Source organism: Streptomyces sp. GLSS-08 (genome assembly GCF_056387915.1).
Window position 1 is genome coordinate 227,045 of record NZ_JBWJAQ010000012.1, and the last position, 40,390, is coordinate 267,434.

Annotated in this window: 41 protein-coding genes, 1 tRNA gene and 2 pseudogenes; 24 read left to right on the top strand and 20 right to left on the bottom strand. The window is 72.5% G+C overall.

All coding sequences use genetic code 11. The features are described from left to right. The first annotated feature begins 42 nt into the window (after nucleotides 1-42). The 4 genes from AC0ZLC_RS22685 (at nucleotide 43) to AC0ZLC_RS22700 (ending at nucleotide 5,676) form a co-directional block, all read left to right on the top strand. Complete coding sequence (locus tag AC0ZLC_RS22685) at nucleotides 43-1,500, top strand: FG-GAP repeat protein (RefSeq protein WP_476753768.1); 1,458 nt, start codon at nucleotides 43-45, stop codon at nucleotides 1,498-1,500. A 79-nt stretch (nucleotides 1,501-1,579) separates the two neighbouring features. Beyond that, entirely contained in the window at nucleotides 1,580-2,932 is a 1,353-nt protein-coding gene (locus AC0ZLC_RS22690) for an FG-GAP and VCBS repeat-containing protein (RefSeq protein ID WP_476753769.1), read from the top strand. A gap of 255 nt (nucleotides 2,933-3,187) precedes the next feature. Continuing rightward, a complete protein-coding gene (locus AC0ZLC_RS22695) occupies nucleotides 3,188-4,645 on the top strand; it encodes an integrin-like protein (protein ID WP_476753770.1) in 1,458 nt (485 codons plus the stop codon). A gap of 26 nt (nucleotides 4,646-4,671) precedes the next feature. Next, nucleotides 4,672-5,676, top strand: coding sequence for a Yip1 family protein (locus AC0ZLC_RS22700; RefSeq protein ID WP_476753771.1), 1,005 nt, complete (start codon nucleotides 4,672-4,674; stop codon nucleotides 5,674-5,676). Between the two features lie 22 nt (nucleotides 5,677-5,698). On the opposite strand, the gene AC0ZLC_RS22705 is transcribed toward AC0ZLC_RS22700, so the two are convergent. Continuing rightward, nucleotides 5,699-7,090, bottom strand: coding sequence for an FAD-binding oxidoreductase (locus AC0ZLC_RS22705; protein WP_476753772.1), 1,392 nt, complete (start codon nucleotides 7,088-7,090; stop codon nucleotides 5,699-5,701). A gap of 200 nt (nucleotides 7,091-7,290) precedes the next feature. On the opposite strand from AC0ZLC_RS22705, the gene AC0ZLC_RS22710 reads away from it, so the two are divergent. Further along, nucleotides 7,291-7,647, top strand: a complete 357-nt coding sequence (locus AC0ZLC_RS22710) for an immunity 51 family protein (protein WP_476753773.1) — start codon at nucleotides 7,291-7,293, stop codon at nucleotides 7,645-7,647. 3 nt (nucleotides 7,648-7,650) lie between these two features. Here the strand turns inward: AC0ZLC_RS22710 and AC0ZLC_RS22715 are convergent, their stop codons facing one another. Together AC0ZLC_RS22715 and dcd are read right to left on the bottom strand one after the other, a co-directional pair. Further along, nucleotides 7,651-8,160 carry a phosphoribosyltransferase gene (locus AC0ZLC_RS22715; RefSeq protein WP_388785415.1) on the bottom strand — a complete coding sequence of 170 codons (510 nt, stop codon included), beginning with the start codon at nucleotides 8,158-8,160 and terminating at the stop codon, nucleotides 7,651-7,653. 20 nt (nucleotides 8,161-8,180) lie between these two features. Then, complete coding sequence (dcd, locus tag AC0ZLC_RS22720; protein WP_358850801.1) at nucleotides 8,181-8,756, bottom strand: dCTP deaminase; 576 nt, start codon at nucleotides 8,754-8,756, stop codon at nucleotides 8,181-8,183. A gap of 549 nt (nucleotides 8,757-9,305) precedes the next feature. Here dcd and AC0ZLC_RS22725 point away from each other — a divergent pair. The 4 genes from AC0ZLC_RS22725 (at nucleotide 9,306) to AC0ZLC_RS22740 (ending at nucleotide 12,162) form a co-directional block, all read left to right on the top strand. After that, nucleotides 9,306-9,379: transfer RNA gene (locus AC0ZLC_RS22725), tRNA-Gly, on the top strand. 312 nt (nucleotides 9,380-9,691) lie between these two features. Beyond that, nucleotides 9,692-10,879 (top strand): caspase family protein, encoded by a 1,188-nt coding sequence (locus tag AC0ZLC_RS22730; RefSeq protein ID WP_476753774.1) that lies wholly within the window; start codon nucleotides 9,692-9,694, stop codon nucleotides 10,877-10,879. A 432-nt stretch (nucleotides 10,880-11,311) separates the two neighbouring features. After that, on the top strand, nucleotides 11,312-11,767 hold the full coding sequence (locus AC0ZLC_RS22735; RefSeq protein ID WP_476753775.1) for a hypothetical protein: 456 nt from the start codon (nucleotides 11,312-11,314) through the stop codon (nucleotides 11,765-11,767). Nucleotides 11,768-11,775: 8 nt separating this feature from the next. Beyond that, the gene (locus tag AC0ZLC_RS22740) at nucleotides 11,776-12,162 is read left to right on the top strand and encodes a hypothetical protein (RefSeq protein ID WP_476753776.1); all 387 of its coding nucleotides are present in this window, start codon (nucleotides 11,776-11,778) and stop codon (nucleotides 12,160-12,162) included. A 148-nt stretch (nucleotides 12,163-12,310) separates the two neighbouring features. Here the strand turns inward: AC0ZLC_RS22740 and AC0ZLC_RS22745 are convergent, their stop codons facing one another. The 5 genes and pseudogenes from AC0ZLC_RS22745 to AC0ZLC_RS22765 form a co-directional block, all read right to left on the bottom strand. Then, nucleotides 12,311-12,721, bottom strand: a complete 411-nt coding sequence (locus AC0ZLC_RS22745; RefSeq protein WP_476753777.1) for a PIN domain-containing protein — start codon at nucleotides 12,719-12,721, stop codon at nucleotides 12,311-12,313. Beyond that, nucleotides 12,718-12,939 (bottom strand): type II toxin-antitoxin system VapB family antitoxin, encoded by a 222-nt coding sequence (locus AC0ZLC_RS22750; protein ID WP_037887321.1) that lies wholly within the window; start codon nucleotides 12,937-12,939, stop codon nucleotides 12,718-12,720. The genes AC0ZLC_RS22745 and AC0ZLC_RS22750 overlap by 4 nt, the downstream gene beginning before the upstream one ends. A 445-nt stretch (nucleotides 12,940-13,384) precedes the next feature. Next, nucleotides 13,385-14,194, bottom strand: coding sequence for a formate/nitrite transporter family protein (locus tag AC0ZLC_RS22755; protein ID WP_476753778.1), 810 nt, complete (start codon nucleotides 14,192-14,194; stop codon nucleotides 13,385-13,387). Nucleotides 14,195-14,602: 408 nt separating this feature from the next. Beyond that, nucleotides 14,603-14,911 (bottom strand): annotated as a pseudogene (locus tag AC0ZLC_RS22760) (calcium-binding protein); the annotation flags it as partial. Between the two features lie 93 nt (nucleotides 14,912-15,004). Then, complete coding sequence (locus tag AC0ZLC_RS22765; RefSeq protein WP_476753779.1) at nucleotides 15,005-15,610, bottom strand: hypothetical protein; 606 nt, start codon at nucleotides 15,608-15,610, stop codon at nucleotides 15,005-15,007. Nucleotides 15,611-16,322: 712 nt separating this feature from the next. Here AC0ZLC_RS22765 and AC0ZLC_RS22770 point away from each other — a divergent pair. From AC0ZLC_RS22770 to AC0ZLC_RS22790, 5 genes are all read left to right on the top strand, one after another. Then, entirely contained in the window at nucleotides 16,323-16,538 is a 216-nt protein-coding gene (locus tag AC0ZLC_RS22770; protein ID WP_476753780.1) for a type II toxin-antitoxin system VapB family antitoxin, read from the top strand. Then, complete coding sequence (locus AC0ZLC_RS22775; protein ID WP_476753781.1) at nucleotides 16,535-16,957, top strand: PIN domain-containing protein; 423 nt, start codon at nucleotides 16,535-16,537, stop codon at nucleotides 16,955-16,957. Before AC0ZLC_RS22770 ends, AC0ZLC_RS22775 begins: the two co-directional genes overlap by 4 nt. A gap of 91 nt (nucleotides 16,958-17,048) precedes the next feature. Further along, nucleotides 17,049-17,396: a hypothetical protein gene (locus tag AC0ZLC_RS22780; protein ID WP_476753782.1), complete on the top strand. Its 348-nt coding sequence runs from the start codon at nucleotides 17,049-17,051 to the stop codon at nucleotides 17,394-17,396. Between the two features lie 677 nt (nucleotides 17,397-18,073). After that, on the top strand, nucleotides 18,074-18,292 hold the full coding sequence (locus tag AC0ZLC_RS22785; RefSeq protein WP_476753783.1) for a hypothetical protein: 219 nt from the start codon (nucleotides 18,074-18,076) through the stop codon (nucleotides 18,290-18,292). Between the two features lie 1,048 nt (nucleotides 18,293-19,340). Then, entirely contained in the window at nucleotides 19,341-19,688 is a 348-nt protein-coding gene (locus AC0ZLC_RS22790; protein ID WP_476753784.1) for a hypothetical protein, read from the top strand. A gap of 150 nt (nucleotides 19,689-19,838) precedes the next feature. Here the strand turns inward: AC0ZLC_RS22790 and AC0ZLC_RS22795 are convergent, their stop codons facing one another. Together AC0ZLC_RS22795 and AC0ZLC_RS22800 are read right to left on the bottom strand one after the other, a co-directional pair. Continuing rightward, on the bottom strand, nucleotides 19,839-20,555 hold the full coding sequence (locus AC0ZLC_RS22795; protein ID WP_476753785.1) for an ANTAR domain-containing protein: 717 nt from the start codon (nucleotides 20,553-20,555) through the stop codon (nucleotides 19,839-19,841). Nucleotides 20,556-20,638: 83 nt separating this feature from the next. After that, nucleotides 20,639-21,142 (bottom strand): ANTAR domain-containing protein, encoded by a 504-nt coding sequence (locus AC0ZLC_RS22800; protein WP_476753786.1) that lies wholly within the window; start codon nucleotides 21,140-21,142, stop codon nucleotides 20,639-20,641. Between AC0ZLC_RS22800 and AC0ZLC_RS22805 the strand changes: the two genes are divergently transcribed. After that, on the top strand, nucleotides 21,068-21,703 hold the full coding sequence (locus tag AC0ZLC_RS22805; RefSeq protein WP_476753787.1) for a GNAT family N-acetyltransferase: 636 nt from the start codon (nucleotides 21,068-21,070) through the stop codon (nucleotides 21,701-21,703). The two genes, AC0ZLC_RS22800 and AC0ZLC_RS22805, sit on opposite strands and share 75 nt — an antisense overlap. A gap of 237 nt (nucleotides 21,704-21,940) precedes the next feature. On the opposite strand, the gene AC0ZLC_RS22810 is transcribed toward AC0ZLC_RS22805, so the two are convergent. Beyond that, entirely contained in the window at nucleotides 21,941-22,336 is a 396-nt protein-coding gene (locus AC0ZLC_RS22810; RefSeq protein WP_476753788.1) for a DUF5994 family protein, read from the bottom strand. A 619-nt stretch (nucleotides 22,337-22,955) separates the two neighbouring features. On the opposite strand from AC0ZLC_RS22810, the gene AC0ZLC_RS22815 reads away from it, so the two are divergent. The 5 genes from AC0ZLC_RS22815 to AC0ZLC_RS22835 all read left to right on the top strand — a co-directional run bounded on the left by AC0ZLC_RS22815 (nucleotide 22,956) and on the right by AC0ZLC_RS22835 (nucleotide 26,940). After that, nucleotides 22,956-23,354: an STAS domain-containing protein gene (locus AC0ZLC_RS22815; RefSeq protein ID WP_476753789.1), complete on the top strand. Its 399-nt coding sequence runs from the start codon at nucleotides 22,956-22,958 to the stop codon at nucleotides 23,352-23,354. Nucleotides 23,355-23,438: 84 nt separating this feature from the next. After that, entirely contained in the window at nucleotides 23,439-23,834 is a 396-nt protein-coding gene (locus AC0ZLC_RS22820) for a TOBE domain-containing protein (RefSeq protein WP_476753790.1), read from the top strand. Between the two features lie 181 nt (nucleotides 23,835-24,015). Further along, on the top strand, nucleotides 24,016-24,855 hold the full coding sequence (gene modA / locus AC0ZLC_RS22825; protein WP_476753791.1) for a molybdate ABC transporter substrate-binding protein: 840 nt from the start codon (nucleotides 24,016-24,018) through the stop codon (nucleotides 24,853-24,855). Next, a complete protein-coding gene (locus tag AC0ZLC_RS22830; RefSeq protein ID WP_476753792.1) occupies nucleotides 24,852-25,670 on the top strand; it encodes an ABC transporter permease in 819 nt (272 codons plus the stop codon). The genes modA and AC0ZLC_RS22830 overlap by 4 nt, the downstream gene beginning before the upstream one ends. A gap of 37 nt (nucleotides 25,671-25,707) precedes the next feature. Further along, entirely contained in the window at nucleotides 25,708-26,940 is a 1,233-nt protein-coding gene (locus AC0ZLC_RS22835; protein WP_476753793.1) for an ABC transporter ATP-binding protein, read from the top strand. 9 nt (nucleotides 26,941-26,949) lie between these two features. Here the strand turns inward: AC0ZLC_RS22835 and AC0ZLC_RS22840 are convergent, their stop codons facing one another. The 4 genes from AC0ZLC_RS22840 to AC0ZLC_RS22855 all read right to left on the bottom strand — a co-directional run bounded on the left by AC0ZLC_RS22840 (nucleotide 26,950) and on the right by AC0ZLC_RS22855 (nucleotide 30,757). Then, on the bottom strand, nucleotides 26,950-28,431 hold the full coding sequence (locus AC0ZLC_RS22840) for a hypothetical protein (RefSeq protein WP_476753794.1): 1,482 nt from the start codon (nucleotides 28,429-28,431) through the stop codon (nucleotides 26,950-26,952). 229 nt (nucleotides 28,432-28,660) lie between these two features. Continuing rightward, nucleotides 28,661-29,581 (bottom strand): LAETG motif-containing sortase-dependent surface protein, encoded by a 921-nt coding sequence (locus tag AC0ZLC_RS22845; protein WP_476753795.1) that lies wholly within the window; start codon nucleotides 29,579-29,581, stop codon nucleotides 28,661-28,663. A gap of 482 nt (nucleotides 29,582-30,063) precedes the next feature. Continuing rightward, the gene (locus tag AC0ZLC_RS22850; RefSeq protein ID WP_476753796.1) at nucleotides 30,064-30,351 is read right to left on the bottom strand and encodes an SCO5918 family protein; all 288 of its coding nucleotides are present in this window, start codon (nucleotides 30,349-30,351) and stop codon (nucleotides 30,064-30,066) included. A 202-nt stretch (nucleotides 30,352-30,553) separates the two neighbouring features. Beyond that, a complete protein-coding gene (locus tag AC0ZLC_RS22855; RefSeq protein ID WP_010986199.1) occupies nucleotides 30,554-30,757 on the bottom strand; it encodes a cold-shock protein in 204 nt (67 codons plus the stop codon). A 562-nt stretch (nucleotides 30,758-31,319) separates the two neighbouring features. Between AC0ZLC_RS22855 and AC0ZLC_RS22860 the strand changes: the two genes are divergently transcribed. After that, entirely contained in the window at nucleotides 31,320-32,129 is an 810-nt protein-coding gene (locus AC0ZLC_RS22860) for a hypothetical protein (protein ID WP_476753797.1), read from the top strand. Nucleotides 32,130-32,189: 60 nt separating this feature from the next. Here the strand turns inward: AC0ZLC_RS22860 and AC0ZLC_RS22865 are convergent, their stop codons facing one another. Further along, nucleotides 32,190-33,572, bottom strand: a complete 1,383-nt coding sequence (locus AC0ZLC_RS22865) for an ANTAR domain-containing protein (RefSeq protein ID WP_476753798.1) — start codon at nucleotides 33,570-33,572, stop codon at nucleotides 32,190-32,192. Between the two features lie 156 nt (nucleotides 33,573-33,728). Further along, complete coding sequence (locus tag AC0ZLC_RS22870) at nucleotides 33,729-35,072, bottom strand: helix-turn-helix domain-containing protein (protein WP_476753799.1); 1,344 nt, start codon at nucleotides 35,070-35,072, stop codon at nucleotides 33,729-33,731. A gap of 149 nt (nucleotides 35,073-35,221) precedes the next feature. On the opposite strand from AC0ZLC_RS22870, the gene AC0ZLC_RS22875 reads away from it, so the two are divergent. The 3 genes from AC0ZLC_RS22875 (at nucleotide 35,222) to AC0ZLC_RS22885 (ending at nucleotide 37,813) form a co-directional block, all read left to right on the top strand. Next, a complete protein-coding gene (locus tag AC0ZLC_RS22875; protein WP_476753800.1) occupies nucleotides 35,222-35,416 on the top strand; it encodes a hypothetical protein in 195 nt (64 codons plus the stop codon). 70 nt (nucleotides 35,417-35,486) lie between these two features. Further along, entirely contained in the window at nucleotides 35,487-36,734 is a 1,248-nt protein-coding gene (locus AC0ZLC_RS22880) for an amidohydrolase (protein WP_476753801.1), read from the top strand. A 95-nt stretch (nucleotides 36,735-36,829) separates the two neighbouring features. Further along, on the top strand, nucleotides 36,830-37,813 hold the full coding sequence (locus AC0ZLC_RS22885; protein WP_476753802.1) for an NAD-dependent epimerase/dehydratase family protein: 984 nt from the start codon (nucleotides 36,830-36,832) through the stop codon (nucleotides 37,811-37,813). Between the two features lie 23 nt (nucleotides 37,814-37,836). Here AC0ZLC_RS22885 and AC0ZLC_RS22890 read toward each other — a convergent pair whose 3' ends face one another. From AC0ZLC_RS22890 to AC0ZLC_RS22900, 3 genes and pseudogenes are all read right to left on the bottom strand, one after another. Then, nucleotides 37,837-38,913, bottom strand: coding sequence for a hypothetical protein (locus AC0ZLC_RS22890; RefSeq protein ID WP_476753803.1), 1,077 nt, complete (start codon nucleotides 38,911-38,913; stop codon nucleotides 37,837-37,839). A 111-nt stretch (nucleotides 38,914-39,024) separates the two neighbouring features. Beyond that, nucleotides 39,025-40,164 carry a sensor histidine kinase gene (locus tag AC0ZLC_RS22895; protein ID WP_476753804.1) on the bottom strand — a complete coding sequence of 380 codons (1,140 nt, stop codon included), beginning with the start codon at nucleotides 40,162-40,164 and terminating at the stop codon, nucleotides 39,025-39,027. A gap of 3 nt (nucleotides 40,165-40,167) precedes the next feature. Beyond that, nucleotides 40,168-40,390, bottom strand: a pseudogene (locus AC0ZLC_RS22900) (hypothetical protein); the annotation flags it as partial.

A 40,390-nucleotide genomic window follows, 5' to 3' on the forward strand; every position in this document is an offset into this window, starting at 1 on the left:
ACGCCCGCCAGGCGTCCCCCGCATGCCGCAGGAGAATCCCGCATGCACAAGCACCTGAGAACCGCCCTCGCGACGGCCGCCGCGGCCACGCTGACGGGCGGTCTCCTCACCTTCACGACCACCACGGCCCTCGCCGCGGACTCGGTCCACCACCACGAGGCGGACTTCAACGGCGACGGTTACGGAGACACCGCGTTCTCCGCGGGCAACTCCACCGTCGGCGGCAAGAAGGAAGCCGGTCAGATCGTCGCCCTGTACGGCTCGGCGAACGGCGTCACCGCCACGAGCCGCACGACGGTCAGCCAGAACACCACCGGCGTCCCGGGCTCCGCGGAGACCGGCGACCACTTCGGGCTCGGCGCGTACGGCGACTACAACGCCGACGGCTTCGACGACCTCGCCGTGTCGGCCGCGTACGAGGACGTCGACGGCGACACCGACGGCGGCACCGTCCTCGTCCTGTGGGGCTCCTCCGGCGGCCTCACCGGCGGTACGACGATCAAGGACCCGGCGGTCTCCTCCCACGACCGCTGGGGCAAGACGCTCGCCGCGGGCGACTACGACGGCGACGGCAAGGACGACCTCGCGGTGGGCTCGTCCGCGAGCACCGTCTACGTCTTCAAGGGCGGCATCACCGCCTCCGGCGGCTACGGCGCCCGCGCGACCGTCAAGCCCCCGATCCAGTCGGGCGGGGTCACCGGCCCGCTCAACCTCACCGCGGGCGACGTCAACGGCGACGGCAGGACCGACCTGGTCGTCGACGGCTACGAGTCCGGCTGGAACACCAACTACTACATCCCCGGCTCGGCCTCCGGCCTGCTCTCCTCCGGCGCGGTGGAGCTCAAGCGCGGAGTCATCACGGCCATCGGCGACGTGAACGGCGACGGCTTCGGGGACATCGTGACCGGCCAGGAGTGGGACCCGTCCGACGACGGCACCCCCTCCGTGCCCGAGTCGGTGACCGGCGGCAAGGTCCACATCATCTACGGGTCCGCGGGCGGCCCCGCGTACACGGAGGCCGTGAGCCAGGAATCCGGTTCCGTGCCCGGCGAGTCCGAGCGCGGCGACTGGTTCGGCGGCGAGCTGTCGCTCGGCGACGTGAACGGCGACGGCTACCAGGACCTGGCCGTCTCCGCGATGGGCGAGAACCTGAACGGCGTCGTGAACACCGGCGCGGTGACCGTCCTGTACGGCTCCGCCTCCGGTCTCGACACCGACGCGGCGTCGCAGTACTTCGCCCAGTCCACGGCCGGCGTCCCCGGCTCGGACGAGAAGGACGACTACTTCGGTTCCGAGGTCAAGCTGACCGACGTCACCGACGACGGCCACGCGGACCTGCTCGTCGGCGCGAACGGCGAGAACGACTTCAACGGCGCGCTCACCTACCTGCCCTCCGGCGGCACGAAGATCACCACCACCGGTGCGCGTTCCCTGGCCCCGTCCTCGGTCGGCGTCTCGACCGACGGCTACCCGGTGTTCGGCGCCAACGCGGCCAACTAGGGCCTGTCAGCACCTCTTTCCCGCTCGTCGGGCCCGCGCCGCTCCCGGCGCGGGCTCGTCCTGTCCCCCGGAGCCCCGCATGCGTCTGCGCACCACCACGGCCCTATCCGCCCTCCTGGCCGCGGCGGTCGCCCCCGTGGCCCTCTCCGCCCCCGCCTCCGCCGCCGTCGCCAAGCACTACGACGACTTCAACGGCGACGGCTACCGCGACCTCGCCTACGGCAGTGCCTACTCCGGCATCTCCGGCCCCGACGGCTGGGAGGGCGGCGCCGTCACCGTCGTGTACGGCAGCGCCTCCGGGCTCGACACCGCGCACCCCCAGGTGGTCCACCAGGACAGCCCGGGCGTGCCGGGAGCGGGCGAGGAGGACGACATGTTCGGCGAGAGCCTCGCGAGCACGGACCTCGACAAGGACGGCTACGCGGACCTCGTCGTAGGCAACCCCTTCGAGCACGTGGGCAGTGATCAGTACCGCGGCTCGGTCACCATCCTGTGGGGTTCCCGCTCGGGCCTGGGCGGCGGCACGAACGTCACCCCGAAGTCCGGTGCCTCCGGACACTTCGGCCGCGACCTGGCCGTCGGTGACTTCACCGGCGACGGCTCGCCCGACCTGGCTGTCGTCGGCGGCGAGGAGGCGTGGCTGTACCGCGGCTCCTTCACCCGTTCGGGTTCCACCGGCAGCGTCAGCAAGATCGACAAGGTCGACGGCGGCTGGTCGTCGAACGGCCTCGCCGCCGGCAAGGTCAACGGTGACGGCAAGACCGACCTGGTCGTCCTCGGCAGCCAGTTCTACGACGGCGCGGAGCACCACCGGGCCTGGTTCCTCAAGGGCACGTCGGGCGGCCTGTCCTCGGGCCCGTCCAAGACGCTCGGCAGCGGCGCCAGCGAGGCCGCCGTCGGCGACTTCGACAAGGACGGCTACGGCGACGTCGCGCTCGCCCTGCCGGACGCGAGCGGCGGCAAGGGCGCGGTGACCGTCTGGCGGGGCACCTCCGCCGGGCCGGGCACCTCCGCCACGTACACCCAGGCCACCTCCGGCGTCGCCGGCAGCCCCGAGGCCGACGACAACTTCGGCTACGACGTCTCGGCGGCCGACACGGACGGCGACGGCTACGCGGACCTCGCCGTCGGCGTACCGCACGAGGCCGTGGACGGGCGGGAGTACCAGGGCGGCGTGCACCTGTTCCGCGGCGGGTCGGGCGGTCTCGGTGGCACTCGCTCCTCCTGGATCCCGCAGTCCGTGATGGGCGCCGCCGACTCCGGCACGTCCTTCGGCTACACCGTGCGCCTGCGCGACCTGACCGCGGACGGCCGGGCGGAGCTGTCCATCGGCGCGGCCACCGGCGGCCTCGTCCTGCGCGGCACCACCACCGTCCCGGCGACCTCCGCCCCGACGGCACTCCCGGAGTTCGGCGGCACCTTCACCGACTGACCCTCCCGCGCACCCGGCGTCCCGGCCACGGTCTCCCGGCCGGGACGCCGGCTCCGCCCGGCACGGGTACCGGCGGCACGGGTACCGGTGGCCACGGGCTCAGCCCCGCCCCGCCTGCGCCCGGGCTCCGCGCATCCGGCGGGCCGCTGGCCACGGGCCCGCCGGCGGCCCGCCGGCAAACCCGCGCACAACCCCGGCGCTCTCCCGGCCGTCACATGAGTGCCCCGCCCAGTCCCGCAACCCGTTGGAGCCCCCATGCGCATACGGACGTACGCCACAGCAGTCACCGTCGCCGCGGCGGCCACCGCAGGACTGACGCTCGCGCCGCCCGCGACCGCCGCCGCACCCACGCCCGTCACCAGCGACTTCGACGGCGACGGCTACGCGGACCTCGCCGTCGGCGTGCCGACCGCCACCGTCGGCGGACAGCCGCAGGCCGGATACGTCAGCGTCGTCTGGGGCGGACCGCGGGGCCCCGGCTCGGCGGGCACCACCCGGGTCAGCCAGTCGGGGGCCGCCGTCCCCGGCACCCCGGAGAAGGGCGACCACTTCGGCGCCGCCGTCACCGTGGCCGACGCGAACGGCGACGGCACGGCCGACCTGGTCGTCGGCGCCCCCGGCGAGGACGTCACCGGCGCCGGGACGGACGCGGGCACCGTCGCCGTGATCCGCGGGGCGCGCGGCGGCCTCGGCACCGGGACCACCGTCCTGAACGGCCCGGCGGCCCGGGCGGCGTACGGGAAGTCCGTCGCCGCGGCCGACCTCACCGGCGACGGCACCACCGACGTGGCCATCGGCGCGACGGACAAGGTCGTGCTGAAGGCGGGCGGCGGCGCCACGGCGACCGTGTTCACCGGCGCGATGGGCGGCCGCGCGCCCGTCCTGACGACCGGCGACTTCGACGGCGGCGACGACGGCGTCGCCGACCTGGCCGCGGGCTACTGGTCCACCACACCCTTCACCCAGTCCCACGTACGCCTGTGGAGCTGGTCCCCCGAGGAGAAGTCGCTCGCCAACATCTGGAACACCGACAACGCCGGTGTCTCCGCGCTGGCCGCAGGCGACTTCGACGGGGACGGCCATGACGACCTCGCCCTCGGCGAGTGCCGGGAGATCGCCGACGAGAACGTGGACGACCCCTGCGGTCCCGAGGAGATCGCCGCGGGCGGCGGCATCCACGTCCACTACGGCGCCGGCGTCCCCGGAAACTTCGGCCACCGCCACCAGACCCTCAACCAGGACACCGCCGGCGTCCCGGGCGTCGCCGAGACCGGCGACCGCTTCGGCGCCTCCCTCGCCGCCGCCGACATCGACGGCGACGGCCACGACGACCTGATCGCGGGCGCCCCCGGCGAAGCCATCGGCGACCGCGCGAAGGCAGGCGCCGCGACGCTGCTCCTGGGCGGCGCGAACGGCCTCGTGGACGCGTCCGGGCAGGCCCACTCGGTGGCGTACCAGCAGGACACCCCGCGCGTCCCGGGCGTCGCGGAGGCGGGCGACGCCTTCGGCGCCGCGGTCGCGACCGGTGACTACGATCACGACGGCGCGCCCGACGTGGCGGTCGGCTCCCCGGGCGAGAACGGCGGCTCGGGCGGCGTCTGGGTGCTCCCGTCGGCCTCGGCGGACGGCTCCCACGCCTTCACCCCCACCGGGTTGGGCCTGCCCGCCGCGTCAACCGCGCTCGCCTACGGGAAGACCCTGAGCAGCCACTGAGAGCAGGCGCGTTGGCCCCCTAGGGGATGTCACAGCTCGGCCGCAAAGCCGGGTCCGATGCCCCTGGCCCGGCACGTCACTCTCCGGGAACAGGTACGTTCGATTACGTGGCTGGATTCAGGATCGGACGCGGCCGGGACAACCGCACCCCGCAAGGGCGACCGCAACAACACCCGCGGCAGGAGCCGTACGGACAGCAGACCCCCCAGGGGCAGGGCGCGCCGTACGGCTATCCACCCGCGCCGCAGCAGCAGTACGGCGGACAGCCGCCCTACGGCGGTCAGCCGAACGGCGGAGGGTGGCCGCAGGGCGCCCCCGGCCAGGGCGAGCCGGAGTACTTCGGCGACGACGGCCGGCAGGGCTACCAGCAGGGCCCCGACCCGTACGCGGCCAACCAGCCGGGGCACACCCAGGCCTTCGCGATCGGCGAGGACCCGTACAGCCAGGGCGAGACCTACCGCGCGGGACAGGCCCCGGCCGCGCCGGTCGGCCCGCGCCTGCACTGGAAGGACCTGCTGCGCGGGATCGTCCTGCGCCCCGCGCCGACCTTCCTCCGGATGCGCGACTACGCGATGTGGGGCCCCGCGCTCGGTGTCACGTTCGTCTACGGCCTGCTCGCCGTCTTCGGCTTCGACGGCGCCCGCGAGGACGCGATCAACGCCACGCTGTCGAACGCGGTGCCGATCGTCCTCATCACGGCCGTCGCGATCGTCCTCAGTACGTTCATCCTCGGCGTGGTCACCCACACCCTGGCCCGCCAGCTCGGCGGCGACGGCGCGTGGCAGCCGACGGTCGGCCTCTCCATGCTGATCATGTCGATCACGGACGCCCCGCGTCTGGTGGTCGCCATGTTCTTCGGCGGCGACGCCTCCTTCGTCCAGCTCCTCGGCTGGGCGACGTGGCTGGCGGCCGGTGCCCTGCTCACCCTGATGGTGTCCCGCTCGCACGACCTGCCCTGGCCGAAGGCGCTGGGCGCGTCCGCGATCCAGCTGATCGCGATCCTGTCGATCATCAAGCTGGGCACGTTCTGACCGGACCCCTGTGCCGGCCGGCTCAGTCCGCGGTGGCCGGCGCCGGCTCGATGTTCTGGTTGGCGTGGAAGAGGTTGTGCGGGTCGTAGGCCCGCTTGACCGCCGCGAGCCGGTCGTAGTGGTCGCCGTAGGTGGTCCTGACCCGGTCCTGGCCCTCGTCGGCGCCCAGGAAGTTGACGTACGCGCCGCCCAGCGAGTGCGGATGCAGCTCAGCCCAGTAGTCGACGCACCACTGCCTGATCGTGTCGGCCCTGGCGGGGTCGGGATCGATGCCGCCGACGATGCCGGACCAGACGGCGTTCCGGTGGGTCCACGCGGTCTCGTCCTCGCCCACCCGCCCGGCGGCCCCGTCCACCGGGTACAGGTGCATGGTCGACAGCGGGGTCGGCAGGCCCTCCGCGTACCTGGCGTGCACGTCGATGGCATCGTCGGTGATCCGGTCGAAGAGGTCGCCGCGCCAGTACCACTGGAGCCCGGCGGGAATCAGCTGGTCGAACATGGTCTGCACCGCGGGGTACGGCATCGGCGCCGTGAAGTGGAAGGCGGGCGGCCCGGCCTCGCCCACGGGCGCCAGCATCTCCTCCACACGGTCCGGGTCCCCGCTCCAGCACCACACCACGCCGCACATCCGCTGCCCGTGGATCTCCTCGGGGAACGGCGGTCCCGGCGGCACCGCGAGCACCGCGAAGAACCCGCTCAGGTCGTCGGGCGCCTGCGGCAGGAACGCGCGGTACCACCGCATGACGTCCTGGATGCTGTCGAGGGTCCACAGGGTGATCCCCAGCGCGACGGTGTGCACCGGGTGCAGCCGGAAGGTGAAGGAGGTGGCGATGCCGAAGTTCCCGCCGCCGCCGCGCAGCGCCCAGAAGAGGTCCGCGTGCTCCCGCTCGTTCGCGGTGACGAACCCGCCGTCGGCGAGCACCACGTCCGCGGAGAGGAGATTGTCCACGGTCAGGCCGTATTTGCGGGTGAGGTGACCGTGTCCGCCGCCGAGGGTGAGACCCGCGACGCCGGTCGTGGACATGATGCCGGTGGGCGTGGCCAGGCCGAAGGCGTGGGTGGCGTGGTCGAGGTCGCCGAGGGTGGCGCCGCCGCCGGCCTGGGCGGTCTGCTTCACCGGGTCGACGCGTACCTCGCTCATCGGTGACAGGTCGATGGTGACGCCGTCGTCGACCAGACACAGCCCGGCGCCGCTGTGCCCGCCGCCGCGTACGGCCGTCTCGAGACCGCGGTCCCGGACGAAGTCGACCGCCGCCATGACGTCCCCGGTGTCCCGGCAGCGCACGACGGCGGCCGGGTGCCGGTCGATCATGGCGTTGTAGACGGTGCGGGCCTTGTCGTACCCGGAATCCTGCGGGGTGATGACCGGACCGCGCAGGGCGGTCCGCATCGCCTCGAGTGTGCTGGTGTCCATGGCGAGTGCCCTCCCTGGCGGGGACCCCGGCGCCGTCCTGAGCCGCCGGCGCGGATCGCACGTCACGGGGCCCGGTCGGACGCCACGGGGCTGACCACTCCAGCGTCTCGCCGCGTGCCCGCCCGCGCATCTCCGCACCGGAGGAGGCCCGGCCGACCGGGCCGGAGGGAGTGTCAGAGGTGACCTCTAGGGTCGGCCCCATGACTGATCGTGAGACGTTCGCTCCCCTGGTGTTCTTCGAGTACGACCACGCCCCGGGCACCTACTGCCTGATGCTCCCCGACGCCGCCATGGGCGGCGTGGCCGGGGTCTTCGAGGACTCGGGCCACGAGTGCAACGGCTACGCATGGGAGGGCGTGGCCAGATCGGCGATGCGCACGCGTGCGCCGGAAGTGGCGGACCTGGTCAAGTACGACCCGGAGGCGGGCATGTTCATCGCCTACGGCGCCGACCCGGCCGCCCTGCAGACCCTCGGCGCACTCCTCCGGGAGGCGATGGGCGACCGGACGCTGCTGAAGCGGTTCATCGAGACCGGCGACCCGGCCTGGTTCGACTGACGCTCAGAGCGCTTCCGTGTTCGGCCTGGCCGCTTCCCCGGACCTGTGCACGGGAGGGAGCACGCTCCACGGGAAGTTGATCCACTCGTCGGTGCGCTTCCACACGTACTCGCACTTCACCAGGGAGTGGGACTTCTCGTAGATGACGGCGGTGCGGACCTCGGCGACGGCGTCCACGCAGAAGTCGTGCACGAGCTTCAGCGTCTTGCCGGTGTCGGCGACGTCGTCCGTGATCAGGACCTTCTTGTCGGAGAAGTCGATCGCGTTGGGCACGGGCGCGAGCATGACCGGCATCTCGAGGGTGGTCCCGACGCCCGTGTAGAACTCCACGTTGACCAGGTGGATGTTCTTGCAGTCGAGGGCGTAGGCGAGACCGCCGGCGACGAAGACACCGCCGCGGGCGATGCTGAGCACGATGTCGGGCTCGTAGCCGTCGTCGGCGATGGTCTGGGCGAGTTCGCGCACGGCGACGCCGAACCGCTCGTAGGTCAGGTTCTCCCGCACGTCACCCATGCTCTGCCCGTCGCTCCCGCTCACACCTGGGTCCGATGGAAGTTGAGGAACGACCGCGAGGCGGTCGGCCCGCGCTGACCCTGGTAACGGGACCCGTACCGGTCGCTGCCGTACGGGAACTCGGCCGGCGAGCTGAGCCGGAACATGCACAGCTGCCCGATCTTCATCCCGGGCCAGAGCTTGATGGGCAGCGTCGCGAGGTTGGAGAGCTCCAGCGTCACGTGCCCGGAGAAGCCGGGGTCGATGAAACCCGCGGTGGAGTGGGTGACCAGCCCGAGGCGTCCGAGCGAGCTCTTCCCCTCCAGCCGCGAGGCGAGGTCGTCGGGGAGCGAGACAACCTCGTACGTACTGGCCAGCACGAACTCGCCGGGGTGCAGGATGAACGGCTCGTCGCCCTCGGGCTCGACGAGCCGGGTGAGGTCCGCCTGCTCGACGGCGGGGTCGATGTGGGGGTAGCGGTGATTCTCGAACACCCGGAAGTACCGGTCGAGCCGCACGTCGACACTCGACGGCTGCACCATGGTTTCGTCGTACGGATCGATGCGGACCCGTCCGGCGTCGATCTCGGCCCGGATGTCCTTGTCTGAGAGAAGCACGTCCCGAGGATACGCAAGGCGCGCGGACCGCCCACAATCGTGGCCGGTCCGCGCGCCTTCCTGTCTCGCTGTGTGCCGCTGCGTGCGTACGCCCGTGCTATCGGGCCACCGCTTGTTCAGCGCCCTCGGTCACTGCTTCTGCAACGTCACCGGGACGACGCTCCGGAGCCGCGCACACCGCGGGCACCGGACCAGCCGACCAGGACCGAGCCGCTCGGCCTGCTGCATCGGGAACGTAGCGGTGCTGAACACGTGCCCCTCGGCACAACGGACGACGGTGTGCTCCATCAAGTCCTCGGATTCCCTTCCCCAAGAGCCGCGCCTGACTGACGACGAAAGCCACATTACGGGATGAAAGGGACGGCCCTCCAGGCGGCACTCCGGTCCCGCCGGGACCCTGTTCCGCACCCCCACCGTACGCCCCAACTCCGGCCGCCCGCAGCGGCATCCGCCCCCCTGAACACCGCGAGGCCCCGCGGTTTCCGCGCCGGGGGCCGGGCATGAGGTAGAGTGAGCGGGCATTCGACACCGGCTCAACCGGCGTCTTACGCGGGTGTAGTTTAATGGTAGAACATCAGCTTCCCAAGCTGAGAGCGCGAGTTCGATTCTCGTCACCCGCTCCAGATTGCAACCCCCGGGTCAGAGACCCGGGGGTTGTTTGTTGTCTGGACCGGTGGGCGGGCTGCGCACCGCAACCGAACCATTAGCTCTCGACGACCTCCTCGTTGTGTTGCGCAAGGTCGTTGGGATCGTCTTCGTCGGCCGACGCGAACGATCGTGTCGTTGAGTGTGATGCCCGAGCATGCATCTCGGCTCGCGCGTCAGCCACTCGACCGATCCGCCCCCGCAGTGGCCGGGCAGGGTGACAACCTGGGCGAGGCGGAGGGGGACGAGGGCCGAGTGGAAGACAACAGACGCATAGCCCTCTTATCGGCGTGGGCGAGAATCCAGGGGCGGAACACCTTCTTCCTTCCCTCGGCGCGACGGTCGACGCGGATCTGCATGTGCTGGGCACCTCCTTGGAGGACAGCGGCTACGCGGTGGAGACCCTCCTGAATCCCACCCGGAACGCGATCACCGCGCGCATCTCAGACCTCTCCGCGAGCGCGCCACCTGGCAGCACGCTGCTCCTCTACTTCACCGGGCACGGCGTCCGGGTGGAAACAACCGACTACTTGGTGCCCTCCGACGCCCGTGCCCCTGCCGCCAACAGCGACAACACGGCCGGGTGGGAGCAGCCCCACGTACGGGAGTCGCTGCTGGAGGCCGACATCAGCCGGTATCTGGCCAATTGCCCGGCCGGCATCGTGCTGTGGCTGATCGACGCCTGCCGCTGGGCCGGGGACGAGCAACGACCCCCTTTCGGCAGCAACGTCGCCAAGGGGCCCCCGCACAGCGGTTTCGCCATGATGACGAGCTGCGGCCCAGGTGAACCCAGCGGCTTCGCGGAGACGGGGAGCTTCTTCACGTCGGCGCTCGCCCTGGCCTTCGCCCCGCTGACCGAGGCCACGACCATAGAACAGGTGTACGAGAAGACCAGGCGCGACACGCATTCCCTCGCGGTACGGGCGTCGGCCGGACCGCAGAGGGTCCTGATCCATTACGGCAACGACCTGGCGCAGCAGACCAGGTCCCTGGCGGTCGCCGAGGGCCGACGGCTGCTGGAGGCGTGGCAGGAGGCCGTGCGCACACCCGCCCTCTGGGAACGGGTCCCGGACTGCGACACGGAAGCCGTGGCCCGTCTTCAGGACTGTCTGTCGGACCTGGCCGCACAGGCCGCCCGCCACGTCCACCGTGCTCAGGAGCGGTTGCCCGACCCCTGGGCCGACGACGACTATCCGGTACGGCTGCTGACCGGCCGCCTCGCCCAGCTCCTACCCAAGGGCTCCGAGCTGTCCGCCTTGGAGGTCACCGCACTGATCGCCGGTGTCCTGTTGCACGAGATGGCCTGGGCCGAGCGGCTGAGCCAGGCCGCCGAGTTCCATCCGCAGCTCGTGTGGCGCGATGACGAGGCGAGCGACCAGCGGCGACTCTACGAGCAGATCACCGAGCACTACCCTCAGCCGTCGTCGGTGACGGTGACCTGGACTGGAAACCGGAATTCATCGACTGGTACATCATGAAGGGGCTTCTGGACAGCAAACCCCATCCGCTGGACAGTCGCCTCGCCGTCACCGTCTAAGGACGCCCGCTGTCCCCCAAACGACGGGCCGCCAACGCGATCTACTACCGGCACCCGCCAGAGGATCTCTCCGGCATCGCCCGGGCCTCCGCGAGTTTTCGTGAGCCCCTCGGAAAGCTGGCCAGGGCATGTGCCCGGTACGCGCCGTTCGTGGGCGAACCGCTGGGCGCCGTCCCGGACCACCACCGTAACCACATCTGCACGGACGCCGAGCTGAGGCTTCTATACCTCCAGGGCGACAAGCACCACTGGCGACCCGCCGTTCACGCCTGGGACGTACCGGTTGTGGCTGCCACGACGGGTCTTGACGCGAATGAAGTACACCGGCGCCTGGCCGAGTTCGCCTGGCCGGGCCGCCCCGTACCCGATCCGCTTGGGCGCCCGATGGGCTGCCGTGTCGCCGGAGGTGTTCCCCGTCCTGCGCCGCTACATCGTCCACGGCGCCGACGGCCGCCCCATGCTGTCCTGGGCCGCCGCCATCGAGCTGGCCGCGGAGTGCGACATGTCCGTGTGGGAGGCCGAGCGCGTCCTCGCCCGCGAGGCGGCGGGCCTCGGAGTGCTCCACCGCCGGCGCTACACCCAGCGTTCCTCCGGACGGGACGTGGTCCCCTCACCGGACACGGCCGACCTCGTACGGTGGCTGCACCAAGAGGACATCCACCTGGAGGACGGTGTCTCGCTCCGGGACCTCGCCTTCGTGCGCTCGCACCAGACGTCGTCCAAGGAACTGTCCTGGTACCTGGACGAGTTGAGAGAGGCCGGGGTGGATCTCCCGGACGCGGCGAACCTGTTGCGCGCCTGGGACGATCTGCCCACGCCGAGCAGATAACCGCCTTCATGCTGTTGGTCGCGGGCTCGCTCCTGGCCGCACGAGCGGCGCACGGAGCGCCGGAGCGCGAGATCCTCCTGGGCGGGCAGGCCCTGCGCCGCTGGACCGAGCGCGAGGTGGTGCGGGCGACACGGGCACTGGCCTGGGCCTACGTGTGCTGTGTCCTCGGAGTGATCCTGGCGGTCGGGGCTCTCGTCGTCGCATGGGTGGCGACAAGTGATTCCGGCATGGGACTGGTCGAAGTACGGACGAATACCGGTGTGCTGTGCGGCGAGTTGATCGTCGCTGACCAGCATCACGTGGAGATCAGCTCCGAGACGGACGGCAAAGTCTCCTTGCCATGGACGGCCGTGGTGAGCGTGAAACCTGGCAGGAGCTGCGACGCAGCGCCGTAGCCCAGTGCCGTCGAGTCGTGGCGTGCGTCCATACGTTATCCGGTAGGACCGCGGGCTTCGTCGAGGTCCGGCTGTAGGGGTATGACGCCCTGCAGGGCCTCGCCGTCCTCAAAGGGAGGGCCGGCGAGATCCGGCCCTCCACGCCGCCTCAGGAGACGTCGTGGATGTTGTGCTCGGCCAGGTCGGACGCGTGCCGAGCGATGGCACGGTAGTCGGCGTCGTCGTGGAGGACGGCCAAGCCGTGGTGGGCAGCGGTGGCAGCGATCACGAGGTCCACCGCCGAGGCACTGCGATGCTCCCCCGCCTGGGCCATACGATGTTGCACTCCGCCGATCCAGCGCCCCGCGTTCTTCGGCACCGACACGTCGGGGTAGAGATCGGTGAACATCTCCACGATCTCGTCGTACTCGCGTCCGGTCCGGGCGCTGTGAAGAAACTCGGTGCGTTGCACATAGCAGGATGCGATGGCCCCGGCATCGATCGCGTCGTTCCAGGCCGATTGCAGTTTTGAATCACGGAGCAGCCGGACCAGGCCGGACGTGTCGAGCAAGTAGATCACCGGCTGTGCTTCTCCGCACGGTGCAGGCGCTCGGCGTCCTCGACGGCACCCCACTCACGCGCACGCTCGAAATGACGGCTGATGCGCGCCGCACGCTCCTGCTGCTCGGCGTAGAAATGCAGAGCGAGATTGACCGCCTCCTTCTTGGTCCTGACCCTGGCCAAGGCCATGGCGCGTTCCAGGGCGTCGTCATCGATGTCGATCTGGGTCACAGACATGTGGCACCTCCCGCACGATGTTGGTGATGTACATAGAAGAATACGTCACCAACATCGACGCGGCCACGCCTGGTGTCGGATCTGCAGTCGCAACGGACATTCCAGGTCAGCCCGGCAGACGACGCCGACCCCCCGGTGCGAAGCGCCGCGCGCACATATGACTCGATTACTGGTGGTGGCCGTGCCCATAGCGTGCCCGTAAGAGCGGACAACCACGGTCAGCCGCGCTCGCCCGTGCCACGGTGTCGGCACGATGAATCCGCGCAGGTCAGCGACCATCCGGCCGTGCAGGCGCCGTCGCTTCCCAAGCTGAGAGCGCAAGTTCGATTCTCGTCACCCGCTCCATGGACAAGGCTCAGGTCATCGACTTGGGCCCTTTTGGCCGTCTGGCCCCATGTGTCAGCCGCGGGCGTGAGCCGGGCGCCTCACGCCCGTCCTGCGACCTTCAGGAGCCGGCTTCGGCCGGTGGCCCGTCCTCGTTCAGCACCGGGGCACTGCGCACCAGACGCGGTGCCGTCGTCAGCAGGAGGCCGCCGACGATGTTGCCCAGGACCGCCCAGGCCAGCCACACCAGCCAGTCCGCGTAACCGTATGCCGTCCTGCCGGTGTGCAGGCCGGCGAACGCGATCAGGGAGTCCAGGATCGAGTGCCACAGTCCGAGTCCGGCCAGGACGAACGCGGCCATGATCGATGCGGTGATCTTCCCGGTCATGGAATCCGTGCCGTGGTGCATACGGGTCATGAGCGTGATGACGCTGCCGCCCAGCACGGCCAGGCAGAAGGTGCTCAGTGTGTACCCCCCGTCGACGAAGTGTGCGCCCGTCGTGGCCGCGGTGCGGTGCAGGTTGGGGAATGCCTGCATGACGATCCAGGTGAAGACCCATCCGCCGATCAGGTTCATCACCAGGACCGTCGCCCACATCCGCGCCAGGTCGAGCCAGGTGGCCGCGCCGGCGATCACGGTGGCGACGGGCACCAGGAAGCCCTCCGTGAAGAGCTCGCTGTGGCCGAGCAGCAGGGCGATGAGCCCCACGGAGAAGGCCAGTCCGGCCAGCAGTTCACTGCCGGTCTCGTGCCGCACGAACAGCAACACCATGACGCCTACACCCACATCGATGCCGCCGAGCAGCGAGGTGGCCACCAGCGACGTCCAGGTGCGGTGCAGCCGCGGCCGGCCCTCGGCCACGATTCGTTCCGCGGCCTCGGCGACTCGTCGTTCCCCGGGTCCCTGCATGATCTGGTCGTCCGGCTGCATGGTGGTTCCTCCGGTCCCGCGTGACCGCGGAAGCGTGTCGTCGGCCGCATCGTGGAAGCGTTCCCGATGAATCTTCGGTGACTCCGTCGCCGGATTCCGTCACCCACGCTCGTCCCACCCGGCTCTGGTTCGTGGAGGGCACGGAAACGGGTGTGGCCTGGTCGGTGAAGCACTGTCCCCGCTCAGGGCGACGCGCGGCAGCCGGCAGACTGGTCGAGGTGGAACGGGGCTCCCGGAGCCTTCGGGGTCCAACTCTCCTGGCAGCACGCGGGGCACCACCACGACGGCTTCCGCCAAGGCCGCCGGTGACTACGTCGACACGAAGTGATCAGCATCCGTCGGCGGGCGTCGCCGCTCGGCTGAGGGCTGTCGCCGGGTTCCGACTCGTGGAGCAGGAACCCGGCGGGGTCAGCGGACGTCGACGTAGTCGCCCGAGGCGGTGGCGGGTGCGGTGGTGGACGTGCCGGTGAAGGTGTATCGCCAGTAGCCGTCCGTCGACGCCTTCGCCGTGGTCTTCAGGGTTCCTGTGCTGCTCGTCGTGACCGTGTTCACGGTCGTGTACGTGGACGTCCCCTTCTTACGGAACTGCAGCTTCGCCGGCTGGCCGGCGTAGCCGTGGTAGCCGTCGCGCGTCTCCCAGTCCGCGCGGGAGAGCGTGCCGGTGACGGTAAGGGTCTTGCCCTTGGTCACCCGTTCGGGAGACGCGTTGGCCGTCACCCCACTCCGAGCGAACTGGCTGAAGCGGAGCCGCGCCGAGGGTCTCGCCCTGGCTGGTTCCGGCGGCCGGCGTCCGGTCCGGGAGGTTCAGGCTCAACTCGCCGGTGCCGTAGGACAGCAGCCGACTGTAGGTGACGCCCGGGGTGGCGTACTCGGTGACCGAACCGGCGACGGGCACCGAAGAGCCGATGAACACGCCCGTCCACTCGCCAAGGACGGAACGCTCTGCAGATGGGCCGTGGTCCGGGTGCCCGGGGCGCCCACCTTCGTGACGGTCTTCGCCAGGGTCGAGGCACGGACCGTCACGACGGGCGAGGCGGGCACCGTGGTCGTGAAGCTGTGCGTGAGGTCGTAGCGGTAGGGACTCGGCACGCTCGCCGAGGCTCCCTTCTTGGTGAGCACCTCGTGCAGGCGCAGCGAGACGCCACTGACCGAGAAGGGAGTGACGTACACCTTGTCGGCCCCCGAACCGGCGAAGCCCGCCAGGTCGCCGCCCGGAACACTGATCCACACGGCGGACGCGTCCCGGGTGGCGGTGGTGTCGTCGGCGCGGATGGCGGTCTCCTTGGCCGCGCGCTGGTCGAAGGTGACCGTCTTGGCGGCCGAACCGACCGAGAAGGTACGAGTGAGCAGGTAGCTGGGCTCCAGCCAGTCGTTGTGCAGCGCGACCGAGAAGTAGTCACCCGGCGGCAGCTTCACGGTCGACGAGGCGCCCGCGGTGTCGCTGTCGACGGCGTACGACGTCCAGGTCTTGCGGTCCCAGACGTAGAACAGCTTGGACCGGACGTCGGCGTTCGTGATGCTCAGCTTGACCGAGTATGCCGACGGCGGCGTACGTCGTCGTGGCAGGGTCCCGAGCGTCTTCGGTGCGCGCCGTCGACCGGAGCTTCGCAGTCGGGCGGTCCGCGGCGGACTTCGCGGTCGGCTGCACGGACACCGTGCCGTCCAACGACGCGACGGAGTAGCGTGTCGCGTCGGCGGCGCCTGCCGTGTCCGCCGTCACCCGGATGTCCCGTCCGTCGATGAGCTCGACGCGCCCGCGGTCCCCCAGCTCGGCGCTCCGCCCGGTAGGGAATGACACGTCCTCCGCCGGCGTGACCGTCCCTGTCGTGGCCGGTTCACCTTCCGACGCACCTGCCATGGGCGTGAGCAGCGTCAAGGCGGTCAGTGCCGCTCCGAACACCCCGCCGCAGCACGTCTTCGAATCCGCCCCATGCGGAAAACGGACATCAGTTGCCCCCTTGACTGTTTCCCCTGAGAACCGCCCCCGGTGCATCCGCCACAGAAAACGATCAGCTCACTCTGAGGGCGGTCCCGACATCGCCGAGAGGATTGCCCTGCACACCGGGGACCGTTCCCACACAGGTGTATATACTTGATGGCATTGTTGATATCTATGGAGGTGTAGTCGATGAGTCGCACCGTGATCGACCTGGACGATCAGCTGGTCGCAGACGTGGCCAAGGCCCTTGGCACCAGCACCAAGAGGGAGACGGTCAACACCGCCCTGCGCGAGGTGTTGGAGAACCGGCGCCGGGCCCTGGCCCTCACGCGCCTGCGGGCCGCAGCGGCAGACGGCGCCTTTGCCCTGGGTCTCTTCGAGGACAAGGGGAACTACCGCCGGTGAACGCCGCGCAGTTCCTGATCGACACCAGCGCACTCGCCCGCCTGCTGCGCGGCGACGCTGAACAGTACGGATGGGACCAGGCGGCAGCAGCCGGGCTCATCGCCACATGTCCCATCACCGAGCTGGAGTTCTTCTACAGCGCCCGCTCCGCCGCCGACCGCACCCGAGGCATCGAGGACATGCGCCTGATCTTCGGCTGGGTACCCGTCGACGATCGCGCCTACGACCGCGCCTGGCAGGTCCAGGAGATCCTCACCCAGCGTGAACAGCACCGCAGCGCGGGAGCCGTCGATCTCGTGGTGGCAGCCACGGCCGAACTACAGGGGCTGACCCTCCTGCACCGCGACCGGGACTTCGAGTGCATCGCCGCCGTCACTGGCCAGGCGCTTCAGTGGTACGGGCCAGAAGTCGGCAAGTGAGCCCGGATCGAGCAGCGACGGCCCCAGGAATCGACCGTGGGTGCAGGGTGCAGCCAGTTGTGGCGCATCGCGGGGCGAAGAAGAGGGCCGCATGATGCCTGGGGAAAAGACGCCGGTGGAGCAGACCCTGCGGCGCTCGTACACCACGGTCGACGGATTCACGTGCAACGTCACCCGACTGTCCGTCGAGCACCATGCCGACCGCACAGTGACATTCGTGTTTGACCTCACCGTGGAACGACCAGGTCACCCGGACGAATGCTGGGTGATCACTCTTCCGTGGGACGACAAGGCCTTTGCGGACGTACTCGCCTCTCCCGCACCCCCTCCGGACCGGTTGCAGCAGATGATCAACATCGTCCACGCCCTGCTGGAGGAGTGGTGGGCCACCAAGGCCCGCAACAGGCAGTCCGCGAAGATGGGCCGGCGTATCTCCTGAGCAGCCACGTTACCGAGTGTGCCCGTGGGTCCCGTGGGAGCACCGTCCGGACCGGGGTGCTCAGCCGGGTCCCCGGCCCTGGACCGGGAGATCCGGGTGGTGGGCCAGGAAGAGCATGTAGGCGATCGCCGCCGTTGCCCCGAGGAGGGACAGCACGCCGCCCACCACGGCCCGGGTCCCGCTCGTCCGGCCCGTCCTCGATGCCCGGTCTCGACGCAGGCCCGCACGAGGCCGACGAGGGCCAGTGGCAGGGCCAGGAAGCTGATCAGGACCCAGAACGGGCAGCAGAACCAGCACGCCACGGACGCCCCGCCGAACCAGACCGCGAGCCCTGCTCTCTCTCGCGTCTCGTCCCCGGTGTCGACAGAGGTCATGGACGGATCCAAGCAGAGCCCGTGGCGGGGTTCCGCGGCAGGCGGGAGGAGGGCCAGTTGCCGCGTACGGTCCGGGCTCCGGTAGGTGGTGCGCGGGTCGCCGGTCGCGTTTGCCCGGCGTGCGCGGACGGCGTGCCCCGGAGAAATTGTCGTACCGGCCGCGTGTGAGTGCCCTCGTCCGCCGCTTCGACCGGCCGGAATCCGGACAAGTCGAGAGAAAACCGGGCTCTGTCCGTCGCTGATGGCGGGTATCGCATGCCAAGGACGCAGCAGCCGGATCCGCGCAGGCGCATACTGGAGGCGATGACTAAGCCAGCCGCAAAGCGCTATCTGCCGACCAGCCCCTTCAAGGTCCCGGTCACGCCACCTCTCAGCGAGTTCGCCGTGGGGGACCGGGTCACGCACGACGTGTACGGCCTCGGCCAGGTGATCGGCATCGAGGACGGAATCGCGGTGCTCGTCGACTTCGGTTCCGTACAGAAGCGGATCATGAGTCCGTACTCCAAGATGAGCAAGCTGTAGGACCCCGTGCCCGTTCACGGCACGCCGACAGCCCTCCAGACCACGTACGAATGGGAGATCCCCCGTCGAATCGACCTCGCTGTTCTCCGCTCCTGAGGGAGCGCCCCGCACCGCCGACGCGGGTTCGCCGCCTCCTGCGACGAACCCCTTCCAGGCCCCGGACTTCGGGGAGGACGGATCTCACGACGAGACCTTCCTCACCGACGACGACGCGCACGCGTCATTCGCGGGCATGCGTGCGACCCATGGGCGCTGAGCACCCATCCCACGGTCAGGGCCGTCCCTCGGCCCCGTGCCGGAGAGACCCCCAGGCCGTGAACCTGGGGGTCTCGTACGCCCCGTCGCCGTTGCAGCCAAAGCCGCGACCGTAGCCGCAGCCACAGTGATGCGGCGGCCGTAGCCGCAGCGCGGCCACAGCCGCAGCAGCCGTGACCGCAGGCCGCACCGCAGCCGAGCCGTGGCTCCGCCATGGCCGTAGCCGGGTAGCGCGGCCATCACAACTGGGCAGCCATCGCGGCGGTGCCACGCAGCGCCGGCCTTCCGCCGACTCGGTCCGTCCACCCCAGGCATCCCCGCCCCCGCAGTGGCGGCGATCAGACGCGCGCCCGCACGCCCGCAGCCGCCGTGCGGCGCGCCCCCGGCGAGCACCCCCGAGCACGCGCCCCGGCCCGCGCCCCCGGAGTCCGCGCCCCGTCGGCCCGCGCCCCGCGCGCTCGTCTCCGAGTACGCCCGAGCTGTGTCCGGCCGCGGATCGCCGTGATGTCGGTCAGCAGCGACGACACCGCCGCGAGCGCGGTCCTGCTGCCCCGGGGGGCGTTTTCGGGGGTTCCGCCCGCCCCCGGGCCGTGGTCGCTCCGCAACTCTCCGGGCACGGTGCTTCGTTGACAGGGAGCGTCGCCGGGCGTTGACTGGCGGGACGGTGGAGACCGGCCGGGCGGGCCATGAGCGTCGAGGCCCCAGGTTCGGACCGGGCGCCGCGAGCCCGGCCTGACCCGGCCGAGGGGCCGGGTGGCACTCGGCCGACGCGACGCACAGGAAGTGGCACACGATGATGTACGACCAGGCACGCGCCCAGCAGCCCCCGGACAAGAACTCGGGAGCCGCCGCGCGCCGGGCCCAGGGGCCGGACTCCCTGATCCCCGCCGAGGAGCGGGACCGGGCCTCCCAGCGCCTGCGACAGGCCCTTCTCGACTTCGCGGAGACACCGCGCGAGGCGCTGGAAGACGCGGAGAGTGCCTTCGACGAGGTCACCGCGCGGCTTGCGGACGCCCTGGCGGAACGGCGGCGGGCGCTGCGGGCGGGCTGGCAGGACCAGGACGCCCAGGCGCAGGCGGAGGAGTTCCGGAACGCGCTGCGGCAGTACCGGGAGATCACGGAGCGACTGCTGCGCCTGTGAGGCGCGCTGCGAGGACCGGTGCCGGCCCGTTCGTAGGGCCACGGTCGTGCCTGTCGCAGTCCGGTCGACGCGGGTGGCGCACGCTCACGTGCGGCCGCCCGGAGGGGCGACTCCGGCGTGTCCCGCCGGGCCCGGCCGCGGCTCTGCGGGTCAGTCGGTCAGGCCGGGGAGCGGCTCCGAGTCGCTGACGAAGGCCAGGGCCAGATCGGCCAGGCGGCGGTTGTGCGCACGTGCGTAGCTGCGCAGTGCGGTGAACGCCTGTTCCATGTCGACGCCCTGGCGTTCCGCCAGCTTCCCCTTGGCCTGTTCGATCAGCACGCGGCTGTTCAGGGCGGTCTGGAGCTGCTCGTTCAGGGCGGTGCTGCGGTGTGCGGAGCGGTGTTGCAGCAGGCTGATGGTGGCGACGTCGGCCAGGGCCTGGGCGAGGGACGTGGCGGCCGGATCGTAGGGGCCCGGGGTGGCGCGGAACAGGTTCAGCGCGCCGACGACCTCGTCCCGCAGCCGCATCGGCAGCGCCTGGACCGCCCCGAACCCGCAGAGACGGGCCGCCTCGGTGAAGTGCGGCCAGCGGTCGGCCTGCGCCGACAGGTCGGGCACCGAGACCGGCGCGCCGGAGCGGAAGCAGTCGAGGCAGGGTCCCTCGTCGCTCTGCAGCTGGAACAGTTCCAGGAGGCGCACCTGTTCGTCGGAGGCGGCCATGACGCGGAGGGTGCCGTCGAGGTCCGCGAGCAGCACGCCGGCGGCACTCGCGTCGAGCATGCTCACGCAGCGGTCGGTCAGCAGGCGGAGGAAGTCCATCAGGTCGAAGTCGGCGACCAGGTTGTCGGCCAACTCGACGAAGGTCCTGGCGAGGAGCCGCTCATCCATCGTGCACACCTTCTGTCGCAATCGGTCTGCCGGGGAGGGGCGGGACGTACGGAGAGGCAGTCATGGCCGTCCGTCCCCGGCCGTCAGTCGTCGCCACCGGGCCCACCCGCCTCCGGCCCCGGTGCCGGCCTCGGTCCCGGCCTCGGTTCCGGATTCGGTTCCGGCCTCGGTTCCGGATTCGGTTCCGGCCTCGGTTCCGGATGCGGCTCCGAACCCGCGCCCGGACTCGTGTCGTACGACTGCCCGTCCGGGGTCATCTGCAACCGGCGGGCCAGTACGTCGGAGGCGACCTCGGCGAGACGGCGCCCGTTCGCGTACGCAGGGGCCCTCAGTCGTACGAACGCCTCCTCGATGCCGACACCGAGCTGGACGGTGAGCATGCCGCTCGCCTGGTCTGCCGACGCGCTGACCTTCGCGGACGCCGCTGATTCCGACGCCCGGTTTACCCCGCGGGCCCGCACTGTCACGATGCCGAGTCCGGGGGTGTCCGCCCCGCGGCGGGGGAGGTTCGTATGACCGAGGTGTACTTGCGCAGGCTGTCCCGGTGGCAGGCCGAGCAACAGCGGGACGGTGTCGCGGACGTGCACGTGACGGCGTACCGCGGTGCCGCGGGTGCCGAGTACCGCGACCGTCAGAGTTTTCTGCGGCGGTTCGAACAGCACGTGCAGCAGCAGGACTTCGACATGGTGGTCGCCGACACGAACGGTCTGGTGGGCTGTGCCTACGGGTTCCGGATCGACCGCACCGGCGACTGGTGGTCGGACTTCCGCGGCGGCCTGCCGCCGGACATCGAGGAACTCACCGCCTCGGGACGGACGTTCCTGCTGGCCGAGCTGATGGTCCTGCCGGGCCTGCGGCGCCGCGGGATCGCGACCCGGCTGGCCGAGCGGCTGCTGGCGCGCCTCGACACCGACCTGGTCGTCGCGACCGTGGACCGGCCGGACGAGAACGGCCACGCGAACGCGGCGGCCAGGGCCCTGCACACCTGGGGCTGGTCGAGACTCGGCGAGGTCGGCCCGCCTGCCGTGCCGGACGCCGGAATCGGTGCCGGCACCGGACCCCACGGCGGGGGCGGCCCCGGCATCGGCGTCGATGCCGGCCCCAAGACGGTCACCCGGGAGGTCTGGATCCGCAGACCACCGCGTTGAAGCGCCCACCGCACGCGGGCACCAAGGGCACGTTCGTCGGCGCCGACGGGCGCGGGGCGTGTCCGTGGGCGCCGGTCGGCACCGGTCGTGCCAGTACGCACCGCCCGGCACCGGCCGTGCGGGTACACACCGGCCGGCACCAGCCGTGCGAGCACACGCCGGCCGGCACCAGCCGTGCCAGTACCCGCCGGCCGGCACCGGTCCCATCAGCAGGCGTCGGCCGAAACCTTTGTGGTGTCAATGGGCGCCGGCCGCCGCTGCCGTCATCAGCGGTTCGGCGTCCGCCGCGTCGGCCTCCGGGGGCACGACCAGCAGGTCCCAGCGGCCCCGGCCGGGGCTGACCAGACAGACGGTGTGCGTGCCGTGCGTGCGCGCGGACCGGCGCACTCGTACGACGTGGTTGGCGACGAGCATCCGGCCCGGACCCGCCGACCACATGGCCGTGTCGACGGTGACGCCGGTGATGTGTCCCCATGCGGCGGGCAAGACGCTCAGCAGCAGCGGCAGTTCGGCCAGGAGGTCGCGCGAGCGGGGCCACCATGCCCCGTCGATGGGGCGCGGCGAGGTGCTGGGCGGTGCCAGCCGGAGGCGGGCGGCGGGCTGGGCGGGCACGGGCTGGAGGGCGGTGGCCATGGAGGCGCTCCTGTCTGGGGCACGGCTTGGGCGTGCCATGGGCTCGGGTACGGCGTGCCTCGGGGCGGGCCGGGCGAGCGGGGCGGAGCGGTCGAACCGGTCGACAGCCACGCCTCCCCGACCTCGAGGCGCGCGGTCCGGCCGGGGTCTCGGGCTGTCCTCGCGTGTTGGTGTGCGATGCGTGATCGCGTGGAGCGGGAGGGAGAGTGGGGTGACCGTCGGGTGACGACCTCACTCCGCTCGGCGCGGGTGCCGAGCCGGTTGCCACGCATGGCACAGGGGTTGCCCGGTCCGGTGCCCGAAAGGGGCCGCCCTACACGTCGGCCGGTGCGCGCGACCGGTCGGCCCCCCATCCCCGGCTCGACACTCGCTCACATTCCGCAGAATTTCGTCCGCCGATCGCCATAAATCGACCAATCATGATCACCTGACGATCTCATTCGGGCAGATCGGGAGTAGCACGGCTCGTCTTCCGCCAGAGCCATACGCTGGTCCTGCGGCAGCCCGTGCCCCCGGCCCTCACCGTGCAGTTCCGTTCCGCGCAACCGAGGCCCTGCGCAAGGCGAGGCTCCTCCCGTAGGGGACGGACCGGACCGATGGGGAAAGAGGAGTTGGGGCGATGGCCGCTCAACCCGACCTGTTCGACGAGTGCCGCATGATCCGGGCCTGCGGCGAGCTGGACCTGACGACCACCCCGGACCTCGCCCGCGATCTGGAGGACGCCCGGCAGGGCACCGGGCGCCTCTTCCTCATCGTCGACCTGCGCAGGGTGACGTTCATGGACGGCAGCGTCCTGGACCCGCTGTGCTCGGCCTGGGAGGACTGCCGGGGACGACGGGGCTGGGCACGCGTCGTCTACACCCGGCCGGGACTGGGGCTGGTCCTGAGAGCGGGCGCGCTCCAGACACGTTTCCCCCGGTACGCGAGCGCCCAGAACGCCTGGCGGGGCATGCCGGCCGACCTGTGCCGGCGCGGCGGGCCGCGGCCCTGGGAGGCCGGGGCGGCAGGCGTCGGGTGAGGGGCCCGCGGTCGTGAAGGACCGGGGCGGCCGACGTCGGGTGATGTTTGCAGATGCCAGGTTTTCGCGCCTATGTTGGCGCGCATGCAGTCGTACACCATCGGACAGGCGGCCCGTCTGCTCGGCGTGAGCCCGGACACCGCACGGCGCTGGGCGGACGCCGGCCGCGTGGCCACCCACCGGGACGCGGGCGGCAGGCGGCTCGTCGACGGCCGGGATCTCGCGGCGTTCTCGGTCGAGCTCGCCCGGACCGGGGACGACGATGAGCACGTCGCCCACACCTCCGTACGCAACGCCTTCCCCGGCATCGTCACGGCCGTGAAGCTCGGGGATGTCGCGGCGCAGGTGGAGATCCAGGCCGGACCGCACCGGCTGGTCTCCCTGCTCACGCGCGAGGCCGTGGAGGAACTGGGCCTCGAGGTCGGCATGGAGGCCACGGCCCGCGTGAAGTCCACCAGCGTGCACATCGACCGCGCGTAGCGGCAGCGCTGGGCGAACGCCGGAGCCGTAGAAACGCACATGCGCGTGTTCATGTCCGATCGAGCAGCTCATGCGATGCGACAAGAGACTTATGGCTCGCATCTGCGGAAGTATGATCGATGTAGGCCCGGCTGACCCGTTCAGAGCCCGGCGCGGCACCTGCCCCGAGGAGTGCACCGTGATGACCTGTTCAGCGCGCCGGACGCGCCGCATTCGCCGGACCCTGCGGGTGGCGGGTGCGGGGGCCGCCGTACTGCTGGCCGTGAGCGCCTGCTCCTCCGGCGCCGACTCCGACGCCGGCTCGGGATCCGGGGACGGCGGCGGGGCCTCGGACTCCCGGAAGATCTCCGGGACGGTGAACGTTTTCGCGGCCGCCTCGCTGAAGGAGAGCTTCACGACGCTGGGCAGGCAGTTCGAGAAGGCCCACCCCGGTACGGAGGTGGCCTTCAACTTCGGCGGCAGCGACACGCTGGCCGCCGGAATCACCGGGGGCGCCCCGGCCGATGTGTTCGCCGCCGCCAGCCCCAAGACGATGGCGCTCGTCACCGACCACAAGGACGCGGCCGGTCCCCCGGTCACCTTCGCCCGCAACCAGCTGGAGATCGCGGCCCTGCCGGGCAACCCCGACAAGATCCACTCCCTGAAGGACCTCACCAAGTCCGGCCTCAAGGTCGTGCTGTGCGACAGGACCGTGCCGTGCGGCGCCGCCGCGCAGAAGGCGCTGGACAGCGCCGGCCTGAAGCTCACCCCGGTCTCGTACGAGCAGGACGTCAAGAGCGCCCTGACCAAGGTGGAGCTGAAGGAGGCCGACGCCGCGGTCGTCTACAGGACCGATGTGAAGGCGGCGGGTGACAAGGTGGCGGGCGTGGAGTTCCCCGAGTCGGCCAAGGCTGTCAACGACTGTCCGATCGCGCTGCTCGAGAACGCGCGCGAGGACGCCGCGGCGAAGGCGTTCATCGAGCTGGTGCGGTCCGCCGACGGTCTGCGGGTACTGACCTCGGCCGGGTTCCTCGCGCCGTGACCCGGGCGCGGCGCGGGACGGCCGGGACCGGGGCGCTGGGCCGGGCCCCGCTTGCGCTGCTCCTGCCCGCCCTCGTCGGTCTGACGTTCCTGCTGCTGCCGCTGGTGGCCCTGCTCGTACGGGCCCCGTGGCGCAGTCTCCCGGACCAGCTGACCAGCCCGGAGGTCTGGCAGGCCCTCCGGCTGTCCCTGGTCTCCGCCACCGCGGCCACCGCGGTGAGCCTGCTGCTGGGGGTGCCGCTTGCCTGGCTCCTCGCGCGGACCGACTTCCCCGGACGCGGGTTCGTACGGGCGCTGGTGACGCTGCCCCTCGTCCTGCCGCCGGTGGTGGGCGGTGTCGCGCTGCTGCTGGCGCTCGGCCGCAACGGCGTCGTCGGGCAGTGGCTCGACTCGGCCTTCGGGATCACGCTGCCGTTCACCACGGCGGGGGTGGTGGTCGCGGAGACGTTCGTGGCGATGCCGTTCCTCGTGATCAGCGTGGAGGGCACCCTGCGGGCGGCCGATCCGCGGTACGAGGAGGCGGCGGCCACGCTGGGCGCGTCCCGCTTCACCGCGTTCCGCCGGGTGACGCTGCCGTTGATCGCGCCCGGGATCGCGGCGGGGTCCGTACTGGCGTGGGCCCGCGCGCTCGGCGAGTTCGGCGCGACGATCACGTTCGCCGGCAACTTCCCCGGCCGTACGCAGACCATGCCGCTGGCCGTCTACCTCGCCCTGCAGAACGAACCGGCCGCGGCCATCGCACTGAGCCTGGTGCTGCTGGCGGTGTCGATCGCCGTCCTCGCAGGCCTGCGGGACCGCTGGATGACGACCACATGACCACCCCCCGACCTCACCGCCACCGAACGGCCACCACATGACCGACGCCGAACCCACGAGGGCCGGGGACCCCGCCGGGGATGGGGACCCCGCCAACTCCGGCACGCCCGACTCCGGCACGCCCGACTCCGGCACGCCCGACTCCGGTGGGGCGAAAGCCGGTGGGGCGAAAGCCGGTACGGCCAACGCCGGTACGGCCGAGGAGACCGCCCGCGGTGAGGCCGCCGCCCCCGGTCTCGACGCACGTCTTCTCGTGGAGCGCGGGGATTTCCGGCTCGACGTGGAGCTGAGGGCCGCGCCCGGTGACGTCGTCGCCCTGCTCGGGCCCAACGGGGCCGGGAAGACCACCGCGCTGCGGGCGCTGGCCGGGCTCACCCCGCTCTCCGACGGCGGCCGGCTGCGTCTGGACGGGGTGCCGCTGGACCGGACGCCGCCCGAATCCCGTCCGGTGGGCGTCGTCTTCCAGGACTATCTGCTCTTCCCGCACCTGTCCGCCCTGGACAACGTCGCGTTCGGGCCGCGCTGCCAGGGCGTCCCGAAGGCGGCGGCCCGGGCGCAGGCCGCCGCCTGGCTGCAGCGGATGGGGCTCGCCGACCACGCCGGCGCCAGGCCGCGCCGGCTCTCGGGCGGGCAGGCCCAGCGCGTCGCCCTCGCCCGCGCCCTGGCGACCGGCCCCCGGCTGCTGCTCCTGGACGAGCCGCTCGCCGCGCTCGACGCGCGCACCCGGCTCGACGTACGGGCCCAGCTCCGGCGTCATCTCGCGGACTTCGAGGCCGTCGCGGTCCTCGTCACGCACGATCCGCTGGACGCGATGGTGCTGGCGGACCGGCTGGTCGTCGTCGAGCACGGTCACGTGGTCCAGGAGGGCACGCCCTCCGACATCGCGCGCCACCCCCGGACGGACTACGTCGCCCAGCTGGTCGGCCTCAACCTCTACCGGGGCCGCGCCGAAGGCCACACCGTGCGCCTCGACGCGGGCCCGGAGATCATCACGACCGAGGACCTGTCGGGTCCCGTCTTCGTGGCCTTCCCGCCCGTGGCGGTCACCCTCCACCGGGACCGCCCCACCGGCTCCAGCGCCCGGAACCTGTGGCAGTGCCGGGTCAGTGGTCTGGAGACACACGGCGACCAGATCCGCGCGGACCTCACCGGGGAACTCCCCCTAGCCGCCGACCTGACCGCCGTCGCCGCCGCCGAACTCGGCCTCCATCCCGGCGCGCCGGTCTGGGCGACCGTCAAGGCCACCCAGACGCACGCCTATCCGGCCTGACCGCCGGGCTCAGGGAGCGACGAAGGCGTACATTCCGGCGACGGGCCGCGGCCGCCAGGTGCGGGCGTAGGGCGGGGGGCGGCCGTCGGGCTCGGCCAGCGCGGCGACCGGCATCCGCCGCGCGGCCCGTTCGACGCCCGCCCGTGTGATGTTGGCGTTGTGGCCCGAGACATTGGCGGAGGAACACCCGGCGTAGAAGGCGACGGGGATGGCCTCCTCGCCGGTGAGCAGGCACGGCGGGCGTACGCCGATCCGGTGCAGCTCGGCCGCCGTACGGGCCCAGTCACGGTGCGCGGCGGTCGTGCGCTCCACGGCGCGCTCCAGCACCGCGTACTGCACGGCCAGATGCCCGGCGAGACCGAGTGCCACCAGCGTCGCGGTCACCGGCCGCAAGGCCCGGTCCGGTGCGGTGATCAGGTGGACGAGTCCGTCGGCGACGGGGATCGCGAGCAGGGCGTAGACGGGGAGCAGGAAGCGCGGCGCGGCGTATCCGATCATGAAGAGGTAGGGGGCCCCGGCGGTCGCGGCGCAGACGAGCGGCAGCAGCGTGCCGGCCGTCCGCCCGGCCCGGACGGCGACGACGAGACCGAGCACGGCGAGCAGCGGCAGGACGAACCACCACAGCAGCACCGCCGTGCTGGGCAGGGGGCCGTCGCACGGGCGGCACAGGGCCCGCCCGTCCAGGCTGCGCAGCTGGTCCAGGACGGCGATGTTCCAGCCGAGGCCGCCCTGGATGTCGGCGGCCTCGGACAGCCGCGCGCCCAGCCCCCCGAAACCGGTGTACGCCTCGACGACCCACTGGCCCGCCCCGGCGGCCAGCCCGGCTCCGAGTGCCGCCGACAGCCTCCACCTCCGGTCGCAGACCGCCCAGACCAGCAGGGGTGCGGCCGTCCACACGGCGTCGGTGGGCCGCATCCACGCCATCAGCGCGACGCTCGCCGCCACGCCCCACGGCGCGGCCCGGTCGAGGCGGCCCACGCGGGCCCGCAGGAAGAGGCCGACGGCCGCGAGGGCGCCGACGGCGACCCAGTAGTTGGGCATGGCCTGAGGACCGTAGAACAGGGTCACCCACAGCGTCGCGAACAGCGCGCCCCCCAGGGCGAGGACCCGCGGCGGGAACAGTCCGCGCCAGGCACGCAGCGCCAGGAACAGCCCGAGCCCCGACAGCACCGCCAGATGGACCCGCAGCAGCGCGGTGGACGACGACCAGGTGGCGACCGGCGCCACCAGCAGGGACACCCCGCGGGCGCGCGGCGCGCTGAAGAAGGCCGCCGGACTGTGGGGGGTGACCTGGCTGACGTACACCACCTCGTCCCAGCCGAGGCCCATCCGGGGGTGTACGAGGATCAGCTGGGCGAGGGTGAACCCGCCCGCGACGAGGGCCGGCCAGCCGCGGCCGGCCGTCGGCGGCCGTGCGGCGCGGGGCCCCGGTGACGGCGCCCACCGCCCGGCGCCGACGGTCCGGACGCCCAGGGTCCCGGCCTCGTCCACCCTTCACCACTCCTGCCGGCCCGAACCGCACGAATATCCCAAAACACTGACAAATTACCCCGAGCTGTGCGGTCGCGCCCGGTGAGTCCGGCCCGGCCGACGGGTCGCGGGCCGCACGGGCGCCGGCCGCCGCCGGGGACCGGGAAGGGCCCGGCGCCCGATGAGCGGGAGCGCCGGGCCCTTGGGGGCGGGGACGGGGAACGCGGGGCCGGGAGCGGGAACGCGTGGGTCAGGAGCGGGACTTGGCCGTACGGCGACGGGTGGCCACGGCGATGCCGGCACCGGCGGCGAGCAGGGCCGCGGCTCCGCCCGCGATCGGGAGGGTGTTGCCGCCGCCGGTCTCGGCGAGGTCGCCCGCCGGGGTGGGCTCACCGCCGTTCGGGGTGGGCGCCGCGGCCGTGGTGGACTCCGCCGCGGACGGCGTGGACTCCGTCTCCGGCGCCGACGGGGTCGTGGACGCGGGCGGGGCCGACGCGGGGGCCGTCGAGGCCGGGGGCGTGGAGGCGGGCGGGGTGGTGGCCGGCGTCTCCGGCGTCTCGGACGTGCAGTCCTTCGTGCCGCCGTTCCACGCGGCGATCAGCTTGTCCTTGATGACCGGGCGGTCGGGCCCCTGCGGCACGTCACCGTGCTCGAAGCCGTCGTTCGCGTCGGCCCTGCCGTCGAACCTGACCTTGCCCCGGTACAGGTCGACCTGTGCGAAGCAGCCCGCGTCCGGCACCGAGATGTCCAGCGAGTCGGTCTCGCCCTGCTTGACCGTGACCGTGTCGAAGTCGTGGAAGACCTGGACACCGGACGTCTTGAAGGTCGCGCCGTGCGTCCGGTAGGCGGCGAGCGACGCGGTGCACGTCGTCGCGTCCTGTGCGGTCCGCACCTTGATGTGGACCTTGCCGTCCTCGGTGGGCCGCAGGTTCAGGTCGTCGACCCGGACCGAGTCGGCGAACTCGGTGCCGTCCAGGGAGAACTGGCAGCGATCGGTCTCGGTCACCGTGCCGGGACCCTGCCCGGACGTGTAGGCGCGACCGGACTTCTCCCAGCCGTCGCCGCCCGGCGTGCCGGAGGCCCACGCGCTGGTCGTGCCGGCGGAGAGGGCGACGACGGCGGCGCCCGTCCCCAGCAGGCAGCGCATCGTGACACGTCTCGCTATGGACATGCGGATCCCATCGTGAGTTGCGAGACCCGGACGACGGCAGCGGGCAGCACGAAGCAGGCCGGAGGCCGGCCGCACCGGGGATCATGGGTCGTGGAAACACCGGGCTCACTGGTCACGTAAGCCACAGTGCGAGCACATCGTCGATCACCGCGTGATCACTGTCAACCTTGTTGAACGCGCACGTACTTCACGCGTCATCACCCGAGGTCCACACAGGGAACCGGTTGTTCCGGGACTCCGGCGCTCCGGACGCTCCCCCGTGCGGGCGTTCCGTCGCTCCGGTGGGCGCCGGTCACGCCGGGCCGGGCGGTCAGCGGGAACATCCCGACGGTGCGTCACGTCGGTGGATCGTGGGCAACGGGCCCTGGGCGCGGGGAACTTCACCACTGCACACGGGCACGGGCCGAACGGGGAAAGCAGTCGACGCGCCGACCGCCGTGTGGGCGGCCGCCGCGTTTGTCCCGGCGGAGGTCGCTGCTCGGTTACGCCGTCTCGGTCCAGCCGGGCGCCGCGGGGGCGGCCGGTGCGGCCGGTGCGGCGGCGGGGCGGCAGGTGAATCCCAGCCGGGTGAGCGCGCGGGCGACCTCGGACTCGGTGAAGTCGCGGCGGTCCTGCTTGGTGATCACTTCCCCGACCTGCTTGATGGGGTACGTGTGTGAGCCGACGGTCACGGACGCGCCGGTGACGGGCTCGGGCCGGACACTCGCCATGGAGTGCTCCACCTCGCTCTTGATGAGATCGAAGGGGAATCGGGCGATCACACAACGCATGGTGCCTCCGCGGGGCGAGATTCGGTGCTGATCCGGACACCGGAACGAGACCGGCGTGATGTGACCGAGGCCGGAATGCCGTACCCGGAAAGGCCCGGAAAACGAAAAAGCGGGTGGCCGGGACCCGCACCCCTTGGTGCGGGTCCCGGCCACCCGTAACGCTTCAGCCGACCCGGAGGTCAGGCGTCAGGCGTGTCCCAGGTCAGGCGGGGACGATGTTCTCGGCCTGCGGGCCCTTCTGGCCCTGCGTGACGTCGAAGGTCACCTTCTGGCCTTCCTGGAGCTCACGGAAGCCCTGGGTGGCGATGTTCGAGTAGTGGGCGAAGACGTCAGCGCCGCCGCCGTCCTGCTCGATGAAGCCGAAGCCCTTTTCAGCGTTGAACCACTTCACGGTACCAGTAGCCATGTCAAATCTCCTTACGGGAGCAGTGCTCGAAGGCCCGCACTGTGCGGACCCGCGGTCGCCGCGATGATTGCCCCGTCCGGAGATAAAACACCGGAATGCAGAAGCGAACCGCCCAGTACTGACCGGAAGGTTGCGCTCCAAGACTTTGGGAACCACAACTGCAACTGAAATGGACAGTAGCACGGCAGCAGCCGAGGAGGGCGGACCACTATGTCACCCCGTCCGGACAAATAACAAAACCTGTCGGCGCATCCCGTCGATTTCTGCTTTCGTCGCGACAGATATTCAGCCGGCCTCGCCGGAGGCGCTCCCGCGGTCCCCAGTTGCCGCAACGCCGAGCGCGGTTCGGGGAGTGCGGGACCGGACACGCGGTCGGGTTCCGGCGGTGTAGCCCACGTCACTCGTATGTCACCCGTACGGACCGGCGCGGTGGTGGGCGCGCACGGGGAGTGGTGCCTTGAGGGCAGACGGGCACGACCGATCCCCGGCCTCCCGGGACGCATCCGCCCGGGACGCATCCGCCCGGGCCCCATCGGCCCGGAACCGCGCTGGAGGTACCGCCATGCACCGACTGCCCCGCCTTCTCGCCGCCGCCCTGGCAGCGGGCGCCCTGCTGACCTGCGCGGCCTGCTCGGCGGGTGGCGGCACCGGCAGGGGCGGCGGTACGTACGCGGGAGCGGGTGACCCGGCGGCCTCCGCGTCACCCGCCGGGAAGAAGGATCCCGCGGCTCCCGCCGCCGCGGGCGCGCTCACCGACGCGCAGGCCGCGAACGCGCGGCTCGTCCTCGGCGACCTCGGCCCTCGGTGGGCACCCACCGAGGGCGCCGCGACCTGGCACGACGCACTCCTCAAGGGCACCGCCGACGAGCCGGACTGCCGGCGGCTCCTCGACGGCCTGTACGAGGACAACCTGCTGGGCGAGCCCTCCGGCGGGCGGGCGGTCGCCGGTTTCGACGACACCGAGAACGGCGCCCAGCTGCGCCACGTCGTCGCCGCGTACGGGCGGTCCCACCTGGACACCGCCATGGACTGGCTGCGGGGCCTGCCCGCGCGGTGCGGCGAGTTCACCGCCACGGACGGCAAGGGCGTCGGGAGGGCGGTCCAGGTCGCCGACCTGCCCGTCCCCGGGCTGGGCGACGCGAGGCAGGGCCTGCGGATGACCGTGGCCGGAGACGTCGAGCAGATCCCCGCCACGCTCACCCTGGACGTCGTGGCGGTACGCGTCGGTGACAGTGCCCTCGTGCTGACCGACGGCGGCCTCTACGGCACCGACGACGCGTCCACCCGGCAGGGCGCCGAACGCGGCACCCAACGACTGAAGGACGTGCTGGCAGCACGGTCGGCCGGGGCGCCGTCCACGCGTCGGCGCTGACGCCTCCGCCGTCCCCGGAGCCTCCGCCGTCCCCGGGGGCCGGCGGACACCGAACCCGCGCTACTCGCGGTGGAACCGCTTCCGGTGTGCCAGCACCTCGCGGGCCGCCGACCCCGCCGTACGGCTGTGGGCGAACGCGTACCCGCGCAGCCGGGCCAGCGCGTCGTCGGGGCCGATGCCGAGCTGGGCCATGATCATGCCGATGGCCTGGTGGATCTCGTCGTGGTCCGGGGTCAGCCGGCTCAGCCACGAGTCCTCGCGGACCGCCGTCCACTCTCCGCGGGGCAGCGACATCAGGGCGACCGTCACGACTCCGGCCACGAGGTGCCCGGTGTTCAGCTCGCGCCGGGTCGGCTCGCCGGGGGAGTCGCGGTAGAGGTCGAGCGTGCCGACGCACACCTTGTTGTCACCCAGCGGCAGCGAGTACACCGCCTGTACGCCCACGCCGGTGGCCTGCTCGGCGAACATCGGCCAGCGGCCGGCGTCGACGCCGCCCGTCAGGTCGCGGGCGATGACGGCGGCGCCGGCCGAGGCCGCGTCAAGGCAGGGGCCCTCGCCCAGCGTGCCCTGCACGTCCGCGATCCGGGCGGCCGTCTCGTCGCTCGCGCCCAGCCGCACGGGCAGTCCGTCGCTGCGCAGCGACATGCTCGCGCCGCTGACCGGGAGCAGCGCGACCGCCGCGGCGCACAGCCGCCCCGGAAGCTCCTCCAGCGGCACGTCCCAGACTGCGTCGGCGATCGCCACGGCGATCTCGAAGTCGGCGTCCGCGGACTCTCCGGCCGAGACCGCCCCGAAGTCCGGCGCGGCACCCGGCCGCCGACCGGGGTCGCCACCCGGGCAGGACCCGGCTTCCGGCCCCTGGCCGGCCGGGGGCGCCGACTCGGACCCCGGGTCCGGGGCCGACGCGGGTGCCGGGTCCGGGGCCGACGCGGGCGCCCGGCCCTGGAGCGACTCGGGGGGCGGGTCCTGGAGCGACTCGGGGGGCGGGTCCTGGGGGGACTCGGGTGCCGGGTCCAGGGGTGACTCGGGCTCACCACCCAGGGCCCACTCGGACGCCGGGTCCAGGGGGGACTCGAATGCCGGGTTCAGGACCGACTCGGACGCCGGGTCCAGGAGTGGCTCGGGTGCCGGGTACAGGAACGTCCACGCCTGCAACCACGCCTGCGACCCCGGAACGGAGCCCGTGCCCGGCGTCGCTCCGCCGGCCGTGTTCCTGCCGTCGTCGTGCGTCCCGCTGCCGGGGTCCATGTCTCCCTCGGGTTCCGGGCCGGGCCGGGAGGGCGCGCGTGCCCCGCGCTCGGAGCCACCGCCCGCGTCGGAGCCGGGACCGGGGGACGCTCCGGTCCCCTCGCCGTAGGGGTCGCCGCCCCGGTGCCCGTCACGGACGTCCGGGGAGTCGTCGCCGGAATCCGACGCGCCGCAACCGTCCTTGCTCGACCGCACGACCACCGCCTCCTTCCGCCCTGTACGCCGACCAGCCACATCTCGTGGAGTGCGTGTCTGCGTACGGGTACCCACCGGCACAGATCCAAGCCGGACGGATGCGGGCGCGTGGACGCGTACCTCACGGCAGGTCGGGCGGGTACACGGACCGGGGCGTCAGAGCGGTGGCGGGGCCGGAGCTGCGCCCAGGGTTGTGGTGCCGGGGGCCGTGCGGTGGCCCAGGCCCGTGCGGTACGCGTCGAGTGCCGCCTCGACCCGGCCGGTGCGGCGGAGCAGGTCGCCGAGGAGCCGGCACAGGTCGGCCAGGTCGCCCGCCGCGCCGGCCCGCTCCAGCAGGCTCATGGCGCGGACGTAGTGCTCCTCGGCCGCCTCCGTGTCGCGGGCGTCCTCGGCGATGATGCCGAGGAGGCGGTGGGCGCCCGCCGAGTGCACGGCGCCGCGCTCGGAGCTGAGGTCCCCCAGCACCTCGCGCAGCAGCGCCGCCGCCTCCAGCGACTTGCCGCGCCGGTGCAGCACGTCGGCCAGTTCGACGTTGACCTGGCTGGTGTAGAGGGCGGCCCGCTTCGCGGACAGCATGGTCTGCGCCTGTCTCAACTCGGACTCGGCGCGCTCCAGTTCGCCGTTCTGTGCGTACAGGTAGCCGCGCATCCAGTGGCAGTTGGCAAGTTCGGTACGGATCTGGAGCTGGCGGTAGAGCTCGGCGGCCTTGGCCAGGGACGCGTCGGCCTCGGCGGTCCGGCCCTCGGCGAGCAGCGTGCGGGCGACGGAGCGGTGCATGCGGGCGACCAGCGCGGGGTCGCCGGCCTGCGGTGCGAGGGCGAGGGCGAACTCGGCCGCCTGGGCGGCCCGGGCGTGGGCGCCCATGTCCATGTACGGGGCTATGACACCCGTGTAGAGGAGCAGGAGCGCGTCGGGGTCGTGCAGTCCGTTGCGGTTCAGTTCGTCGAGCGTGGACTCGAACAGGTAGCAGGCGTAGCGGAGTTCGCCCGCGAGGTAGTGGGAGACGGCCCGGCCGCGCAGGGCGGGGACGCGCAGCGGCAGCGGGGCGTCCCCGAGGCGCTGCTCGGACTGCTCGAAGCGGGTGCGGGCGACCTCGAGGTCCCCCGTCTCCAGGGCGCATTCGCCGAGGCCCAGCAGGGCGGCGGCCTGTTCGGCGACGAGCCCGTGCGTCTTTGCCTCGGCGAGCAGCGTGCCGTACTGCTCGGCAGCCACCTCCGCCTCGCCGGTCGCCAGGGTCCGCTGCGCGTCCGTCAGGCGCAGTCGCAGGCCGGTGGCGAGGTGGGCGGGGCGGCCCGTGGTCAGTTCGTCGTACGCCACGCCGAGACGTCCGGCGATGTGGCGCAGCGCCGGTTCGGAGGCGCGGACCCGGCCGGCCTCCAGGGTGGAGATGTAGGCGGGCGTGTACGCCGGTTCCGCCAACTGCTTCTGTGTCAGACCGCGTTTCGTCCGCAGCTGCTGCACCCTGCGCCCGATGATTCCCGGGTCGTCGCGCTCCGCCATGGATTAAGCATGCCATTGAGGCGAGTTACACCGAGCCGTGTTCCTGCTTTCGCTCAACTCCCCTGACTTGTCTTGCCCTTGGCCTGTGAATGCCTCTAAGTTAAGTGGTGTATTAAACGTGCTTAATATGCCGCTGTTGCGAGGTCGCCGTGCTCCGACGCCTGTCCGACCGCCACGTCCGCGGCTTCGGCGCCGCGGTCGTCGCCGTGGCCGCGCTGGTCACCGCCGCCAACACCGGTCCGGCCAGGGCCGACGGTCCCCCGGCGGCACCGCACAGCGCCCGGGTGCCGGATGCCGCCCACGCGCCCGGCGGCGCCCACGCGTCGGCGCCGCGGACGCCCTGACCCACCGGGCACCGCGAGGACTTCCCGCACACCTCTGCCGTACGCGCCGGGCGCCCCCTACGCTGACGCCGTGACCGCTGCCGCCGCACGCACCGCGCTGGACGTCACCGCCGATCTCCCGGTCCCGGCCCTGGAGGACCTCTACCGGGACCTGCACCGCCACCCCGAGCTGTCGCTGCGCGAGCACCGCACGGCGGCGACACTCGCCGGACGGCTGCGCGCGGCCGGGTACGAGACGGCCGAGGGCATCGGCACGACCGGCGTGGCCGGGCTGCTGCGCAACGGGGACGGGCCGACCGTCCTGCTGCGCGCCGACATGGACGCGCTCCCCGTCACCGAGGAGACCGGGCTGCCGTACGCCTCCGAGCACGACGGCGTCATGCACGCCTGCGGCCACGACCTGCACGTGACCTGGCTGACCGGCGCGGCGGAGGCGCTCGCCGCGGGCCGCGACACCTGGTCCGGCACGCTCCTGGTCGTCGGCCAGCCCGCCGAGGAGACCGGCCAGGGCGCGGCGCTGATGGTGAGGGACGGGCTGTACGAGCGCTTACCTCGGCCGGACGTGCTGCTCGGCCAGCACGCGGCCCCCGGCCCGGCCGGGCTCTACGCCCACGCGCCGGGCCTGATCATGTCCGCCTCGACGGACATCGACATCGTCGTGCACGGGCGGGGCGGGCACGGGGCGCGGCCGGAGTCGGCGGTGGACCCGGTGGTCACGGCCGCCTATCTGGTGACCCGGCTGCAGACCGTCGTCAGCCGGGAGATCGCCGCCCGCGAGCCCGCGGTCCTCACGGTGGGCCGCATCGAGGCGGGCAGCCGGCACAACATCATCCCGGCCGGAGCCCGCCTCGAACTCAACATCCGGACGCAGTCCGACGAGGTCCGGGACCGGATGATCGCCGCGATCCGGCGTATCGCGGCGGGGGAGTGCGCGGCGGCCGGCTGCCCTCGCGAGCCGGACGTCACCGTCGGCAACACCTTCCCGGTGACCGTGAACGACCCCGAGACCGATCACCGGGTGGCCGCCGTGCACGGCAGGGTCTTCGGCGCCGGGACGATCCTCGACCCCGGTCCGGTGATGGGCAGTGAGGACTTCGCGCGGCTCGCGGAGCACGAGGGCGGGCGGCTCCCCTACTCGTACTGGTTCGTGACGAGCACGCCCGCCGACGTCTGGGACGCGGCCCCGGGCACCGGACTGATGGAGAAGTTCGCCGCGGTCCCCGGCAACCACAGCCCGCTGTTCGCGCCGGACCTGTCGACCGTCCTGCCCGGCGTGCGGACGCTGGTGTCGGGGGCGCTGGCGTACCTGGTGCGCTGACCCGCCCACCCCCCTGTGCGCTCCGGTCTTACGGAGTGGTGACGTGCGGCGCGCGGTCCGGGACGCGGGGAATCCGCGCCCCTAGCGTGGGCGGCATGCGGGTACTGGTCACCGGCGGAGCCGGGTTCATCGGGTCGGAGATCGTCGCGGCGCTGGGCGCCCGGGGGCACGAGGCGGTCGTGTACGACCTGCGGGAGGGCCGGGACGTGCGCGACGGGGCGGCCTTGGCGGAGGCCCTGTCCGGGGTGGACGCGGTGTGCCACCAGGCGGCGCTGGTCGGCCTCGGCGACGGTTTCTCCGACGCCACGGAGTACGTCTCGCGCAACGACCTCGGCACGGCGGTGCTGCTCACGGCCATGGCCGGGGCAGGCGTACGGCGGCTGGTGCTGGCCGGTTCGATGGTCGTGTACGGGGAGGGCCGCTACGACTGCCCGCGCCACGGGGCGGTGCGCCCTGGCCCCCGTGCGGAGACCGACCTGGCCGCCGGCCGCTTCGAGCCGGCGTGCCCGGTGTGCGGCGACGACCTGTCCCCGGGGCTGGTCGCCGAGGACGCCCCCGCGGACCCCCGCAACGTCTACGCGACGACCAAGCTGGCGCAGGAGCACCTGGCGGCGGCGTGGGCCCGGAGCACCGGAGGCGGGGCGGTGTCGCTGCGCTACCACAACGTCTACGGCCCCGGCATGCCCCGCGACACCCCGTACGCGGGCGTCGCCGCGTTCTTCCGTTCGGCGCTCGCCCGGGGCGAGTCCCCGCGGGTCTTCGAGGACGGCGGCCAGCGGCGGGACTTCGTCCACGTACGGGACGTGGCGGCGGCCAACGTGGCGGCGCTGGAGGCCGGTTCGCCCGGCGGCACGTTCACCGCGTACAACACGGGGAGCGGGGACCCGCACACCGTCGGCGAACTGGCCCTCGCCCTCGCCCGGGCCCACGGCGGCCCCGACCCCGTGGTCACCGGCGAGTACCGCCTCGGCGACGTCCGCCACATCACGGCGGACTCCGCCCGGCTGCGGGCCGACCTGGGCTGGAAACCGGAGGTCTCCTTCGAGGAGGGCATGCGGGAGTTCGCCGGACAGGGGTAGCCCCGCCGGGGGCACCGCACGGGTCAGCGCGCGAGCTGCGCGGAGCGGAGTTCGTCGAGGTGCTGCTGGATGTGCCGCAGCGCGCCCTCCCGGCGGCCCGGCACGCGACCGCGCAAGTCGGCCAGGGCGGCGGCCAGTTCACCGGCCCGGGCGGCGTCCTCGATACGGCCCCACTGGTGGTGGGCGCGGTCGGCGGCAGACTCGACGGCGGGCGCGTGCGGGGACTGTCCGGCGCCCAGCCGTGCGGTGGCGACCGCGAGCCAGGCCCGGCAGCTGTGCACGGGGTCCCCGGCGAACATCGCCAGATCGGCCCGCACCTCCATCCAGTGCAGCGCCTGCTCCGACCCGGGGCCGTGGGCACGTACGGCCGTCCGCTCCCACTGGGCGGCCAGCGCGGCGGCCTCCCCGTGCCGGCCCGCCTGCACGGCGGCGGTGATCGCCGCGTGCGGGTCGGGCGCCGCCGGCGCCCTGCCCTCCGCCGCCAGGACGACACCGGGCGCGTCGCCCTCCGCCAGCGCCCGTGTCAGGGCCTGCTGGTGCAGCTGCGCCGGGTCCGGGCGGTGGCCGCTGCGCAGGATCGTGGCCAGGGACTTCATGTACCCCGGGGCCGCGACCGTGCGGCGGGGCGGCGGCGGGGCGATCCGGCCGTAGAGGCTCACGCCCGGGCCGGCGGTGAGCGGCTGGGACGCCAGCGTCTGCCAGGCCTCCGGGTCCGCGTGCAGGTCGGCGAAGAGGGTGGTCGTGCCCGGCGGGCGCAGGCGCAGCTCCTCACGGATCCAGTGCCAGGGGAACGCCGTGTAGCGGACCGTGGCGGGGGTGGTGCGGGCCAGCGCGAGGTGCGGCAGCCGTTGCCTGCGGTCGAGTTGGAGCTGGCCGGTGAGATAGACCGTCAGCGGGCCCGGGGACGTCGCCGCGGCGCGCAGCCGTGTGAGGACGGACTGGGGCTCCAGCGGGTCCGCCAGCTCCACCACGTTCGCCGTGTCGGCGCCGGACAGCACGGCGGGCGCCACGGCCGCGAGGACGGGGAGCACGGACACCGCGTCCACCAGGCACCCCTTGCCCACCGGCGAGGCCGCGAGCAGCAGCACGGTTCCGGGCATCGTTCCCTCCCCCATCGATCACCTACGGCAGCACCGTAACCGCTGCGCGTGCGAAGAGGGGATCGCCCGGGGGCGGGAAGTGCCCCCGCCCGCCCGTCGCGTGCGCCGTTCTTACGCCCGCGACTCCGTTGCCGGGAGCGGTGCCGCCGGCGCCGGGAGCGTCACCTCGAAGCGGCAGCCGCCGGAGACGTTGCGCACGGCGGCGCGGCCCCGGTGGGCCTCCACGATGCCCCGCACGATGGCGAGGCCGAGACCCGCCCCGGCCGGGGGAGTACGGGCGTGGGTGCCGCGCCAGCCCGTGTCGAAGACGCGGGACAGGTCCTCCTCGGGGATGCCGCCGCAGCCGTCCGTGACGGACAGGACGACCCCTTCGGGTGAGCGCTCCGCGGCCACCGCGACCGTCCCGTCGGCGGGGGTCCGGCGGATCGCGTTGACCAGGAGATTGCCCAGCACGCGGCTCATCTCCCTGCCGTCCACCTCCACCGGCAGCGGCTCGACGCGGTCCCCCACCAGCCGTACGCCGTGCTCGCGGGCCAGCGGGTCCGCACCCGCGAGGGCGTCGCCGACGAGGTCGTACAGGGAGATCCGGGAGGGCGAGAGGGCGAGGGTTCCGGCATGGATGCGGGACAGTTCGAACAGGTCGCCGACCATGCCGTTCAGTCGCTCGACCTCGGTACGGATCTGGCGCAGATAGCGGGCGGGGTCGGCGGCGACCCCGTCCTCCAGCGCCTCCGACATCGCCCGCAGCCCGGCCAGCGGGGTGCGCAGGTCGTGCGAGATCCACGCGACGAGTTCCCGCCGCGACGTCTCCAGGGCGCGCTCGCGCTCGCGGGACGCGGCGAGTCTGGTGCTCGTGGCCTGCAACTCGCGGCTCAGCGCGGCGAGTTCGGCGGTGGCGGCGCCGTCGGGGGCGGCGAAGGCACCGCCGTCGCCGAAGGATCGGGCGGCGAGGGTGAGGGCGCGGCTGCGGCCGACGACCCAGCGGCCGAGCAGCAGCGCGGTGGCCAGCGAGACGACGGCCACCATCGCCACGACGGTCGTCACCACCGTCAGGTCGTGCGGGGACAGGAACATCGCCCACGCGACGGCGAGGGTCCCCGCGAGCATCGCGGTCACGGCGACGGCGGCGACCACCGCGAGGGACGCGGTGAGCGAGCGCCGCCGGATCAGCCAGAGCACGCCCGCGCCGAACAGCCCGGCGGCGGCGGCCCCGAGGAAGGCGAAGAGGGCGATGAGCAGCATGTCGCGCATGGCTTACGGCTCCTGCGGGGGCGCGGCGGGGGCGGGTCCGCCGGGGACGGGGGCGTCCGGAGGGCGTACGTCGGGGACGGCGGCGTCCGGGAGGCGTACGTCGGGGACGGCGGCGTCCGGGAGGCGTACGTCGGGGACGGCGGCGTCCGGGACGGGTTCGTCTGGGGCGGGGGCGGCCGGGGCGGGTTCTCCGCGGGCCGGGGCGGGGTCCCCGGGGGCGGGGGCG

What these genes read in the sequence shown, in the direction of transcription:
- AC0ZLC_RS22685 (WP_476753768.1), top strand. Translation starts at nt 43, where the DNA reads ATGCACAAGCACCTGAGAACCGCCCTCGCGACGGCCGCCGCGGCCACG.
- AC0ZLC_RS22690 (WP_476753769.1), top strand. Translation starts at nt 1,580, where the DNA reads ATGCGTCTGCGCACCACCACGGCCCTATCCGCCCTCCTGGCCGCGGCG.
- AC0ZLC_RS22695 (WP_476753770.1), top strand. Translation starts at nt 3,188, where the DNA reads ATGCGCATACGGACGTACGCCACAGCAGTCACCGTCGCCGCGGCGGCC.
- AC0ZLC_RS22700 (WP_476753771.1), top strand. Translation starts at nt 4,672, where the DNA reads ATGTCACAGCTCGGCCGCAAAGCCGGGTCCGATGCCCCTGGCCCGGCA.
- AC0ZLC_RS22705 (WP_476753772.1), bottom strand. Translation starts at nt 7,090, where the DNA reads ATGGACACCAGCACACTCGAGGCGATGCGGACCGCCCTGCGCGGTCCG.
- AC0ZLC_RS22710 (WP_476753773.1), top strand. Translation starts at nt 7,291, where the DNA reads ATGACTGATCGTGAGACGTTCGCTCCCCTGGTGTTCTTCGAGTACGAC.
- AC0ZLC_RS22715 (WP_388785415.1), bottom strand. Translation starts at nt 8,160, where the DNA reads ATGGGTGACGTGCGGGAGAACCTGACCTACGAGCGGTTCGGCGTCGCC.
- AC0ZLC_RS22740 (WP_476753776.1), top strand. Translation starts at nt 11,776, where the DNA reads ATGCTGTTGGTCGCGGGCTCGCTCCTGGCCGCACGAGCGGCGCACGGA.
- AC0ZLC_RS22750 (WP_037887321.1), bottom strand. Translation starts at nt 12,939, where the DNA reads ATGTCTGTGACCCAGATCGACATCGATGACGACGCCCTGGAACGCGCC.
- AC0ZLC_RS22755 (WP_476753778.1), bottom strand. Translation starts at nt 14,194, where the DNA reads ATGCAGCCGGACGACCAGATCATGCAGGGACCCGGGGAACGACGAGTC.
- AC0ZLC_RS22770 (WP_476753780.1), top strand. Translation starts at nt 16,323, where the DNA reads ATGAGTCGCACCGTGATCGACCTGGACGATCAGCTGGTCGCAGACGTG.
- AC0ZLC_RS22780 (WP_476753782.1), top strand. Translation starts at nt 17,049, where the DNA reads ATGATGCCTGGGGAAAAGACGCCGGTGGAGCAGACCCTGCGGCGCTCG.
- AC0ZLC_RS22785 (WP_476753783.1), top strand. Translation starts at nt 18,074, where the DNA reads ATGACTAAGCCAGCCGCAAAGCGCTATCTGCCGACCAGCCCCTTCAAG.
- AC0ZLC_RS22790 (WP_476753784.1), top strand. Translation starts at nt 19,341, where the DNA reads ATGATGTACGACCAGGCACGCGCCCAGCAGCCCCCGGACAAGAACTCG.
- AC0ZLC_RS22795 (WP_476753785.1), bottom strand. Translation starts at nt 20,555, where the DNA reads ATGGATGAGCGGCTCCTCGCCAGGACCTTCGTCGAGTTGGCCGACAAC.
- AC0ZLC_RS22805 (WP_476753787.1), top strand. Translation starts at nt 21,068, where the DNA reads ATGACCGAGGTGTACTTGCGCAGGCTGTCCCGGTGGCAGGCCGAGCAA.
- AC0ZLC_RS22810 (WP_476753788.1), bottom strand. Translation starts at nt 22,336, where the DNA reads ATGGCCACCGCCCTCCAGCCCGTGCCCGCCCAGCCCGCCGCCCGCCTC.
- AC0ZLC_RS22815 (WP_476753789.1), top strand. Translation starts at nt 22,956, where the DNA reads ATGGCCGCTCAACCCGACCTGTTCGACGAGTGCCGCATGATCCGGGCC.
- AC0ZLC_RS22820 (WP_476753790.1), top strand. Translation starts at nt 23,439, where the DNA reads ATGCAGTCGTACACCATCGGACAGGCGGCCCGTCTGCTCGGCGTGAGC.
- modA (WP_476753791.1), top strand. Translation starts at nt 24,016, where the DNA reads ATGACCTGTTCAGCGCGCCGGACGCGCCGCATTCGCCGGACCCTGCGG.
- AC0ZLC_RS22835 (WP_476753793.1), top strand. Translation starts at nt 25,708, where the DNA reads ATGACCGACGCCGAACCCACGAGGGCCGGGGACCCCGCCGGGGATGGG.
- AC0ZLC_RS22845 (WP_476753795.1), bottom strand. Translation starts at nt 29,581, where the DNA reads ATGTCCATAGCGAGACGTGTCACGATGCGCTGCCTGCTGGGGACGGGC.
- AC0ZLC_RS22850 (WP_476753796.1), bottom strand. Translation starts at nt 30,351, where the DNA reads ATGCGTTGTGTGATCGCCCGATTCCCCTTCGATCTCATCAAGAGCGAG.
- AC0ZLC_RS22855 (WP_010986199.1), bottom strand. Translation starts at nt 30,757, where the DNA reads ATGGCTACTGGTACCGTGAAGTGGTTCAACGCTGAAAAGGGCTTCGGC.
- AC0ZLC_RS22860 (WP_476753797.1), top strand. Translation starts at nt 31,320, where the DNA reads ATGCACCGACTGCCCCGCCTTCTCGCCGCCGCCCTGGCAGCGGGCGCC.
- AC0ZLC_RS22870 (WP_476753799.1), bottom strand. Translation starts at nt 35,072, where the DNA reads ATGGCGGAGCGCGACGACCCGGGAATCATCGGGCGCAGGGTGCAGCAG.
- AC0ZLC_RS22885 (WP_476753802.1), top strand. Translation starts at nt 36,830, where the DNA reads ATGCGGGTACTGGTCACCGGCGGAGCCGGGTTCATCGGGTCGGAGATC.
- AC0ZLC_RS22890 (WP_476753803.1), bottom strand. Translation starts at nt 38,913, where the DNA reads ATGCCCGGAACCGTGCTGCTGCTCGCGGCCTCGCCGGTGGGCAAGGGG.
- AC0ZLC_RS22895 (WP_476753804.1), bottom strand. Translation starts at nt 40,164, where the DNA reads ATGCGCGACATGCTGCTCATCGCCCTCTTCGCCTTCCTCGGGGCCGCC.